53 protein-coding genes (1 of these 53 running past the window's edge) are annotated in these 57,671 nt (G+C 64.9%); 16 read left to right on the forward strand and 37 right to left on the reverse strand.

Annotated features, from left to right (window positions below; all coding sequences use genetic code 11):
• The 3 genes from ACVWY0_RS13725 to ACVWY0_RS13735 form a co-directional block, all read left to right on the forward strand.
• The coding region (locus ACVWY0_RS13725; protein WP_485837185.1) for a lipoyl synthase at positions 1-534 on the forward strand (534 nt) is incomplete at its 5' end.
• Between the two features lie 86 nt (positions 535-620).
• Complete coding sequence (locus ACVWY0_RS13730) at positions 621-1,373, forward strand: DUF4191 domain-containing protein (protein ID WP_056342167.1); 753 nt, start codon at positions 621-623, stop codon at positions 1,371-1,373.
• 99 nt (positions 1,374-1,472) lie between these two features.
• Positions 1,473-1,829: a DUF3817 domain-containing protein gene (locus tag ACVWY0_RS13735; RefSeq protein ID WP_485837186.1), complete on the forward strand. Its 357-nt coding sequence runs from the start codon at positions 1,473-1,475 to the stop codon at positions 1,827-1,829.
• Between the two features lie 103 nt (positions 1,830-1,932).
• On the opposite strand, the gene ACVWY0_RS13740 is transcribed toward ACVWY0_RS13735, so the two are convergent.
• Positions 1,933-2,370, reverse strand: a complete 438-nt coding sequence (locus ACVWY0_RS13740) for an RDD family protein (RefSeq protein ID WP_485837187.1) — start codon at positions 2,368-2,370, stop codon at positions 1,933-1,935.
• 284 nt (positions 2,371-2,654) lie between these two features.
• Between ACVWY0_RS13740 and glnA (ACVWY0_RS13745) the strand changes: the two genes are divergently transcribed.
• The gene (glnA, locus tag ACVWY0_RS13745) at positions 2,655-4,079 is read left to right on the forward strand and encodes a type I glutamate--ammonia ligase (protein ID WP_056342177.1); all 1,425 of its coding nucleotides are present in this window, start codon (positions 2,655-2,657) and stop codon (positions 4,077-4,079) included.
• Positions 4,080-4,347: 268 nt separating this feature from the next.
• On the opposite strand, the gene ACVWY0_RS13750 is transcribed toward glnA (ACVWY0_RS13745), so the two are convergent.
• The 4 genes from ACVWY0_RS13750 to glnA (ACVWY0_RS13765) all read right to left on the reverse strand — a co-directional run bounded on the left by ACVWY0_RS13750 (position 4,348) and on the right by glnA (ACVWY0_RS13765) (position 9,743).
• Positions 4,348-4,896, reverse strand: coding sequence for a GNAT family N-acetyltransferase (locus ACVWY0_RS13750; RefSeq protein WP_485837245.1), 549 nt, complete (start codon positions 4,894-4,896; stop codon positions 4,348-4,350).
• Positions 4,875-5,318: a VOC family protein gene (locus ACVWY0_RS13755; RefSeq protein WP_485837188.1), complete on the reverse strand. Its 444-nt coding sequence runs from the start codon at positions 5,316-5,318 to the stop codon at positions 4,875-4,877. The genes ACVWY0_RS13750 and ACVWY0_RS13755 overlap by 22 nt, the downstream gene beginning before the upstream one ends.
• Positions 5,319-5,384: 66 nt before the next feature.
• Entirely contained in the window at positions 5,385-8,396 is a 3,012-nt protein-coding gene (locus ACVWY0_RS13760; protein WP_485837189.1) for a bifunctional [glutamine synthetase] adenylyltransferase/[glutamine synthetase]-adenylyl-L-tyrosine phosphorylase, read from the reverse strand.
• A gap of 6 nt (positions 8,397-8,402) precedes the next feature.
• Complete coding sequence (gene glnA / locus ACVWY0_RS13765; protein ID WP_056342417.1) at positions 8,403-9,743, reverse strand: type I glutamate--ammonia ligase; 1,341 nt, start codon at positions 9,741-9,743, stop codon at positions 8,403-8,405.
• Positions 9,744-10,007: 264 nt separating this feature from the next.
• On the opposite strand from glnA (ACVWY0_RS13765), the gene panB reads away from it, so the two are divergent.
• Entirely contained in the window at positions 10,008-10,913 is a 906-nt protein-coding gene (gene panB / locus ACVWY0_RS13770; protein WP_485837190.1) for a 3-methyl-2-oxobutanoate hydroxymethyltransferase, read from the forward strand.
• A gap of 35 nt (positions 10,914-10,948) precedes the next feature.
• On the opposite strand, the gene ACVWY0_RS13775 is transcribed toward panB, so the two are convergent.
• Positions 10,949-11,113, reverse strand: coding sequence for an SPOR domain-containing protein (locus tag ACVWY0_RS13775; RefSeq protein WP_252569270.1), 165 nt, complete (start codon positions 11,111-11,113; stop codon positions 10,949-10,951).
• Positions 11,114-11,233: 120 nt separating this feature from the next.
• Here ACVWY0_RS13775 and map point away from each other — a divergent pair, with 120 nt between their 5' ends.
• Together map and ppgK are read left to right on the forward strand one after the other, a co-directional pair.
• Positions 11,234-12,112: a type I methionyl aminopeptidase gene (map, locus tag ACVWY0_RS13780; protein WP_485837191.1), complete on the forward strand. Its 879-nt coding sequence runs from the start codon at positions 11,234-11,236 to the stop codon at positions 12,110-12,112.
• Positions 12,113-12,169: 57 nt separating this feature from the next.
• The gene (gene ppgK / locus ACVWY0_RS13785) at positions 12,170-12,973 is read left to right on the forward strand and encodes a polyphosphate--glucose phosphotransferase (RefSeq protein WP_485837192.1); all 804 of its coding nucleotides are present in this window, start codon (positions 12,170-12,172) and stop codon (positions 12,971-12,973) included.
• 77 nt (positions 12,974-13,050) lie between these two features.
• Here ppgK and nrdR read toward each other — a convergent pair whose 3' ends face one another.
• The 3 genes from nrdR to ACVWY0_RS13800 form a co-directional block, all read right to left on the reverse strand.
• Positions 13,051-13,557 (reverse strand): transcriptional regulator NrdR, encoded by a 507-nt coding sequence (gene nrdR / locus ACVWY0_RS13790; protein WP_082575857.1) that lies wholly within the window; start codon positions 13,555-13,557, stop codon positions 13,051-13,053.
• A gap of 152 nt (positions 13,558-13,709) precedes the next feature.
• Positions 13,710-15,086 carry a histidinol dehydrogenase gene (hisD, locus tag ACVWY0_RS13795; protein WP_485837193.1) on the reverse strand — a complete coding sequence of 459 codons (1,377 nt, stop codon included), beginning with the start codon at positions 15,084-15,086 and terminating at the stop codon, positions 13,710-13,712.
• A gap of 9 nt (positions 15,087-15,095) precedes the next feature.
• Positions 15,096-15,629, reverse strand: coding sequence for a hypothetical protein (locus ACVWY0_RS13800; RefSeq protein WP_485837194.1), 534 nt, complete (start codon positions 15,627-15,629; stop codon positions 15,096-15,098).
• Between the two features lie 160 nt (positions 15,630-15,789).
• Between ACVWY0_RS13800 and ACVWY0_RS13805 the strand changes: the two genes are divergently transcribed.
• Positions 15,790-16,287, forward strand: a complete 498-nt coding sequence (locus tag ACVWY0_RS13805; RefSeq protein WP_485837195.1) for a flavin reductase family protein — start codon at positions 15,790-15,792, stop codon at positions 16,285-16,287.
• A gap of 10 nt (positions 16,288-16,297) precedes the next feature.
• On the opposite strand, the gene dnaE is transcribed toward ACVWY0_RS13805, so the two are convergent.
• The 23 genes from dnaE to dinB form a co-directional block, all read right to left on the reverse strand.
• Positions 16,298-19,855, reverse strand: coding sequence for a DNA polymerase III subunit alpha (dnaE, locus tag ACVWY0_RS13810; RefSeq protein WP_485837196.1), 3,558 nt, complete (start codon positions 19,853-19,855; stop codon positions 16,298-16,300).
• 50 nt (positions 19,856-19,905) lie between these two features.
• A complete protein-coding gene (locus tag ACVWY0_RS13815) occupies positions 19,906-20,832 on the reverse strand; it encodes an RluA family pseudouridine synthase (protein ID WP_056342205.1) in 927 nt (308 codons plus the stop codon).
• The gene (gene lspA / locus ACVWY0_RS13820; protein WP_485837197.1) at positions 20,825-21,415 is read right to left on the reverse strand and encodes a signal peptidase II; all 591 of its coding nucleotides are present in this window, start codon (positions 21,413-21,415) and stop codon (positions 20,825-20,827) included. Before lspA ends, ACVWY0_RS13815 begins: the two co-directional genes overlap by 8 nt.
• 93 nt (positions 21,416-21,508) lie before the next feature.
• The gene (locus tag ACVWY0_RS13825; RefSeq protein WP_485837198.1) at positions 21,509-22,204 is read right to left on the reverse strand and encodes a DivIVA domain-containing protein; all 696 of its coding nucleotides are present in this window, start codon (positions 22,202-22,204) and stop codon (positions 21,509-21,511) included.
• 177 nt (positions 22,205-22,381) lie between these two features.
• Positions 22,382-22,669 (reverse strand): YggT family protein, encoded by a 288-nt coding sequence (locus ACVWY0_RS13830; RefSeq protein WP_056342216.1) that lies wholly within the window; start codon positions 22,667-22,669, stop codon positions 22,382-22,384.
• Positions 22,670-22,789: 120 nt separating this feature from the next.
• Positions 22,790-23,320: a cell division protein SepF gene (locus ACVWY0_RS13835; protein WP_056342219.1), complete on the reverse strand. Its 531-nt coding sequence runs from the start codon at positions 23,318-23,320 to the stop codon at positions 22,790-22,792.
• 88 nt (positions 23,321-23,408) lie between these two features.
• Complete coding sequence (locus ACVWY0_RS13840) at positions 23,409-24,149, reverse strand: YggS family pyridoxal phosphate-dependent enzyme (protein WP_485837199.1); 741 nt, start codon at positions 24,147-24,149, stop codon at positions 23,409-23,411.
• Positions 24,142-24,831 (reverse strand): purine nucleoside phosphorylase YfiH/LACC1 family protein, encoded by a 690-nt coding sequence (locus tag ACVWY0_RS13845; RefSeq protein ID WP_485837200.1) that lies wholly within the window; start codon positions 24,829-24,831, stop codon positions 24,142-24,144. The genes ACVWY0_RS13840 and ACVWY0_RS13845 overlap by 8 nt, the downstream gene beginning before the upstream one ends.
• An 8-nt stretch (positions 24,832-24,839) precedes the next feature.
• A complete protein-coding gene (ftsZ, locus tag ACVWY0_RS13850) occupies positions 24,840-26,072 on the reverse strand; it encodes a cell division protein FtsZ (RefSeq protein ID WP_254750004.1) in 1,233 nt (410 codons plus the stop codon).
• A 187-nt stretch (positions 26,073-26,259) separates the two neighbouring features.
• The gene (locus tag ACVWY0_RS13855) at positions 26,260-27,228 is read right to left on the reverse strand and encodes a cell division protein FtsQ/DivIB (RefSeq protein ID WP_485837201.1); all 969 of its coding nucleotides are present in this window, start codon (positions 27,226-27,228) and stop codon (positions 26,260-26,262) included.
• Positions 27,221-28,597, reverse strand: a complete 1,377-nt coding sequence (gene murC / locus ACVWY0_RS13860) for a UDP-N-acetylmuramate--L-alanine ligase (protein WP_485837202.1) — start codon at positions 28,595-28,597, stop codon at positions 27,221-27,223. Before murC ends, ACVWY0_RS13855 begins: the two co-directional genes overlap by 8 nt.
• On the reverse strand, positions 28,594-29,694 hold the full coding sequence (gene murG, locus ACVWY0_RS13865) for an undecaprenyldiphospho-muramoylpentapeptide beta-N-acetylglucosaminyltransferase (protein ID WP_485837203.1): 1,101 nt from the start codon (positions 29,692-29,694) through the stop codon (positions 28,594-28,596). The genes murC and murG overlap by 4 nt, the downstream gene beginning before the upstream one ends.
• Before the next feature lie 6 nt (positions 29,695-29,700).
• On the reverse strand, positions 29,701-31,089 hold the full coding sequence (ftsW, locus tag ACVWY0_RS13870; protein WP_485837204.1) for a putative lipid II flippase FtsW: 1,389 nt from the start codon (positions 31,087-31,089) through the stop codon (positions 29,701-29,703).
• A 2-nt stretch (positions 31,090-31,091) separates the two neighbouring features.
• Positions 31,092-32,669, reverse strand: coding sequence for a UDP-N-acetylmuramoyl-L-alanine--D-glutamate ligase (gene murD, locus ACVWY0_RS13875; RefSeq protein WP_485837205.1), 1,578 nt, complete (start codon positions 32,667-32,669; stop codon positions 31,092-31,094).
• On the reverse strand, positions 32,651-33,760 hold the full coding sequence (mraY, locus tag ACVWY0_RS13880) for a phospho-N-acetylmuramoyl-pentapeptide-transferase (protein ID WP_056342244.1): 1,110 nt from the start codon (positions 33,758-33,760) through the stop codon (positions 32,651-32,653). The genes murD and mraY overlap by 19 nt, the downstream gene beginning before the upstream one ends.
• A complete protein-coding gene (locus ACVWY0_RS13885) occupies positions 33,757-35,223 on the reverse strand; it encodes a UDP-N-acetylmuramoyl-tripeptide--D-alanyl-D-alanine ligase (RefSeq protein ID WP_485837206.1) in 1,467 nt (488 codons plus the stop codon). The genes mraY and ACVWY0_RS13885 overlap by 4 nt, the downstream gene beginning before the upstream one ends.
• Before the next feature lie 6 nt (positions 35,224-35,229).
• Entirely contained in the window at positions 35,230-36,879 is a 1,650-nt protein-coding gene (locus tag ACVWY0_RS13890; RefSeq protein WP_485837207.1) for a UDP-N-acetylmuramoyl-L-alanyl-D-glutamate--2,6-diaminopimelate ligase, read from the reverse strand.
• An 89-nt stretch (positions 36,880-36,968) separates the two neighbouring features.
• The gene (locus tag ACVWY0_RS13895; RefSeq protein ID WP_485837208.1) at positions 36,969-38,765 is read right to left on the reverse strand and encodes a peptidoglycan D,D-transpeptidase FtsI family protein; all 1,797 of its coding nucleotides are present in this window, start codon (positions 38,763-38,765) and stop codon (positions 36,969-36,971) included.
• Positions 38,766-38,826: 61 nt separating this feature from the next.
• Complete coding sequence (ftsL, locus tag ACVWY0_RS13900; RefSeq protein WP_485837209.1) at positions 38,827-39,522, reverse strand: cell division protein FtsL; 696 nt, start codon at positions 39,520-39,522, stop codon at positions 38,827-38,829.
• On the reverse strand, positions 39,519-40,511 hold the full coding sequence (rsmH, locus tag ACVWY0_RS13905; protein WP_485837210.1) for a 16S rRNA (cytosine(1402)-N(4))-methyltransferase RsmH: 993 nt from the start codon (positions 40,509-40,511) through the stop codon (positions 39,519-39,521). The genes ftsL and rsmH overlap by 4 nt, the downstream gene beginning before the upstream one ends.
• 167 nt (positions 40,512-40,678) lie before the next feature.
• Entirely contained in the window at positions 40,679-41,107 is a 429-nt protein-coding gene (gene mraZ, locus ACVWY0_RS13910) for a division/cell wall cluster transcriptional repressor MraZ (RefSeq protein WP_058929387.1), read from the reverse strand.
• Positions 41,108-41,572: 465 nt separating this feature from the next.
• Positions 41,573-41,947: a DUF3040 domain-containing protein gene (locus ACVWY0_RS13915; protein ID WP_485837211.1), complete on the reverse strand. Its 375-nt coding sequence runs from the start codon at positions 41,945-41,947 to the stop codon at positions 41,573-41,575.
• 264 nt (positions 41,948-42,211) lie between these two features.
• Complete coding sequence (gene dinB / locus ACVWY0_RS13920; protein ID WP_485837246.1) at positions 42,212-43,369, reverse strand: DNA polymerase IV; 1,158 nt, start codon at positions 43,367-43,369, stop codon at positions 42,212-42,214.
• A gap of 140 nt (positions 43,370-43,509) precedes the next feature.
• Here dinB and ACVWY0_RS13925 point away from each other — a divergent pair, with 140 nt between their 5' ends.
• Entirely contained in the window at positions 43,510-44,037 is a 528-nt protein-coding gene (locus tag ACVWY0_RS13925) for a hypothetical protein (protein WP_485837212.1), read from the forward strand.
• A complete protein-coding gene (locus ACVWY0_RS13930) occupies positions 44,034-45,128 on the forward strand; it encodes a polyprenyl synthetase family protein (protein WP_248761670.1) in 1,095 nt (364 codons plus the stop codon). The genes ACVWY0_RS13925 and ACVWY0_RS13930 overlap by 4 nt, the downstream gene beginning before the upstream one ends.
• 60 nt (positions 45,129-45,188) lie before the next feature.
• Here the strand turns inward: ACVWY0_RS13930 and ACVWY0_RS13935 are convergent, their stop codons facing one another.
• Positions 45,189-45,542, reverse strand: coding sequence for an Rv2175c family DNA-binding protein (locus ACVWY0_RS13935; RefSeq protein WP_058929391.1), 354 nt, complete (start codon positions 45,540-45,542; stop codon positions 45,189-45,191).
• 240 nt (positions 45,543-45,782) lie between these two features.
• Between ACVWY0_RS13935 and ACVWY0_RS13940 the strand changes: the two genes are divergently transcribed.
• Positions 45,783-47,180: a lytic transglycosylase gene (locus ACVWY0_RS13940; RefSeq protein ID WP_485837213.1), complete on the forward strand. Its 1,398-nt coding sequence runs from the start codon at positions 45,783-45,785 to the stop codon at positions 47,178-47,180.
• A gap of 115 nt (positions 47,181-47,295) precedes the next feature.
• Positions 47,296-49,368 (forward strand): Stk1 family PASTA domain-containing Ser/Thr kinase, encoded by a 2,073-nt coding sequence (gene pknB / locus ACVWY0_RS13945; RefSeq protein ID WP_485837214.1) that lies wholly within the window; start codon positions 47,296-47,298, stop codon positions 49,366-49,368.
• A 52-nt stretch (positions 49,369-49,420) separates the two neighbouring features.
• On the opposite strand, the gene ACVWY0_RS13950 is transcribed toward pknB, so the two are convergent.
• Together ACVWY0_RS13950 and ACVWY0_RS13955 are read right to left on the reverse strand one after the other, a co-directional pair.
• On the reverse strand, positions 49,421-50,812 hold the full coding sequence (locus tag ACVWY0_RS13950) for a class II 3-deoxy-7-phosphoheptulonate synthase (protein ID WP_200950669.1): 1,392 nt from the start codon (positions 50,810-50,812) through the stop codon (positions 49,421-49,423).
• A 71-nt stretch (positions 50,813-50,883) separates the two neighbouring features.
• Positions 50,884-51,663: a lysophospholipid acyltransferase family protein gene (locus ACVWY0_RS13955; protein WP_485837215.1), complete on the reverse strand. Its 780-nt coding sequence runs from the start codon at positions 51,661-51,663 to the stop codon at positions 50,884-50,886.
• A gap of 111 nt (positions 51,664-51,774) precedes the next feature.
• Here ACVWY0_RS13955 and ACVWY0_RS13960 point away from each other — a divergent pair, with 111 nt between their 5' ends.
• The 3 genes from ACVWY0_RS13960 to ACVWY0_RS13970 are packed head-to-tail and all read left to right on the forward strand — an operon-like array spanning position 51,775 to position 54,039.
• Positions 51,775-52,596, forward strand: coding sequence for an alpha/beta hydrolase (locus ACVWY0_RS13960; protein WP_058929396.1), 822 nt, complete (start codon positions 51,775-51,777; stop codon positions 52,594-52,596).
• Positions 52,593-53,387 (forward strand): alpha/beta hydrolase, encoded by a 795-nt coding sequence (locus tag ACVWY0_RS13965; protein ID WP_485837216.1) that lies wholly within the window; start codon positions 52,593-52,595, stop codon positions 53,385-53,387. The genes ACVWY0_RS13960 and ACVWY0_RS13965 overlap by 4 nt, the downstream gene beginning before the upstream one ends.
• On the forward strand, positions 53,380-54,039 hold the full coding sequence (locus ACVWY0_RS13970; protein WP_485837217.1) for a hypothetical protein: 660 nt from the start codon (positions 53,380-53,382) through the stop codon (positions 54,037-54,039). The genes ACVWY0_RS13965 and ACVWY0_RS13970 overlap by 8 nt, the downstream gene beginning before the upstream one ends.
• Before the next feature lie 10 nt (positions 54,040-54,049).
• Here ACVWY0_RS13970 and ACVWY0_RS13975 read toward each other — a convergent pair whose 3' ends face one another.
• Positions 54,050-55,138, reverse strand: coding sequence for an ROK family glucokinase (locus tag ACVWY0_RS13975; RefSeq protein WP_485837218.1), 1,089 nt, complete (start codon positions 55,136-55,138; stop codon positions 54,050-54,052).
• Positions 55,139-55,316: 178 nt separating this feature from the next.
• Between ACVWY0_RS13975 and ACVWY0_RS13980 the strand changes: the two genes are divergently transcribed.
• On the forward strand, positions 55,317-57,125 hold the full coding sequence (locus ACVWY0_RS13980; protein ID WP_485837219.1) for an AMP-dependent synthetase/ligase: 1,809 nt from the start codon (positions 55,317-55,319) through the stop codon (positions 57,123-57,125).
• Between the two features lie 81 nt (positions 57,126-57,206).
• Here the strand turns inward: ACVWY0_RS13980 and ACVWY0_RS13985 are convergent, their stop codons facing one another.
• A protein-coding gene (locus ACVWY0_RS13985) for a pyruvate carboxylase (protein WP_485837220.1) crosses the window boundary here: on the reverse strand, positions 57,207-57,671 show its final stretch. The gene runs 2,937 nt beyond the window's last position; 465 of the gene's 3,402 nt are visible here — the last part of the coding sequence; its start codon lies beyond the right edge, outside the window; it ends in the stop codon at positions 57,207-57,209.

Genomic DNA, 57,671 nt, shown 5'->3' on the forward strand with positions numbered 1-57,671 from the left:
TTCTCCGGCAAGCCCGAGCACATCGCGGCGATCTGTGATTCGAAGCCGGAGGTCTTCGCGCACAACGTCGAGACCGTGCCCCGGATTTTCAAGCGCATCCGGCCCGCGTTCCGGTATGACCGGTCCCTGGACGTCATCACCCAGGGCCGGAAGCTGGGCATGGTGACCAAGTCCAACCTGATCCTGGGCATGGGAGAGACCCGCGAGGAGATCTCAGAAGCCCTGCGGGACCTGCACGAGGCCGGCTGCGACCTGATCACCATCACCCAGTACCTGCGCCCGTCCGAACGGCACCTGCCGGTGGACCGCTGGGTCAAGCCCCAGGAATTCGTGGACCTGCAGGACGAGGCCAACGAGATCGGCTTCCTCGGGGTCATGTCCGGGCCGCTGGTCCGTTCCTCCTACCGGGCCGGCCGGCTCTGGGCCACCGCGATGCGCAAGAAGGGCTGGGAAATCCCCGCCGAACTCGCCCACATCGAGTCCTCCGGCAGCACCCGCCAGGAAGCCAGCTCACTGCTCGCCGCACATTCCTAAGCCGTAGTTTGATATCCCTGAGGTCCGGCACCGGACATTCTCCGGCGTCCGGCCCTCAGGCATAAATCACGTAGAATTGAGGAACTATGGCGAACTCCCCTGATTCCAGTAACAGCACTCCGGCGGCCTCTGACGCCCCGAAGCGTGGCCTCTTCTCGCGCAAGCCAAAAGAAGCAAAGGTCAAGAAGCCCAGCCGGCTCAAGCAGATCGGCGAAGTCTTTAACATGACCCGCCGCCATGATCCCATGGTCCCGTGGCTGATGCTGCTGGTGTTCCTGGGTGTTGTGGCTGTCAGCTTCCTGGTGGGTTTTTGGCTGGAAAACTGGATCACCGGCCTGCTCGTCGGTATTCCGTTGGGCCTCCTCGGCGCCACCCTGATCCTTTCGCGTCGTGCCGAACGTGCCGCGTTCGCCCAGATCGAGAACCAGCCCGGAGCCTCAGGCGCGGCACTGGGCACGCTTAAGCGCGGCTGGATCACCGAAGACCAGCCGGTCGCCGTAAACCCGCGCACGCAGGACGCCGTGTTCCGCGCCGTCGGCCGTCCCGGCGTCGTCCTCGTCAGCGAAGGCCCCACCATCCGCGTCAAGCCAATGCTCGACGCCGAGCGTAAGCGCCTTGCGCGCATCCTCCCGAACGTCACGGTCCACATGATCGAAAGCGGCCGCGGCGAGGGCCAGGTTCCCATCAGCCAGGTAGCCAAGAAAATGGGCAAGCTGAAGAATGAACTGACCAAGCTTGAGGTGAATGCGGTTTCCAAGCGCATTTCCTCGCTGGGCAACCGCCTCCCGATTCCCAAAGGAATCGACCCCTACAAAGCGCGCCCCAACCGCGGACGCTAAGACCCTTGAACCGCCCTGGTTCCGGCTTGCCGGAACCAGGGCGGTTTTTGTCTGCCGGACGCCGCCGAACAGGCGGGCACATTGATTGGAAGTAGCATCATGACCATTCCCGTTAGAACCCTTGTTATCCGGGCCTTCCGCGTCCTGGCTGTTGCCGAAGCCTTCAGCTGGGGTGCCCTGCTGGCTGGCATGTACTTCAAGTGGATCGCCAAGACCACCGAACTGGGTGTGGAGATCGCCGGCCCTCTCCATGGTGCGCTGTTTGTGGGCTACGGCATCGCCGCCCTCGCGCTGTGGCGGCTCCAGCGGTGGCCCTTCGTTGTGGCCCTGATCGCAGGACTGTCGGCGGTGTTCCCGTTCGCCACTGTCGCGTTCGAACGCTGGGCCGGAAAGCGCGGCTACCTGACGCCAGGCACGGCCGTTCCTGCCGGGACAAAGGAAACAGCGGGGGTCTGACGGCGCATTGCCCTGTATTCGGGGGCCTCAGGTGTTCGGGGGCCTCAGGTGTTCGGGGGCGTCAGGTGCCGGCGAACCGGCACGGCCGGGTTCCTGATTACTGCTAGCGCCGCACGAGGATGGTATTCATCGCCTTGTCGTGCAGTCCCCGCTGGTCCGGATCGAAAATTACGGCGGGAATCACCAGGCACAGCAGCACTGACCTCACCACGGCAGCCAGCGGACCCGCGGGCCCGCCGCCCAGTCGCAGCACGTGGATCCCGGCCACGCGGTGGCCGATGCTGTAACCGAGGGTGCCCACTAGCAGCATCTGTTCCGCGGCGAAAATCGCCAACGTGGCCCAAGAGTCACCGCCGAAGGCAAAATTGCTGATCAGCAGGGCAATCCCCCAGTCAAGGACGATGGCGAGGATACGCCTGCCCGCCCTGGCGATGGAGCCGGAACCGGATTCGGGCAATCCCAGGCGCTCCCCCGGGTACTTTGAGATGCCGGACGTGTCCGGTCCGCTGAGCCAGGAGCCAATGTCATTGCGATCTACCACCGTCCAAGCTTACCGACTCACCGCCGACCACAGAGTGGAAACCGTTGGACCACACTACGGACACCGGATAGCGTTACCTGATCAGGACAATTCTGTAACCTGAACAGGGCATTCTGTAACCTGCCCGAAACAATGTGGACACTGACGGGAAATGACGTGTCCATAGGCTGATAGCAGTTTCAAGCAATACCTCCCAAGCAGGGAAACTTGGTTTCCCTGCCCTTCGGATTGCGCTGGATCAGTTGGCTTGCCAGCCAGATATTACATATGCGTAAGGAGCATAGATGTTCAAGACTGCGGACGAAGTCCTCAAGTTCATCAAGGACGAAGATATTAAATTCGTCGATATCCGCTTCACCGATCTCCCGGGTGTGCAGCAGCACTTCAACGTGCCGGCAAAGAGCGTCGACGCTGACTTCTTCGTCAACGGCCAGCTCTTCGATGGTTCCTCCATCCGCGGATTCCAGGGCATCGCCGAATCCGACATGCAGCTGATCCCGGACGTCACCACCGCATTCCTGGACACCTTCCGCATGGAGAAGACCCTTGCGCTGAACTTCTCCATTGTGAACCCCCGCACCGGAGACCCTTACCACCGCGATCCCCGCGGCGTGGCCGAAAAGGCTGAGGCCTACCTCGCCTCCACGGGCATCGCCGACACCGCGTTCTTCGCTCCGGAAGCCGAATTCTTCGTCTTCGACAACGTCCAGTACCAGTCCTCCCCCGAGGGCAGCTTCTACAAGATCGACTCCGAAGAAGCACACTGGAACACCGGCCGTGAAGAAGACGGCGGAAACCTCGGCTACAAGACCCCCATCAAGGGCGGCTACTTCCCGGTTTCCCCCACCGACAAGCAGGCTGACCTCCGCGACGCCATGTGCATCGCCCTGGATGAGGCCGGCCTCGAGGTCGAGCGCAGCCACCACGAGGTAGGCTCCGCCGGCCAGGCTGAAATCAACTACAAGTTCACCACCCTGACCCACGCGGCAGATGACCTGCAGAAGTTCAAGTACGTCGTCAAGAACACGGCCGACGCCTGGGGCAAGTCCGTGACCTTCATGCCGAAGCCGGTCTTTGGCGACAACGGTTCGGGCATGCACTGCCACCAGTCGCTGTGGACCAACGGCGAGCCGCTGTTCTACGACGAAAAGGGCTACGCCGGCCTGTCCGACATGGCCCGCTGGTACATCGGCGGCCTGCTGAAGCACTCCTCGTCCGTCCTCGCCTTCACCAACCCGACGGTGAACTCCTACCGCCGCCTGGTCAAGGGCTTCGAAGCTCCGGTCAACATGGTGTACTCGCAGGGCAACCGCTCCGCCGGTATCCGTATCCCCATCACGGGTTCCAACCCCAAGGCCAAGCGCATCGAGTTCCGCGCTCCGGACCCCTCGTCCAACCCGTACCTGGCCTTCGCTGCCCAGCTGATGGCCGGCATTGACGGCATCCGCAACCGCATCGAACCGCCGGCTCCGATCGACAAGGACCTCTACGAGCTGCCCGCCGAGGAAGCCAAGGACATCCCGAAGGCTCCGGGCTCGCTGGAAGAGGCACTGGAGGCCCTGCGCGAGGACAACGAGTTCCTGCAGGCCGGTGGCGTGTTCACCCAGGACCTGATCGACACCTGGATCGAGTACAAGTACGAGTACGAGATCCGCCCGCTGTCCCTGCGCCCGAACCCGTACGAGTTCGAGCTCTACTACGGCGTCTAGCCAGATCCGCGGCTGAACCCGTTCAGCCCGCCAAAAAGTCCGCCCGGGCTGCCAGCGTCAATGCTGCAGGCCGGGCGGGCTTTTTTGTTCCCTAAGGTGGGGGCTGACTCCAGACGTGCTGAGACCAGAAGCCAGCCCCCTGACATGTGCTCCCCGAGACGAAGACTTTTCAAGCCTACCCCCCAACAAGGTTTGAAGAACACCGCCAATCCACATGATCGATCAATGTGGAGCCGGAGGCAATGCCCGGCCGCCGTGTCTGGACGAATTAGCCCGTGAAGCTCCGGTACATGATCCGTTGCGGTCCCGAACCGCCGCCCAGGTACTGCCCCTGGTCCACAAAGCCGGCAGACCTGTACGCGGACAACCCGGCCGGATTGGCTTCGTTGACGGAAAGCACGACGCCGGCCTCGTGAGTTCTGCGCCTGGCCGTCAGTTTCGCGGCCGCCTCCACCGCGGACATTGCCGCCAGCGGCCCGAGGCCCTGCCCCTGGTGGCGCCTGTCGATCAGGAAACCGCGCAACAGCCAGGCCGAATCCTCGTCCGGCCAGCCGGCCAGGCGCGCGGCACCGGCCTGGAGGGTCAGCACGCCCACAGCGTAGCCCGCAGCCTCCACGACATAAGGGAACCGCGAATCCTCCTCCAGTCCCGCCAGGACCATGCGAAGCGGGTCACCAACGAAGCTGCTTTGCCCTGGCCCCAGCTCAATGTTTGCCACCTCACCCAACTGGATGGCAAGCGCATCCGCACCGAGGTCATCCAGGGCAATGAGCCAGACGGAATCAACCCGAGTTTTCAGGTCGGCTGTCCGTCGGATCCGGCGGGAGCCCCGCCCTCGGCCGATGGGCCGGCTGGGTCCATCCACATGACTTCCCACAGATGGCCATCCGGGTCCTGGAAACTGTGGTTGTACATGAAGCCGTAGTCCTGGACCTCCTGGGACGGGGTGCCGCCGGCGGCCAGCGCCTTGCGTACCGTTTCATCCACGGCCTCCTTGCTGTCCACCGAAAATGCCATGATGGCCTCGGTGGAGCTGGTGGCATCGGCCACGGCCCGGGAGGTGAACGTCTTGAAGAAACCCTCCACGAGGAGCATCACAAACGCGTTGTCGTTCATGATCATGCAGGTCGCATTTTCATCGGTGTAGTCCGGGTTAAAGGAGAAGCCAAGGGCGGTGAAGAAATCGACGGACCGCTTCAGATCCTTCACGGGCAGGTTCAGGTAGATTTGCGTAGCCATGGCCCCCAACCTAGCACCGCACCGCGGCAGCTGTCTGCTGCCTTCCGGGAGAACCCCAGACAGCCGCTAATGGCCGTAGAAGGCCTTCTCGAACACCGCACGGGCCCGCCGGCTCAGGCGGAGGTAGTCCTCTTCCAGGGCGGCCGCGTTGCCAGGTTCGTAGCCGCACCAGCGGGCCACCGCCTCAAGGTCCCCGCGGGCGGACGGCAGCGTGTCCGACGCCCTGCCGCTCCAGATGACATTGGCGGACCGGATCCGGCTGGCGAGCCGCCACGCGTCGGCCAGCAGCTTCGCGTCAGGCCCGGTGAGCAGGTCCAGTGCAGCCGCCGCTTCCAGGGCCTCCACCGTGGACGTGGTCCGCAGTTCCGGGTGCTTGGCCGCGTGCTGGAGCTGAAGGAGCTGCACCAGCCACTCGACGTCGCTCAGTCCTCCGCGGCCAAGCTTCACGTGGCGTGCCGGATCCGCCCCGCGCGGCAACCGCTCCGCTTCCACCCGCGCTTTGACCCTGCGAACCTCCCGGACGTCCTGCTCCGAAATCGACTCCGGGTACCTGATGGGGTCGATGAGGGCCAGGAAGTCCTCGGCCAGGGCATCGTCGCCCGCCATGGGCCGGGCCCGCAGCAGCGCCTGCGCTTCCCAGATTAACGACCACCGGCGGTAATATTCGGCGAACGAATCGAGCGAGCGGACCATGGCCCCGTTCTTGCCTTCGGGCCGAAGATCCGCGTCCATCTGCAGCACCCGCTCGGCCATGATGGCCGGCTTGAGCGGCTGCGTGAGCAGGCTGGAGACCTTGGCGACAATCCGGGCCGCCTGATCCTGCGCTTCCTCGTCCGTATAGCCCGGCAACGCGCGGTGCACGTACATGACGTCGGCGTCGGAGCCGTAGCCGATCTCGCGGCCGCCCTGGCGGCCCATCGCCACCACCAATATCGCGGTCTTGAGCGGTCCCGCAGCAGAGACGATGCCTTCGGCCACGCGCAGCGCGCCCAGCACCGCTGCCCGGTCGGTGTCAGCCAGCGCCGCACCCACCTGGTCCTGGTTGAGAAGCCCGGCAGAATCGGCGATCGCGATCCGGAGGATCTCCCGGCGCCTAATGAGCCTGATCAGCCTGATGGCGTTTTCCGGGTCCGAGTGGCGCGACATTTTGGACGTGATCTCCTGCCACTGGGCTTCGAAGCCCAGCGGCACGAGGTCTTTGTTGGTGCCCAGCCACGCCACCGACTCCGGCGAAACCTCCAAAAGATCCGCAATCAGGCGTGAGTTCGAGAGCACGTTGCAAAGCCGTTCAGCCGCCGCCGTGGAATCCCGGAGCATGCCCAGATACCAGTGGGTGGTGCCAAGGGCCTCACTGACGCGCCGGAACGCGAGCAGCCCGGCGTCGGGATCAACACCTTCGGCGAGCCAGTCCAGCAGGACGGGCAGCAGCTGGCGTTGCAGGGCTGCCCGCCGGCTGACACCGGCGGTGAGTGCCTCGATATGCCGCATGGCGCCCCGCGGGTCACGATAGCCCAGCGCGGCGAGGCGGCCCTGGGCGGCCTCCGGCGTCAGCCTGGCGTCCTCGCTGCTGAGTTTGGCAGCGGTGTTAAGCAGCGGACGGTAGAAAATACGTTCGTGCAGTTCGCGGACAGAGCGTTTGGTCTTCTGCCAGGTGGCCAGCAGCGAAGCCGGCGGCGGCCTGTCATTGGAGAAGGGGCTAAGCACTGCCTTTGCGAGGGCGCGCTGTGCCGCTTCGCTGACGGGCATCAGGTGTGTCCGCCGGAGCTGGAACAGCTGGATGCGATGTTCCAGGAGGCGAAGGTACCGGTACGCGTGATCGAAAGCGGCGGCGTCGGTCCTGCCGATGTAGCCTCCGGCTGAGAGTGCCGCTATTGCCGCGGTGGTATCCCTGCGCCGAATGGTTTCGTCGGATTTTCCGTGCACCAGCTGGAGCAGCTGCACGGTGAACTCCACGTCCCGGAGGCCGCCGCGGCCGAGTTTGATCTGCCGCTGTTCCTCCGCCGCCGGGATATGCTCGGTAACCCTTCGGCGCATCGCCTGCACGGACTCCACGAACCCTTCACGGCCGGCGGAGCTCCAGATCAATGGGGCCACGGCTTTTTCGTAGCGTTCCCCCAGGTCCTTGTCACCGGCGATGGTCCGCGCCTTCAGGAGCGCCTGGAATTCCCAACTCTCTGCCCAGCGGGCGTAGTAGCTTTCGTGTGAGGCCAAAGTTCGGACCAGTGGGCCGGACTTGCCCTCCGGCCGCAGGTTGGCATCCACTTCCCAGAGCCCAGGTTCACGTGCCACTGAGGAGATCGCCCGGGAAATACCAGCGGCCAACGCTGTGCCGATAGTACTGGCACGGGCGTCGTCCAGGTCGCCGGCGTCGATCACGTAGATGACGTCGACGTCGGAAATATAGTTCAGTTCCCGCGCTCCGCATTTGCCCATCCCGATGACGGCCAGGCCAACGGCGGCCACCTCCCCGGCGCTGAACTGCTCAGCAGCCTCGGCACGGGAAACTGCCAGCGCAGCCTCGATCGCGGCCCCTGCCAGGTCAGCGAGTTCAGCTCCGACGGCGGGCATAAAGTCCAGCGGGTCAGCAGCGCACATGTCCTTGACCGCCAGGTCCACCACCCCGCGGCGGTAGGCCGACCGCAGCGCGGCATAGGCGTCGGCTCCGGTCATTCCCGCCACGGGCCGTGCTGACCCGGGTTCCGCGAGGACGGATTTCAGGAGGACAGAGCGGAGGTGTTCCGGGTCTGCCTGAAGTGGCTCGGGACTGGCCGTGACGTCGAAGGCGTCCAGGTGCTCAGGGTGCCGGATGAGGAATTCCCCCAGCGCTTCGGAGGCCCCGAGCACCCGGTAGAGCGGCTCGCTGACCTCCGGATCGGCCGCGGCCAGCTCCCGGAGACCGGGGTGCTTTTCGATCAGCCGCACCAGTGACTGCAGTGCGGTGTCAGGATTGGCGGCCATTTGCAGGCCGGCGAAAATCCTGTCCGGGTCCAAGCCGTCCAGTTCCGGGGCAGCAAGGAAGCGCTCACCCTTCTCCAGGTCACTGAAGCCGGCTGAGATGAGGCGGCGTGCGAGGCTCACCGCCGCCTAGAGAATGCCGAGGTTGCGCTGCAGCTCGTAGGGCGTCACCTGGAGCCGGTAGTCCTGCCATTCGGCACGCTTGTTGCGCAGGAAGTGCTCGAAGACCTGCTCGCCGAGGATCTGCGGCATCAGTTCGGAGTCCTCCATGGACCGGATGGCATCGTGAAGGCTGGCGGGCAGGGGGTCGTGGCCCATGGCACGGCGCTCGGCGGAGCTCAGCGACCAGACGTCGTCCTCTGCCGCGGCGGGCAGGTCGTAGCCTTCTTCGATCCCCTTAAGCCCGGCCCCCAGCAGGACGGCATAGGCAAGGTAGGGGTTCGCTGCCGAATCGATGCCGCGGTATTCGATGCGGGCCGACTGGCCCTTGCCGGGCTTGTACAGCGGGACCCGGACCAGGGCCGAACGGTTGTTGTGGCCCCAGCTGAGGTAGCTTGGCGCTTCGCCGCCACCCCAGAGCCTCTTGTAGGAGTTTACGAACTGGTTGGTCACAGCCGTGAACTCGGGAGCGTGCTTCAGGATGCCTGCGATGAACTGGCGGGCCGTCTTGGAAAGCTGGAATTCGGCGCCCGCCTCGTAAAAAGCGTTGGTGTCGCCCTCGAACAGCGAGAAGTGCGTGTGCATCCCGGAGCCGGGGTGGTCGGTGAAAGGCTTGGGCATAAACGTGGCGTAGGTTCCCTGCTGGAGGGCCACTTCCTTGATCACCGTGCGGAACGTCATGATGTTGTCCGCGGTCTGCAGGGCGTCCGCGTAGCGCAGGTCGATCTCGTTCTGGCCGGGACCGGCTTCATGGTGGCTGAACTCAACCGAAATGCCCACGGATTCCAGCATGGTCACGGCCGTACGGCGGAAATCCTGCGCCACGCCGCCGGGAACGTGATCGAAGTAGCCGCCCTCGTCAACGGGTACCGGAGCACCGTCGGGCCCGGGCTGCTGGGACTTGAGGAGGTAGAACTCGATCTCCGGGTGCGTGTAGCACGTAAAGCCCATGTCCGCAGCCTTGGCCAGCGTGCGCTTGAGGACATTGCGGGGATCCGCCGCCGACGGTTCGCCGTCCGGAGTCAGGATGTCGCAGAACATACGCGAGGTCTGTTCGGTCTCGCCACGCCACGGCAGGATCTGGAACGTGGACGGATCCGGCTGCGCCAGCATGTCCGATTCGAACACGCGTGCCAGGCCTTCGATGGCTGAACCGTCGAAACCGAGCCCTTCCTCAAACGCACCTTCAACCTCGGCCGGGGCAAGTGCCACAGATTTGAGTGAACCTACGACGTCGGTGAACCACAAACGTACGAACCGTACGTCGCGCTCCTCGATTGTGCGCAGGACAAACTCTTGCTGGCGGTCCATGATGGCCTCTTCTCCGGTCAATCGTTCATGCCCCGGGTCCGCGGAAGCGGCAGCCGGCAGCAGTTCACCATCACTTTACTAAGCAATCGGCTCCAATGCGGGCGACGGCGCCGCACGTAACACAGCGTTTACACAGCAACCATTGACGGCCGAGCCCACAGGTGGCAAAAATGCCCTTGGCGGGCACGTGAATATGACGCGGATCACGGTCCGCCGGCCCGTCTGCGGTGGCTAGGACTGCTGCTGCCGCATTACGCTCTTGCCATGGCCTCAACCAATAGCTCTGAGTCAAGCGCGTCCGCTGAAGTACACGCACCGTACGGAAACGGACCTGCACCGGTGCAGCCGCCGTCGTCGGAAGTGAACGCGAAGCCCGCACCCAGGGTGCGTATCCACCACCTGCTGCAGGCCAAGCGGGACGGCAAACGCTTCGCCATGCTGACCGCCTACGAGCAGTACAGCGCGGAGATCTTCGACCAGGCTGGCATCGAGGTCCTCCTGGTAGGCGACTCGGCGTCCAACAACGTATTCGGCAACGAGACCAGCCTGCCGGTCACAGTGGATGAACTCCTGCCCCTCTGCCGCGCCGTGGCGCGATCCGCCAAGCGGGCCCTGGTGGTGGCAGACCTGCCGTTCGGCAGTTATGAAGTCTCGGCGCAGCAGGGTGTGGAAACAGGTGTCCGGTTCCTCAAGGAGGGGCTGGCCCATGCCGTCAAGATCGAGGGCGGAAAATACTACGCGGAAACCGTCCGGGCCATGGTCCAGGCCGGCGTCCCGGTGATGGCCCATATCGGCTTCACCCCCCAGAGTGAACACGCGCTGGGCGGATACCGGGTCCAGGGCCGCGGGGATGACGCCCAGCGATTGATTGACGACGCCGTTGCGCTGGTGGAGGCGGGGGCGTTCGCCGTCCTGATGGAAATGGTTCCGGCGGACACTGCGGCCGCCGTTGACGCGGCGGTCAGCGTGCCGACGGTGGGGATCGGCGCCGGCAACGCCACCACGGGGCAGGTGCTGGTGTGGCAGGACATGGCCGGGTTCCGCAGCGGCAAGATGGCGAAGTTCGTCAAACAATATGCCGACCTGCGCACTACCCTCAGTGACGCGGCGAAGGCGTACGGCGACGAGGTCCGTTCAGGCCAGTTCCCCGGACCGGAGCACTCCTTCTAGGCACGGCAGGCCACGGGGCCGGGCCAGGCTACGGCTCAGTCCTCCTCGCCCTTTTCCCAGGCCTCGTTGCGGGCCCGGACTTTTTCGAGGGCGTGTTCGGCCTCTTCCCGCGTTTTGTAAGGGCCGATCAGCTGGCTCCAGTCTGAGAGTGCGTCCTCTTCCACCTCGTGGGTGTTCACGTTGTACCAGTACTCAGTCATCGGTCCTCCTCGTTCCAGCTGGCGGGGGCCCTGCCGTGATCCACGTAACTTAACCGTGGATGCGGACAGCTTGGGGCTTCCAGTTACTTGGCCTAATGCGGTGCCTTATATGATCAATCTATGCCTTCCCTAGCCTCGACTGCACCCACCGGCACCCTTACCCGCGGAACCGTCAGCCCGCAGCTCCCCGTTCCCGCGTCCATCCCGCGCCCGGAATACGTAGGCAAGCCCGGCCCGGCCAAGTTCACCGGCTCCGAGATCAAATCCGCCGAGACCGTTGAGAAAATCCGGATCGCCAGCCGGATCGCCGCACAGGCCATCGTTGAGGTGGGCAACCACATCAGGCCCGGCGTTACCACCGACCAGTTGGACAAGGTGGGTCACGAATTCCTGCTGGACCACAAGGCCTACCCGTCCACGCTTGGCTACCGCGGGTTCCCGAAGTCCCTGTGCTCGTCGCTGAATGAAGTGATCTGCCACGGCATCCCGGACAGCACCGTGGTTCAGGACGGCGACATCCTCAACATCGACATCACCGCTTTTATCAACGGAGTCCACGGCGACACGAACCACACCTTCCTGGTGGGCGACGTCGACGACGAGTCGCGCCTGCTGGTGGAGCGCACCCGGGAATCCCTCAACCGGGCCATCAAAGCCGTGGCTCCCGGCCGGGAGATCAACGTGATCGGCCGGGCCATCCAGTCCTACGCCAAGCGTTTCGGCTACGGCGTGGTGCGGGACTTCACCGGCCACGGCGTGGGCGAAGCGTTCCATACGGGCCTGATCATCCCCCACTACGATGCAGCGCCGGCCTACAACACAGTCATCGAGGCCGGCATGGTGTTCACCATCGAACCCATGCTGACCCTCGGCACCACCGAATGGGACATGTGGGAGGACGACTGGACAGTTGTCACCCGCGACCACAAGCGGACCGCCCAGTTTGAGCACACACTGCTGGTGACAGAATCCGGCGCCGAAATCCTCACGCTCCCCTGAAATTTTTTCCGGTCAGCCGCCCGGCCGACCTGCCGCCCTGCCACGAACGGAACAACATTGGCCAAGAAGGACGAGAAGTCGCACAAGAACGCCCCGCTGATCGGCATTGACATCGGCGGTACGGGAATCAAGGGCGGCATTGTCGACCTGAAAAAAGGCAAGCTGCTGGGTGAGCGGTTCCGCGTGCCTACGCCCCAGCCCGCCACCCCTGACGCCGTAGCCGACGTCGTGGCGCAGGTGGTTGCCGAGCTTTCAAGCCGCCCGGAGGCTCCGGCCGCGGATTCGCCCGTGGGCGTCACCTTCCCCGGCATCATCCAGCATGGCGTGGTCCATTCGGCGGCCAATGTGGACAAGACCTGGCTCCAGACCGACATTGATGCTTTGCTGACCGCACGCCTTGGCCGCCCGGTGGAGGTCATTAACGACGCCGACGCCGCCGGGCTGGCGGAGGCCCGTTTTGGTGCGGGTCAGGGGGTGGATGGCACTGTCCTGGTGATCACCCTGGGCACCGGAATTGGCTCGGCATTCATCTTCGATGGCCGCCTCGTCCCCAACGCAGAACTGGGGCACCTGGAGATCGACGGCTTTGACGCCGAAAGCAAAGCCTCAGCCGTGGCCCGCGAAAGGGACGGACTGAGCTGGGAGGAATACAGCGTGCTGCTGCAGCGCTACTTCTCGCACGTGGAATTCCTGTTCTCGCCCGAGCTGTTCATCGTGGGCGGTGGCATCTCCAAGCGCGCAGACGAATACCTGCCGCACCTCAAACTGCGCACCCGGATCGTGCCGGCCGAACTCAAGAATGAGGCCGGGATTGTCGGTGCCGCCGTCGAAATTGCCATTAAGCACAAGCTCACAAAATAGCCGGTAGCTGCCCGGCGCCGAGGGGCAGCCGGTGCCGGTGGTGGCGGCGGCTTCCCCTCCGCGGCCACCACCGGAGCTTACAGGGGGCTCTTTTCGGAGCTCTTCGCTGGCGCCGCCGCGGGTTGCGTGCCTTCTTCCCCGGACTCGTGGCGGAGCAGGGCAATGGCGGTCTCGAAGTCCTCAAGGGATTCGAAGGCCTGATACACGCTGGCAAAACGCAGGTAGGCCACCTGGTCAAGCTTCTGCAGCGGACCAAGGATGATCAGGCCGACTTCATGGGCGTCGATCTCGGCCGCGCCCGAGGCACGGATCTGCTCCTCCACCTCCTGGGCAAGGAGCGCCAGGTCGTCTTCGCTGACCGGCCGGCCCTGGCATGCCTTGCGCACGCCGTTGATGACCTTGCTGCGGCTGAATGGTTCGCCCACCCCGGAGCGTTTGATCACTGAAAGGCTGGTGGTTTCCACGGTGGTGAACCTGCGGCCGCATTCCGGGCACTGCCGGCGGCGGCGGATGGCCGAGCCGTCATCTGCCATGCGGCTGTCCACAACGCGGGAGTCCGGATTGCGGCAAAATGGACAGTACATGGTGTCCCCTCCCTCGATGTCTTCCGGCGCCGACGTTTCCGGCCCCGGCGGACCTCTCCGTCTCTCAGTTTACGACTACATGTAGCGGAATAACAATCCTGTAATTACCACATGTAGTGGTGCCCGCAGCCGGCCCCGCGAGGCCTGCTGCGTCAGCGGGCCTCGCGGAAGCGCGCCGTGACCGCTTCACCGTGCGCCGGCAGGTCCTCGGCACCGGACAGGCTCACAATGTGGCCGCTGACTTCCTGCAGCGCGGCCCGGCTGTAGTTGATGACCTGGATGGCGCGCAGGAAAGTGGTGACGTTCAGTCCGGAGGAAAACGCCGCGGTCCCGCTGGTGGGCAGGACGTGGTTGGAGCCGGCGCAGTAGTCGCCCAGGCTGACAGGACTGTAGTCCCCCACAAAGATCGCACCGGCGTTCCGGATCCGGGCAGCGACCGCCGGCGCGTCAGCGGTCATGATTTCTAGGTGTTCAGCGGCGTAGGCGTCGCAGGCGGCGATGCCTTGTTCCAGGTCCTCTACCAGGACAACTCCCGACTGCGGTCCGGAGAGCGCCTCGCATACGCGCGCGGAGTGCTTGGTGCCGGCCGCCTGCCGGTCCAGTTCGATGCGGACCGCCGCGGCCAGGTCCTCCGAGTCCGTGATGAGCACGGAAGCCGCCTGGGGGTCGTGCTCCGCCTGGCTGATCAGGTCTGCCGCCACCAGGTCAGGTTGCGCCGTTGAATCAGCCAGGATCGCGATTTCGGTGGTCCCCGCCTCGGAATCGATTCCCACCACACCCTTGACCAGGCGCTTCGCCGTAGCCACAAAAATGTTTCCCGGACCCGTGACTACATCAACGGGCTCCAGCGCCGGCCCGGCGTCATGTGCCGGCACTCCGTAAGCGAACGCAGCGATGGCCTGGGCCCCGCCGATGGCGTAGACCTCGTCGATGCCGAGCAGGGCCGCTGCCGCGAGGATGGTGGGGTGCGGGAGGCCGCCGAAGTCCTTCTGCGGCGGCGATGCCAGGGCGATGGACTGCACTCCCGCAGCCAGCGCCGGGACAACATTCATGATGACCGACGACGGATAGACGGCGAGACCGCCGGGGACGTACAAGCCGACCCGCGATACCGGCACCCAGTTCTGGCTCACCAGCGCACCGTCGCCGAGTTCGACGTCGAGATCCCGCGGCCGCTGCCCGTCCGCGAAGCGCCGGGCCCGGCTGATGGATTCTTCCAATGCGCTGCGTACCGCCGGATCCAGTTCCGCCAGCGCCCGGGCCAGCGAGGCCGCCGGGACGCGGGGGTGGACCTGCTGGACTCCGTCGAAACGGAGTGCCAGGTCGCTGAGGGCTGCGAAGCCGTCCTCGCGGACGGCTTTGATGATATCCAGCACTTTTTGTTCCGCATCCGCCACGGTGTGCTGCCGGGCACGGGGAACAGCGGCGCGCAAACCGGCAAGCGTCAGGCCCCTGCCCCGAAGGTCGACAGTCCGGAAGCTGACAGCGGCGGCAGGCGGGGTGGCAGGAAGTTCAGGAGAAATGGTCACCGGTCCATTTTACGCGCCGGGCGCGTTGCCTTCGGCTACCGGCGTGCCCGCACTCCCGGGCCCGCTCTTGAGCAGGTTTATCAGGCTCAGGACAAACACGGACGTGGCAGTCGCGGCCGGCCACAGGATCAGCACGGACAGGGACCGGAGCGAGAACGCGACGCTGGCATTGACAGACGTATCTGCGGGGCCGCCCCACAGCTGGCCCGCAAGCACTCCGGTCAGCCACGCAATCAGGGCGCCGCCCAGTCCGCCGGCCAGGCCGAGGAGGAAGGCCGCCTGGGCATCGCGGCCGCCTCTATCGGTCAGGAAGACGGCCCCCAGGCACCCTGCGAACACACAAAGCCCGGCAAGGGTGAGGTCCCTGAGCAGCCAGACCTCTGGATTGGTGCCGTCCGCCAGGGCGGGGTTGCGGGTGATCAGGTTCAATCCGCCTGGGGCGAGAAGCCACCACAGCAGGCCAACGGGTACACCACCGGCAGCTGCAGCGGCAAACCATTTCCACGGCAGCCGGGAAGACCGGCGGCTGATGTGTTCTCTCATGAAACAAACCTTAACAAATGTCGGGTGTGGCCGATCAGATGACGTGGGCAGTCTTGACAAATGACGTGCCGGGTCCAGCGATTGCTCCCTCTCCGGCGGGGACTAATACCCTTATGGAAGAGTCCATTTCAGCCTGCTTTTTCAGGGAGCAACTTTCAAGATGACAGACAAAACGCCGTTCGAGGGCACCTTCAAGGAAATGTTCCGGCGGCATGCGGCCGGGGTCGCGATCATCACCGTAAACTACCAGGGCGAGCCCTACGGCTTTACCGCCACGTCCGTGGCGTCGCTGTCGGCACAGCCGCCGCGGTTTACCTTCAACATGGCCCGCAGCTCAAGTTCCTGGCCGGCCGTGGCCAACGCCACCCATCTTGGTGTCCACATGCTGGGTCTGGAAAACCAGGCGCTGGCCGACCGTTTCGCGCGCACCAAGGACAGGTTCGGCGGGGACCACTGGGAACTTGGCCCGCACGAGGTTCCGATCCTCAAAGACGTCGCGGGCTGGCTGATCGGGAAGATCCAGATGCGGCTGTCCTTCGAGAACAACGCCATAGTTGTGGTTGAAGTTGTGGAAGGAGAAGTGGGCGACGACGGTTCGCCGCTCCTCTACCACTCCGGCGGCTATGGCCAGCCTGTCCCGCTGGACTACGAGATCTAGTTACGGCAACCTAGTTATCCAGGCAGGTTGGGCCCAGGAGCACCTTCAGGTCGCCGAACAATGACGGACTGGGATTGACCCTGAGATGGACGGGCAGGCCCATGACTTCCGTCCGGGTGTCCCCCTGCAGGTGCAGCCGGACTTCCGAGTTTCCCCGGTGGTTGCGCAGGACATCGCCCAGTTCGGTGACAACAGCTTCGGTGGCCTTGTGGGTGGGCATCGAAATGAGCACGGGGCCGTTGGTTCCTTCACTGAGGTCCGGAACGGACAGTTCCATGCAGTTCAAAGCGATGGCACCGTCGTCCCGCCGCTGCAGGCGGCCCTTGACCACCACGATCAGGTCCTCGGCAAGGACCGATGCGATGGGGCCGTACACCTGGCCGAAGAACATCACCTCCATCGAACCGCCGAGGTCTTCGATTTCGGCACGGGCATAGGCGTTGCCACTCGCCTTGGCGATCCTGCGGCTGAGCGAGGTGATCATGCCGGAGATGGTGATGATGGCGCCGTCGTGCGGCCCGTCTTCGCCGATGATCGAGGTGATGGACTGGTCCGCGTGCTGGCTGAGGAGACCTTCCAGGCCCTGCAGCGGGTGGTCAGAAACATACAGGCCGAGCATGTCGCGCTCAAACGAGAGCTTGTCCTTCTTCTCCCATTCCGGCAGGTCGGGAATCTCAATGGTCAGCGACGCTTCGGACTCGGCCTCCCCGAAACCGGCGAAGAGATCGAACTGGCCGATCGCTTCGTTTCGCTTGAGCGTGATGACTGAGTCGATGGCCTCTTCATGGATCATCGCCAGCGCGCGCCGGTGGTGGTTGAGGGAATCGAAGGCTCCGGCCTTGATCAGGGATTCAATGGTCCTCTTGTTGCAGACCACCGCGGGAACCTTCATGAGGTAGTCCTTGAAGGACGTGTAGGCGCCTTCCTTTTCGCGCGCGGCCACCATGGCTTCGACGGCGTTGACGCCAACGTTGCGGATGGCGCCCATGCCGAAGCGGATGTCGGTGCCCACCGGGGTGAAGTTCAGCGCGGATTCGTTCACATCCGGTGGCAGCACGGTGATTCCCATGCGCCGGCATTCGTTGAGGTAGATAGCCGATTTGTCCTTGTCGTCACCGACCGACGTCAGCAGGGCAGCCATGTACTCCGGCGCAAAGTGCGCCTTCAGGTAGGCGGTCCAATAGGAGATCACGCCATACGCAGCCGAGTGGGCCTTGTTGAAGGCGTAGTCGGAGAACGGCAGCAGGATGTCCCACAGGGTCTTGACGGCGGCCATGGAATAGCCGTTGTCCTGCATGCCCTGGGAGAAACCTGCGAACTGCTTGTCCAGCTCGGATTTCTTCTTTTTACCCATGGCGCGCCGCAGGATGTCTGCCTGCCCGAGGGAATAGCCGGCGAGTTTCTGGGCCACGGCCATCACCTGCTCCTGATAGACGATCAGGCCGTAGGTTCCGCCGAGGATTTCAGCAAGGGGTTCCTTGAGTTCGGGATGGATCGGAATGACTTCCTGGATCCCGTTTTTGCGCAGCGCGTAGTCGGTGTGCGCGTTGGCGCCCATCGGACCGGGACGATAGAGCGCCAGCACGGCGGAGATGTCTTCGAAGTTGTCAGGCTTCATCAGCTTCAGCAGGGAGCGCATGGGTCCGCCATCAAGCTGGAACACGCCCAGGGTATCGCCCCGGGCCAGCAGTTCATAGGACGCGACGTCGTCAAGGGCCAGGCTGTCCAGGTCCAGATCCAGGCCGCGGTTGAGCTTGATGTTCTCCAGGGCGTCGGAAATGATCGTCAGGTTCCGCAGGCCGAGGAAGTCCATCTTGATCAGGCCCAGGCCCTCACAGGTGGGGTAGTCGAACTGTGTGATCACCTGGCCGTCCTGGATGCGCCGCATGACCGGGATGACGTCGATGATGGGGTCCGAGGACATAATGACGCCAGCGGCGTGCACGCCCCACTGGCGCTTCAGCCCCTCAATGCCGAGAGCCGTCTCGAAGACCTTGGCAGCCTCGGGATCAGTAGCGATCAGCTGGCGGAAGTCACCGGCCTCGCTGTAGCGCTTTGAGTCCTTGTTCTGGATGTCGGCGAGCGGGATGTCCTTGGCCATCACGGCCGGCGGGAGCGCCTTGGTCAGCTGCTCCCCCATGCTGAACGGGTAACCCAGCACACGGGAGGAGTCCTTCAACGCCTGCTTGGTCTTGATGGTGCCGTACGTGACAATCATGGCCACGCGCTCGTCGCCGTATTTCCGGGTCACATAGTCGATGACCTCGGACCGGCGCCGGTCATCGAAGTCAACGTCGAAGTCAGGCATGGACACACGGTCCGGGTTGAGGAACCGTTCGAAGATCAGGCCGTGCAGGAGCGGATCAAGGTCTGTGATGCGCATGGCGTACGCCACCATGGAGCCGGCTCCGGAGCCACGGCCCGGACCGACGCGGATGCCGTTCTTCTTCGCCCAGTTGATGAAGTCGGCCACCACCAGGAAGTATCCCGGGAACCCCATGGACGTGATGACTTCGAGCTCGTAGTCAGCCTGGGTGCGGACTTTGTCCGGGACACCGCCCGGGTACCGGTATTCCAGTCCGGTGGCAACTTCCTTGACCAGCCAGGATGTCTCGTCCTCGCCCGGCGGGCACGGGAACCGCGGCATGTAGTTAGCACTGGTGTTGAACGAGACATCGCAGCGCTCGGCGATCAGCAGGGTGTTGTCGCAAGCATCCGGGTGGTCCCTGAACAGCTCCCGCATCTCCTGCGGGGATTTGAGGTAGTAGCCGCTGCCGGAGAACGCGAAGCGGGAACCGCCGTTGTCATACGATGGCTCCAGCAGCGTGGAACCCGACTGGATGGCAAGCAGGGCCTCGTGCGCCTTGGCGTCGTGTTCGTGCGTGTAATGCAGGTCGTTGGTCGCCACCAGCGGCAGGTTCAGGTCCTTGGCCAGCCGCAGCAGGTCCCCCGTTACCCGGCGTTCAATGTCCAGGCCGTGGTCCATCAGTTCGCAGAAATAGTTCTCCGCACCGAAAATGTCACGAAATTCCGAGGCGGCTTCCATGGCCTCGCGGTACTGGCCCAGCCGCAGCCGGGTCTGGACCTCCCCCGAAGGGCAGCCAGTAGTGGCGATCAGGCCTTCGGAGTATGTGTTCAGGAGCTCACGGTCCAAACGTGGCCACTTGCCGAAGACTGCGTCCAGCGAGCCAATGGACGAGGCCCGGAAGAGGTTGCGCATGCCGACGTTGTTATAGCTCAGCAGCGTCATGTGGGTGTAGGAGCCACCGCCGGAGATGTCGTCCTTGCGCTGGTGTTCCTCGCCCCAGCGGACACGGCTTTTGTCCGTCCGTGCGGTGCCGGGGGTGACGTAGGCTTCGACGCCGATAATCGGCTTGATCCCCTGGTCCGTGGCGCGCTTCCAGAAATCGAAAGCCCCGAACAGGTACCCGTGGTCGGTGGTGGCCAGGGCCGGCATCCCGAGGCGTTCAGTCTCGTTGAAGAGCTCACCCAGGCGGGCTGCGCCATCCAACATGGAGTATTCGGTGTGGTTGTGGAGATGGACGAACGAGGCATTGCTGGAAGTCACCGCACCATTCTAAGCGCTGGCGGACCGCCAAGGGCCCAGCGACCCAGCCGCTAGGCCTCCCCGGACTCCAGGACTTCGAGGGCAAAGGCCAGGTCCTGCGGGTATTCGCTGGTAACGGTCACGCGCTCCCCCGTTACCGGGTGGTCGAAGCCGAGCTGCCGGGCATGGAGCCATTGCCGGGTCAAGCCCAGGGTGGCGGCGAGCCGAGGATCCGCCCCGTAGGTAAGATCTCCGGCGCATGGGTGCCGCAACGCAGAAAAGTGGACACGGATCTGGTGTGTGCGCCCGGTCTCAAGGTGCACCTCCACGAGGGTGGCCTTGCCAAAAGCCTCCAGCACCTCATAGTGCGTGATCGACGGCCGGCCGTCCTCGATCACGGCAAAGCGCCAGTCGTGTCCTGGGTGGCGCCCGATTGGTGCGTCGATGGTGCCCTCCAGCGGATCCGGGAGCCCCTGGACCACCGCGTGGTACACCTTCTCCACGGTGCGCTCCTTGAAGGCCCGTTTCAGGGCCGTATAGGCGCGCTCCGTTTTGGCCACCACCATCACCCCGGACGTGCCGACGTCGAGCCGGTGCACGATCCCCACCCGCTCGGGGGAACCCGACGTCGAGATCCGGAAGCCGGCTCCGGCGAGGCCGCCGACCACGGTGGGCCCTACCCAGCCGGGCGAAGGATGCGCGGCAACGCCCACAGGCTTGTCCACAACGACAAATTCGTCGTCGTCCAGCAGGATTTTCAGGCCTTCCACAACTTCCTCCACCACTTCGAGCGGGTCCCGTCGTTCAGGCACCGTCACTTCCAGGACATCGCCGGCAACCAACCGCGCGGACTTTCCGAGTTTCTTGCCGCGGCTCACCACGTTGCCTTCAGCAATGAGGGTCGCGGCCATTGACCGGGAAATCCCCATCAGCTTGGCGAGCCCTGCGTCCGCCCGCGTTCCGCCGAATTCGTCGGCGACCACCACACGCTCAGACACCGTCCGTGTCCTTCGGCTGTGCCGCCTCTTTCCGTGGCGCCGCGACGTGGCGTGAACCGTCAAGGGCGATCCCCCGCAACGTAAGGATACAAATGATGACCACCGCTGAGACCACCGCGGAATCGGCGATGTTGAAGATCGCAAAATTGGGCAGCTGGATGAAGTCCACCACGTGCCCCATGCCGAACGAGGGCTCGCGGAAGAGCCTGTCAGTCAGGTTGCCCAGGGCCCCGCCCAGGAGCAGACCCAGTGCCAGCGACCACCAGGCCGAGCCCAGCTTGCGCACCTGGAACAGGATGGCGATGGAGACGCCGGCCATGATGATGGAGAACACCCACGTGACATTTTCCCCGATCGAAAATGCGGCGCCGGAATTGCGGATGAAGTACCAGTGCAGGAGCGGCGGCAGCACCGGGATGCGTTCACCCTCCACCATCGAGGACGTCACCCAGAGTTTTGTCAGCTGGTCCAGGACGTACGCAAAGACCGCAAAACCGGCGAAGAGCGAGAGCAGGAGTGCCCGCCGGGGGCGGGCCGATGAAGGAGTAGGGTTTGCAGCGTCAGCGGCGAGGTGGTCAGTCATGGTGCTTTCATTTTGTAAAACCGATGTTAAATCCTAAAAACCGGCGGCCGAGGAATCCTCAGCCACCGGTTCTCAGAATACGTGCTTGACGAACTAGTTCGCTTCAACCTCAGGTGCCGCCACGGAACCGCGGGCGTCAAGGTCGCGCAGCTGGCCTTCAATGTAGGCCTTCAGGCGTGAGCGGTAGTCGCGTTCGAAGCCGCGGAGTTGCTCTACCTTGCGTTCCAGGACGGAGCGCTGCTGCTCGAGGGCACCGAGGATCTTCCGGGACTTCTCCTGGGCATCGTTGACCAGGCTGCTGGCCTCGATCTGGGCCTCTGCGATGATCTTGTCCTTCTGGGACTGACCGTCGGCGACGTGACGGTCGTGCATCTGCTGCGCCATGGCGAGCAGTCCGGCAGCCGACTCGGCTGAAACCGTGCTTCCGTTGGCTCCGGCGGGCGCAGCAGCCGGGACGGCCGCAACAGGTGTTACCGGCTCGGCTTCCTTCTTCTTGGCGGCGTCGGGAGCTTTCGCCTCGACCTCGGCCTTAGCCGGGGACTCAACCTTGTCAGCCTTGACGGGTGCGGGAACCTTCTCGACCACCGGGGCGGACGCAGCGGAGCTGGCCGGCACACCGGAACCTGATTCTGCAAGCTTCTTGCGGAGCTCGTCGTTCTCCTGGTTCAGGCGCCTGAGTTCCACAACGATCTCGTCCAGGAAGTCATCAACTTCATCCTGGTCGTAGCCTTCGCGGAACTTGGTCGGCTGAAAGCGCTTGTTGACAACGTCTTCTGGCGTCAAAGCCATCTGGTCACCTCATTGGTCTAGTTAGTCAGTAGGCCTTCCGGCCGTCAAAACTACGGTACCTAAATATTGTCTGGTTCCTCTAATTCAACACTGGGTGTCAAACCGGAGATTTCTTCGCGGCTCAGAGGGAGTTCCAATTCCAGGAACTTCGCCTGCGCCGCTAGGTCTTGTCGAAGATTACGCGAAACCCCTGGTGACCGCCATCGCGATGCTGACGGCGATGAACAGGACCAGAAACCCGAGGTCCAAAGTCACCCCGCCGAGCCGCAACGGCGGGATCAGCCTCCGGAGCCCCTTGAGGGGCGGATCGGTGATCGAGTACACCGTGTGGGCCACCACGAGGGCAACACCACGCGGACGCCATTCCCTGGCAAACATCTGGACCCAGTCAAAGACCAGCCGGATGATCAGCGCCACGAAGAACAGCAAAAGGGCGATATAGACAAGTCCGAAAACAATTCCCATGACTTAACTCATATCTCCATGTCCATTCCGGATACCGCAGTGCCCTGCCAATGTTTCTTGTCTATTTCAGCACAGATGCCAGACAGGTGTACCTGTCTGGCATCCGGAATAAGCTCAGGGCTAACTTTGATTGAAGAAGCTGGCCTGGGTCTCGCTGACCTTCTTGTCATCGCCAATGACCTCAATGTACGACGGTGACAGCAGGAAAACCTTGTTGGTGACGCGTTCGATGCTGCCCCGGAGACCAAAAACCAGGCCGGCCGAGAAGTCAACGAGACGCTTGGCGTCCGCTTCGCCCATGTCGGTGACGTTCATGATGACGGGGATGCCATCCCGGAAACTCTCACCGATGAGCTTGGCGTCATTGTAGGACCGCGGGTGGATCGTGGTGATCTGCCGAAGCCCGGACGGTTCTTCGCGGCTTGAGGCCGCACGCTTGATGGGGGTCACTGGTGCGCGGTATTCCTCTTCGGGGGCGTGTGATGACTCGCGGCTGACGTCGCGGACGGGTGCCGGTGCACGGCGTTCCTCGCGGTCAACTTCCATCGAATCGTCCTCGTCCTTACGTGTTGTGGTGTGCTCGGACTCGTAGTGTTCATCGCCATCGGCGAGCCCAAGATAGATCATTGTCTTGCGCAGAGCGCCGGCCATGGTCGACTCCTAATCGTGTCCGTAGGCGGGCCGCCCAATGACTTGACAGCCTTGAATCCCCCGCCATTCACTTCCTATGGGTTCGACGCTACCCCACGTCAGGACGCGATCCGAGAATATCGGAACCGATTCGCAGGTGTGTCGCACCGAAACGGATGGCCGCTTCCAGGTCCTGGCTCATGCCCGCCGAGATGGCGGTTGCGCCGGGATGCTCCGCTACCAAGGCCGCCGAGATGGCTGCCAGCTTTTCAAACGCCGCCTCAGGACTGGTGCCCAACGGGGCGACAGCCATAACGCCCGCCAGTTCCAGTCCTGCCGCAGCCGCCAGCCGCTCGGCCAGGAGTGGTACCTCCGCCGCGGCCACGCCGCCGCGATGCGCGCCGGCGTCGTCGTCGAGGCTGACCTGGATGAAGCAGTCCAGGGCTCCCCGGCCCGTCCGCTCCTGTTCCGCGCCGATGGCACGCTCGAGGCCATCAACCAGGGCCAGCCGGTCCACGGAATGGAGCGCATGGGCATACTTCACCACGGATTTCGCTTTTTTGCTCTGCAGCTGCCCGACGAAGTGCCAGTTGAGTCCGAGGCCTGCCAGTTCGGCCGCCTTCGAGGAAGCTTCCTGATCCCGGTTCTCGCCGACGTCACGGACGCCGAGGGCAGCCAGGCGCCTGATGTCGGCGGCCGGATGGAACTTGGTGACCACAATCAGCGTGGGCACTTCCCCCGCCCGGCCTGCATCCTGGACGGCCGCATCAATACGACGCTGCACGGCGGCGAGGCGCTCCGCCAGATCAGCCATCCGTTCGGCGTTGTCCTCCACAGTGCCCTCATTCATGCGACCACACCAGTCCCGCGAAGCGCCCGGTGGTGTTGGACCTGCGGTAAGAGAAAAGCTCTTCGTTTTCAAGCGTGCACGGACCCGCATATTCGATGACGACGCCGGCAGCTTCAAGTTGGCTCTTCGCCCCCGCTGGGAGATCCAGTGCGGGCGTGCCCCAGGACGTGGAAGCCCACGTCGCCGGCACCTGGGCAGCTACTTGGGCGCGCAGTTCGGCGGGCACCTCATAGCAACGCCCGCAGATTGACGGGCCCAGCCAGGCACGGATGGCGGTGGCCCCGGCTGAGCGCATCCGCTCCACTGCCGCCGGGAGAATGCCGTTTTCTATCCCCGTGCGGCCTGCGTGCACGGCGGCGAGGACCGGACCGTCTGGTCCTTCCCCTACGAGTACTGCCGGGATGCAGTCGGCAACCATCACCGCAAGCGGCAGCCCCCGCGACACCATGGCATCGGCGGTCGGCGCTGGCGTGGCCGGCTCCATCATTTCCACCGCAGTGCCGTGGACCTGCTCCATGAACCGGAAGGAACCACGGGTTAGGCCGGCAGCGTTCTCCAGCGCCTCCCGGCGCTGGAGAACATCAGCGGCGTTGTCCCCGACGTGCAGGGCAAGATTGCCGGCCTGGGTGTCTGTGAACGCCACACTCACGCCAGCAGACACTTCGGCCCGCCAATAGAACAACCCGGGCCCTACTTCAGGAAGTCGGGGACATCCAGGTCATCGGCGCGGTTCCCGGAGAGGTCCGGCTCCACTACCGAGGGCAGGTCGACGTCGAAACCTGAATCGGCGGGGACCGACGACGGGCGCTGCTGGCCCCAGTTGCTCAGGCCTGACGCGCCGACCCCGGCGTGGACCGGCTGGACGTTGTGCTGGTGGCTGCCACCCGAAGTGGGGGCCTGAGCCGGTGCGGGTGCCGCTGCGGGCCGCTGCGGCGCAACCTGCGGCTGCGACTGGTCCATGGAGGGAGAGGTGGCCTTGACATCGTCGAAACCGGCGGCAATGACCGTGACACGGGCCTCGTCACCGAGCGCGTCGTCGATCACGGCACCGAAGATGATGTTGGCTTCGGGGTGGGCCACCTCCTGGACCAGGCGGGCAGCTTCATTGATTTCGAACAGGCCGAGATCGGAACCGCCCTGGATGGAAAGCAGGACACCATGGGCGCCGTCGATGGAGGCTTCCAGCAGCGGCGATGCAATGGCGAGCTCGGCAGCCTTCACCGCACGGTCTTCACCGCGGGCGGAGCCGATGCCCATCAGCGCGGAGCCTGCGCCCTGCATCACGGACTTAACGTCCGCGAAGTCGAGGTTGATCAGGCCGGGGGTGGTGATGAGGTCCGTGATGCCCTGGACACCGGACAGCAGGACCTGGTCAGCGGAACGGAAAGCGTCCAGGACGGAGACGTTGCGGTCGCTGATGGACAGAAGCCTGTCGTTCGGGATGACGATCAGCGTGTCCACTTCGTCGCGGAGGGCGTCGATGCCCGCCTCTGCAGAACCAGCACGACGGCGGCCCTCGAACGTGAACGGGCGGGTCACCACACCGATGGTCAGCGCTCCGAGAGACCGGGCGATGCGTGCCACCACAGGGGCGCCACCGGTGCCCGTGCCGCCACCTTCGCCGGCGGTCACAAACACCATGTCCGCGCCGCGGATGACCTCTTCGATTTCGTCGGCGTGGTCCTCCGCAGCCTGCTTGCCCACCTCGGGGTTGGCGCCTGCACCGAGCCCGCGGGTCAGCTCACGTCCGACGTCGAGTTTGACGTCGGCGTCACTCATCAGCAGAGCCTGGGCATCTGTGTTGATGGCGATGAATTCAACGCCCCGGAGGCCGACCTCGATCATGCGGTTGACTGCGTTCACGCCACCGCCGCCGATGCCGACGACCTTGATGACGGCCAAGTAATTCTGCGGAGCTGCCACGTTACGTGTCCCTTGTTCGTGTCCTATTGCGAAAACTGTGGAGTCGGGCTTGAAGCTTCGAACCTTAACCTTCGAGTTGAAGGTTATAGTTATGTCAAGTAACTCATGTCTGGAACGCTATTTCCTATGGTTCGGACATTCAATAACCGGAGCCGCGTGTCGCGGGAATACCGGGTAAATAAAGCGTTCAGCGCGTCACCGGATGCCGGGGCGCGCTCACATCGTACACACGGACGGGGTTCTTCGGGTCCGCGGGAACCTTGAGCAAGGCTTCAAGCACCTTGGCCTTGAGCTCCTTCTCCCCCGCATTCCCCCAAATGATGGTCTGACCGTCCACGAGTTTGAGCTCCACCGCGTCCACGGACTGGGCGGACGCGTTGGACAGCTTCGACAGCACGTCCAGCGGGAGTGCACCGAGGACCGCTGCGGTGGCCTGGAAGAGGTCCTTGCCGATGGTTCCGGCGCCGCCGTCGATCACGGGCAGGGCCACCGTGGCCGGGTCCGCAGGGCTGGCCAGGACCACGCCGTCCACATCCACCAACTGGTACTGCTCCCCCTGCTTGACCAGGGCCACCGGGACCCGCTCCAGCACCTGGACCACCAACCCGGACGGCGGGCGTGCCTGGGTTGAAACGGACTTGATCTGGACGAGGGGCGCCAGGAGGCGGCTGACCTCCTCATCGCTGATCTGGGGCAGGGGTTTGCCCTTCAGGGGTTCCAGTGCGGCCTGCACCTGTTCCGTGGTGACGAGCCGGGTCCCGGACACCGAGACGGTGCCTACGGCGAGTACCGGCGAAAAGATTGCGGCGGCCAGCAGCGCGCAGACCAACGCCAGGACAGTGCCCAGGGTCACCATGATGTTCCGCTTGAGGCGTTTTCCGGGCGGCTCCGGGAAGGCCAGCACATTGTCGGTGCCCGCCGGCGCCTTGCTTGCCGGTGCCTTGCTTGCCGGTGCCTTGTCTGCCGGCGCCTTGCCCCCTGATGCCTTGTCCGCTGACCGTCTGCGGTCCGCGTCCTTCACTTTCTTGCGGCCGGGCAAAGACGGGGTGTCCGCTTCCGGGGCGCTTTTGGAGGCCGAAATGACCTCCGGTTCCGCCGGAGCGGAAGGCTGGCGCCTGCCCGGTGAAGCGTAGGTGGGCCGGCGCGGACTACCCACCGAGGGCCCGCACGATCTGCGGTCCGAAGGCCGTGACATCCCCTGCCCCGACGGTCAGGATGATGTCGCCGGGCCCGGCGGCGTCCGTAAGGGCTGCAACCGCCCCGCCCGGCTCCACCAGGCGTCCGCCGGGCGACAGGTGCTCGGCGATGAGCTGGCTGCTGACTCCTGGGATGGGATCTTCGCGCGCGGGGTATATGTCCAGGACCAGGGCGGTGTCTGCCAGGTTCAGCGCATCTGCGAACTCCCTGGCGAACTCCCTGGTGCGGGAGAACAGGTGCGGCTGGAACAAAACATGGACGCGGTGCCCGCCGGCGACGGACCGTGCAGCCGTCAGTGCGGCCCGGACCTCGGTGGGGTGGTGGGCGTAGTCGTCATAGACGCGCACGCCGCGCGACTCCCCTTTCAGTTCAAAGCGCCGGGAAGCGCCCGAGAAGTGCGCCAGGGCACGCGCGGCAGCTTCGGCGTCGACCCCCAGCTCCAGCGCGACGGCGACGGCGGCGGCGGCGTTCAGCGCGTTGTGCCTGCCCGGGACCTGCAGGTCCAGGGCGAACCGTCCGGCGGGTGAGGAGACCGCCACGTCCCCGGGGCCGCCGTCGTGCAGCACCAGGTCCGACCCGTCAGTGGTGCCGTACAGCACCACCCGGGTGTTGCCGCGGGCGAGCGTGCGCTCTGCCAGGGCTGCGGCGCCGGCGTCGTCCGCGCAGGCAATCAGGACGCCGTCGGCCGGAAGCAGCGCCGTGAAGCGGTCGAAGGACTCGTAGACGGCCTCGGCGGTGCCGTAGTGGTCCAGGTGATCGGGTTCGACGTTGGTGACCACGGCTATCTTTGGCCGGTAGTTCAGGAAGGACCCGTCGGACTCGTCCGCTTCGGCCACAAAGACCCCTGACGTGCCGTGGGCGGCATTGACGCCGAGCGCAGGCACGTTGGCGCCGATGGCAAACGACGGATCCATCCCGGCGCCCTGGAGCAGGACGGTGATCATGGAGGTGGTGGTGGACTTGCCGTGGGTGCCTGCCACGGTCACCACGAGGTCGTCCCCCATGGTGGCCGCCAGCGCCTCCGAGCGGTGCAGCACGGGCAGGCCGGCCGCACGCGCGGCCGCCAGCTCGGGGTTGTCCGCACGGATCGCCGAGCCGGCCACCACGGTCTGGGCATCGCCCAGGTTGGCGGCGGCGTATCCGACGGCGATCCTCGCGCCGGCGGCGGCCAGCTCCGCCATCACCGGAAGGTCCTTGGCATCCGATCCGCTGACGGCGACGCTGCGGGCCACCATGATGCGGGCCACGGCGGACATTCCCACGCCGCCGATGCCGATGAAATGGACGCGGCCCAGGGACTCCTGGCTGCGGATGCTTGCGGGGATCATGCGGATACCGCTTCCAGGACAAGATCAGCCATGCGCTGATCGGCGTTTCTGATGCCAAGGCGGCGCGAGCTGGCGGCCATGGTGGCCAGGCGGCCGGGGTCGGTGACCAGGGGGATGAGCTGGCCCGCCACCCACTGCGCGGTGAAGTCCTTATCCTGGACCAGGAGTGCGCCACCGGCGTTCACGAGCCCCGCCGCGTTGAGCGCCTGCTCGCCGTTGCCGATAGGCAGCGGGACAAACACTGCCGGCACTCCCACGGCGGCCACTTCGCAGACTGTGGCTGCGCCGGACCGCGCCAGCAGCACGTCCGCGGCGGCGTACACCCGTTCCATGCCGTCTACGTACTCCACCTGCCGGTAGCCCGGTGCGGCGAGCGGGCCGCCGTCGGGGCCCAAAACCGTCTTGCCGCGGCCGGTGATGTGGAGTGTCTGGATCCCCGCCGCGCCAAGGTCCTGGACGGCGGCAGCGACTGCGCGGTTGATGCTCTGGGCCCCGGAGGAACCGCCGGTCACAATCAGCGTGGGCGAGGTGGGATCCAGGCCCAGTTCTTCGCGCGCGGCGGCGCGGGCAGCGTCCCGGTCCAGGCTGGAGATTTCGGTCCGCATGGGCATGCCCACATGGCGGGCGTGACGCAGGCGCGTGGTGTCGAAGGCGGTGGCCACGTGACGGGTAAGGAACGACCCCACCCGGTTGGCCAGGCCGGGCCTCGTATTGGCCTCATGGATCACGATGGGGATTCCCCGGCGCCGGGCGGCGAGGTACAGGGGTGTGCAGACGTAGCCGCCGACGCCCACCAGGACGTCGGCCGAGGCGTCGTCGAGGATGCGTCCGGACTGCCTGACCGCCCCGGCCAGCCGTGCGGGCAGCCTGAGCAGGTCAATGGAAGGTTTCCGCGGAAACGGCACGCGGTCGATGGTTGCCAGTTCCAGGCCGGCGGCGGGCACCAGCCGGGTTTCCATGCCGGCGGGCGTGCCAACGGCGAGCAGCCTGGCGCCGGGCGCGGCGGCACGCAGGGCGGCCGCGATGGCCAGCAGGGGGCTGATGTGGCCGGCGGTTCCGCCGCCCGCCAGGACAATGGACAGGTTCTGGGAAGTCATCTGGTGCTACGTACGCTTTCTTGCGGTTGTTGTGGGGCTGGCGGTTTTGCGGTCAACGGTTGTCGTGCCGGCGGTTTTCCGGCCAGCAGGTTTGCGGCCAGCGGCTCCCCCGGCCTTCTTGGCGCCGAATTTGAGCAGCTTCTTCGGCCTGAGGGCAGGCGCCATCTGTTCGCGGGCAAGCGAGAGCACCACCCCCACGGCGCAGAGCGACATCAGCAATGCCGAACCGCCGTAGGAAATGAACGGCAGCGGCACGCCGATCACAGGCATCAGCCCTGTCACCACGGCCATGTTGACCGTGGCCTGCCCCAGCAGCCACACCATGATGGTGCCGGCCAGCACCCGGTGGAACATGTCCTCCTGCGCCACCACTACGCGGTAGATGGCGGCGCCGAGGATGGCGAAAAGGACAAGCACGACGACGGTGCCCACCAGGCCGAGTTCCTCGCCGATGATGGCGAAGATGAAGTCGTTATGGGCTTCCGGGATCCAGCTGTACTTCTGCCGGCTTTGGCCGAGGCCAACGCCGAACCAGCCCCCGGATGCGAGCCCGTAGAGCCCGTTGGTGGCCTGGTAGTTGGCGTCAATGCCGTCGGCACAGGACTGGCCTGTCCACCACGATGTGATGCGGCACATGCGGTTTGAGCTGGTGATGGCCATGACGGCCGTGCCGGCGGCCGCGGCCAGGGCGGCGAACCCGAACAGGTACAGCGGTACGCCGGCGAAGAAGAGGGCGGCAGCAGTGATCATCATGATGATCATGGCCGTGCCCAGGTCATTGCCCAGCAGGACCAGGCCGATGACCCCACCCGCCAGCGGCACGGCCGGGATCAGCACGTGGGGCCAGCGCCGCAGCAGCTTCCCTTTCCTGGCCAGGACCGTGGCCATCCACAGCGCCAGAGTCAGCTTGGACGCCTCGGACGGCTGGAAGGTGATGCCGCCAAGGTCGATCCAGTTCTTGTTGCCGTTGACTTCGTCACCGATCAGCTGCACCAGGACCAGGAGGACAAGGGCCCCGCCCAGCCCCGGCCAGGCCAGGCGCTTCAGCCAGACCACGTTGATGCGGGAGAGGACAAACATGGTGAAAATGCCGATGGCGGCGAACATTCCCTGCTTGAGGGCGTCGCCGTAGGGCGATTTTCCGGCAGCGATGGATTCGACGCTGGAGGCCGACAACACCATCATGATGCCGATGGCGGTCAGGGCCAGCGTGGAACCAAGGATCAGGTAATACGTTGAGCCGTTCTTGGAGGTGCCGGTTCCTTCCAGCGTGGACCAGAAGGCCTGGTACCAGTCCCGGATCCGGTCCGGCAGGGTGATGGTGGACTTTACGGGAGAAGCGGGTTTCCCGGCGCGCGGCGGGGAGGCCGGCGACCGGGTGGGCGTGCTGACCATTGTTACTCCTCGCCGGTCTGGGCCTGCCCTTCCACCAGCTCGCGGACAGCTTCAATAAAGGCGTCGCCGCGGTGAGCATAGGAAGAGAACTGATCCATGGAAGCAGCTGCCGGGGCCATCAGCACGGTGTCGCCTGATGCCGCCAGCTGCGCCGCTGACGCAACGGCCCGGAACATCACGGCCGCACCGGAATCCGGCGAGCTGTCCGTGGTGGCTCCGCCCGTTGCGGCAGTCTGCATATTTTCAGTGTCGCCCGGCGGCGTCGTGATCACGGGGACATCCGGCGCGTGTCGCTGCAAGGCCTCCGCAAGCGCGGCGGTGTCCGTACCGATGAGTACCACAGCCTTGAGCCGGGCGGCGTGGTCCCGGACCAGGTGGTCGTAGCTGACGCCCTTGGACAGACCGCCGGCGATCCAGATGACGTTTTCAAAGGTGGCCAGTGACGCGGCTGCTGCGTGCGGGTTGGTGGCCTTGGAATCGTTGACCCAGAGCACGCCGTTCTGCTTGGCGACCGGCTGGATACGGTGGTTCCCCGGCACGTAGTCCTGGATGCCCTGGCGCACGGCCTTCGCATCCACACCGTAGGCCCGGACCAGGGCTGCAGCCGCAAGGGCGTTCGCCACCATGTGCCGGGGCGCAAACTGCCCCAGGTCGGTCATCGAAGCCAGCTCGGCGGCGCTGTCCCTGCGTTCCTCGATAAACGCGCGGTCCACGAGCAGGCCCTCCACCACGCCGAGCATGCTGATGGCCGGCGTTAGTGTGGTGAAGCCGACGGCCCGGCAGCCCTCCACAACGTCCGCGTCCTCAACCATCCGTTCGGTCTCGATCTGTTCCGCGTTGAAGATGCAGGCCTTCTGGGTCCGCGCATAGACCTTGGCCTTGTCCGCGAGGTAGGAATTGTAGGAACCGTGCCAGTCAACGTGGTCCTCAGCCACGTTCAGGCAGACGCTGGCCACCGGCGACAGCGTTTCAGCCCAATGCAGCTGGAAGCTGGAAAGTTCAACCGCGAAGACGTCGTACTCCAAGGGGTCGCGGAGGGCGTCCAGGATGGGGGTGCCCACATTGCCGACCGCGATGGCCTTCAGGCCGGCGGCCTGCAGCATCGACGCCGTCAGGCCCACCGTGGTGGTTTTGCCGTTGGTGCCGGTGATGGTCAGCCAGTCAGCGGTCTTGTGCCCGGCCCGGACCCGCAGGCGCCAGGCAAGCTCGACGTCGCCCCAGACCGGAATGTGGGCGCGCGCAGCGGCCGCCAGGAGCGCCTGGTCAGGCCGCCAGCCCGGGGAGGTCACGATGAGGTCGGGGAAGCCGCCATCGATCTTGGGAATCCTGTTGACGGCTTCCTCGCCCAGGAGCACGTCCACGGCGCCGACGATCTTCAGGGTGTCCGCCTGTGCCTTAGCTGTCTCGGACGTGGCGGCATCAACCACCACCACCCGGGCACCGAGTTCGATGAGGGTATCTGCCGCGGCGAACCCGGACACTCCGATGCCGGTGACTGCAACGCGCAGCCCTGCCCAGTCAGAATCCCAACTGACCAGGTCTTGCAGGCGGGGAGAAACAGTCACAGGAGCACAACCCATTCAGCGTAGAAGACACCCAGGCCCACGGCCACGAACAGACCGCCCAGGATCCAGAACCGGACCACCACCGTGACTTCTGCCCAGCCCTTGAGTTCGAAGTGGTGCTGCAGCGGTGCCATCTTGAAAACGCGTTTACCGCCGGTGGCTTTGAAGTAGCCCACCTGGATGATCACGGACAGGGTAATCAGGACGAACAGGCCGCCGATGATTCCCAGCAGCAGTTCCGTCCGCGACAGGATGGCGAAGCCGGCGATCGCGCCGCCGATGGCCAATGACCCGGTGTCACCCATAAAGATCTTGGCCGGGGAGGTGTTCCACCAGAGGAATCCCACGAGGGCGGCGCTCAGGATGGCTGCCAGGAGCGCCAGGTCCAGGGGGTCGCGGACGGAGTAGCAGCCGCTGCCGGCTTCCCGCGGCGACCCGCAGGCCTGGTTGTTCTGCCAGATGCCCATCAGCGTGTAGGCACCGAAGACCATGACCGAGGCACCGGCAGCGAGACCGTCCAGGCCATCCGTCAGGTTCACGCCGTTGGTCGCCGCCGTGACGATCAGGTTGGACCAGAGGACAAAGAGGATTGCGCCGACCACCGTGCCGGCGAAGGCCAGGTCCAGCCAGGGAATGTCGCGGACCAGGGAGATTTTGGTCGAGGCCGGCGTAAGGCCGTCCGGGTCGGGAAAGTTCAGTGCCAGGATGGCGAAGGCTATGCCTACCGCGGCCTGGAGGATGAGCTTCGCCTTCGCGTCAAGGCCAAGGCTCCGCTGGCGGGAGATCTTGATGAAATCGTCCAGGAAGCCCACCAACCCCATGCCGACCATCAGGAAGAGCAGGATCAGCGCCGAGGCGGAGGGGCCTGCCGAGTCCGGGTTCATCATCCACATAATCAGGTGGGTCAGCCCGTAGCTGAGCAGGACCGCGCCCACCACCACGGTGCCGCCCATGGTGGGCGTACCGCGTTTGGTGTGGTGGGATGTGGGCCCGTCATCACGGATGAATTGGCCGTAGCTCTTGCGAACAAGCAAGCGGATAAACAGCGGCGTTCCCACCAAGGCAAACAGCAGGGCAAGTCCTGCGCCGATCAGTAGTGCAATCACAGCAGCTCGCTCCCTTCATCGGTGGGTTCCGTGGATTGTGGGGGTAATGCTATCCGATCGCCCAGGTGCCGCAGTCCAACGCTGTTGGACGACTTGAAAAGCACCAGGTCGCCGGGCTCAAGCTCGGCGTTCAGGAGCACATAGGCGTCCTCGGCGGTTTCGGCAAAGACGCATTCGTCGCCCCAGGAACCCTCCTGGACGGCGGAAACGTAAAGTGCGCGGGCTTCGCGGCCGACGACGACCAGCCGGGAAATGTTCAGGCGGACCACCTGGGTGCCCACAACGGTGTGTTCACGGATCGAATCAGGTCCCAGTTCCAGCATGGCGCCCAGGACGGCCCAGGTGCGCCGTCCGCGGCCAAGGTCGGCCAGCGTGCGCAGGGCCGCCCGCATGGACTCCGGGTTCGCGTTGTAGGCGTCGTTGATGATGGTCACGCCGTCAGCACGTTCAGTGCGTTCCATCCGCCAACGGCTGGCTGCTGACTGTGTGCTCAGCGATGCGGCGATGTCCTTGCCGGACACTCCGGCCGCGTGCGCGGCCGCTGCTGCGGCGAGGAGGTTGCCGGTGTGGTGGGCGCCGATGAGGCGGCTGCTGACGTGCAGGCCTGTTTCGGCGCCGGGCAGGACGAGCTCGAATTCCGGGTTGCCCTCAGCGTTTGTGTCCGGATTCTCGGCCCGAACGGTCGCGTCCGGGCGTCCTTCGGCCGAGAAGCCCAGCACTGTGGCGCCGGTGCGGCTGCGCATGGCAGCGACGCGGTCGTCGTCGAGGTTCATAACGGCGGTGCCGCCGGCGGCGAGGGCCTCCACCAGTTCACCCTTGGCCTGGGCAATATTTTCCACGCCACCGAACTCCCCGGCGTGGGCAGTGCCGATGCCGAGGACGACGCCGATGTCAGGTCTCACCATGTCTGCCAGGTAGCGGATGTGCCCGATGCCTGTGGCGCCCATCTCGATCACCAGGTACCGCGTTTGGGTGTCGGCGCGGAAGACGGTGAGCGGTACGCCCACCTCGCCGTTGTAGGAACCTTGCGGGGCAACGGTGGCACCATGCTGGGTGAGGATGCCGGCGAGGAGGTCCTTCGTGGTGGTCTTCCCGGCGGAACCGGTGATCCCGATGACGGTCAGGGCGTCGCCTGCGGCAGACCGGGCCTGGCGGATCCGACGGACCGCTTCGGCGGCCAGCGCGCCCAGGGCCAGCACGGCATCCTCTACCAGGACGGCCGGATAGTTGACGCCGTCCGGTCCCGTTACGGGGCGCTCGGCGAGGACCAGCACCGCACCGCGGCTGAAGGCGGCAGCAACGAAGTCGTGGCCATCAGCGTGCTCGCCAGGTTTCGCCACGTACAGCGACCCGGCGGCAGCCTCGCGCGAATCGGTGACCACCGAAAGGGGCGTGATCCCCGGATCGGCGTCCAGGCGTCCGTGTGTGATATCGGCGATTTCCGCCGCAGTAAGTGCAATCATCTCGGTCTAGGACTCTATCCGGTCGTCTCGGAGAACGGTGAATCCCCTGGCTGTCAAGGCGTTCCGCAGTTCCACACGGTCGTCCAGTGCAAGATTGACGCCCTTGACTTCCTGCCAGACCTCATGGCCGCGGCCGGCCACAAGAATGGTGTCGGCCGGACCGGCCAGTTCCACGGCGCGCCGGATGGCGGCGTCGCGGGGATAAACCTCTTCGATGACACACTCCGGAGATTCCTGTTCGCGCGCCGACCATGCGCCCGCCAGCACATCTGCCCTGATGGCCGCAGGGTCCTCGTCGTGGGGGTCGTCATCCGTGACGATGACGATGTCGGCCATCTTTGCGGCGACGGCGCCCATGGCGGGACGCTTGCCCTGGTCGCGCTGTCCGGTGGCTCCGAAAACCACGATCACCCGGGAGCCGGGCAGCGGTGACCTGACCGCTTCAAGTGCGCGTGCCAGTGCATCAGTGTTGTGGGCGAAGTCCACGACGGCCGCCGGTTCTTCGGAGACGAGCTGCATGCGTCCCGGTACCGCCACGGTGAAGGGGTCGTGGTGGTCCAGGGCGGCCTGCACTGTGGTGGCGTCCATTCCGCTGGCCAGGACCATTATGGTGGCCAGTGCGGCGTTGGCGACGTTGAATGCGCCAGGCAGGCCGGTGTGGACATTCAGGGTAACTCCGTCGGGTCCCTGCAGGCTGAAGTCGGTACCCAGCCCACGCGCGGAGGTGGACGTTACGGTCCAGTCTGTGGGAGCTCCGCCGGGTGTCATCGAGAGGGTGGTGACCGGGATCCTTGCCGTGGCCGCAAGCCTGCGGCCCCATTCGTCGTCGACCGTCACCACAGCCCTGCGGGCACGGCCGTGCGTAAAGAGTTCCGCCTTTGTGGCGAAGTAGTCCTCCATGGTGCCGTGCAGATCCAGATGGTCCTGCGTCAGGTTCGTGAAACCGGCAACGTCGAAGAGCACACCGTCCACCCGCTGGAAGGATACGGCGTGGGACGAGACTTCCATGGACGCGGCGTCCAGTCCCCGTTCCCGCATGAGGGCGAGCAAGCCGTGGAGATCCGGTGACTCAGGCGTGGTCAGGAGGCTGGGAACCGGTTCTCCGCCGGCCAGGATTTCGATGGTTCCGATCAGGCCGGTCTGCTGCCCGAGCGCACGGAGCAAGGCGTTGATGAAGTACGTGGTGGTGGTCTTGCCGTTGGTTCCCGTCACACCATACAAGCGCGGCGTCCGTCCGCCTGCTGGCTGGCTCTGGTAGATCATGGCGGACAGCGGCCCCACCACGTTGCGCGGTCCGTCCACCACAAGCACCGGGACCGATGCTTCGGCGGTATCCGCAGACAGCGCGAGAAGGCGTGCGCCGGCGTCGTCGGTCAGGACTGCCACCGCTCCCCTGCCGACCGCCTGCGACACGAAGTCTGCGCCATGGCGGGAAGCACCAGGCAGCGCCACATACAGGTCGCCCTGCTCCACGGTTCTCGAGTTCAGTGAAATTCCCGTGACGCTGACGGCAGCGGAGGCGCCCGGGACCTGCACACCGATCGCGTCGCCGATCGTGTCCAGGCTGACGGCAGCAACTGCCGTAGGCCTGAACCGCGTGGGGGCCGGTTCCCCTGCCGGCCCCGCGTTGCTGGCTGATGCGTTCTGCTCTGACAAGGGAATCTCCGATGGTGGTGCTAGTGGATCATGCCCGCGGGAGACTGCTTCCGCTGCGGGCGTAGGGGGAACTGCTGCCTGGCTTGATGCTACTTGGCGTACTGCGGCAGCCTGGCCGGTTCGCCCGTGGACGGCTGGACGTTATAAGTGCGCAGCGCCTGGCTCATGACCGAACGGAACACGGGCCCCTGCGTAATGCCGTAGATATTGCCCTTGGGACGCTGCAGCACCACCTCAACAATAAACCGGGGATCATCCATGGGCGCCATCCCCACAATTGAAGCGGTGTAGCCGCAGAACCCTGACTTCCCGTCATCGCACGGCGATTCAGAGGTTCCGGTTTTTGCCCCCACCCGGTATCCGTCGATCGCGGCGTCCTTGATCTGGCCTTCGGTCACCGCGCTTTCCAGGATGTCCTGGACCTGCTGCGCGGTGCCGTCCGACACCACCTGGCGGGAAGGCTGCGGGGCGACTTTCTCCTCTGTTCCGTCCGGTGAAACGTACGCGTCAATCAGGCGCGGCTGGAGCATCACACCGTTGTTGGCGATCGTCTGGAAGGCTCGGACTGTCTGCAGGGTGGACTGCGATACGCCCTGGCCGAACAGCACCGTGTATTCCTGGCGGCCGTCCCACTGGTCCGCCGGTGTGAGAATGCCGGAGGCCGTAGCCGGCAATCCAATGTCCGGGGCTTCGCCGATGCCGAATTTCTTAAGCCAGTCGTACCGTTGTTCCTTGGTCAGCCGCGACCCGGCCGCCACGGTGCCGGTGTTCATTGACCAACCCAGGATGCCGGCGAGCGTGCGCTCTTCGGTGCCATGGGTAAAGGCGTCTGTGAAGGTCTGGCCGTCCACGGTGTACGACGGTCCGAGTGTGAAGGTATCCAGGGGGCTGGATTTTCCTTCTTCAATCAGGGCCGCGGCCGTGATCATCTTCTGTACCGAGCCGGGCTCATACGCTGCGGTCACGGAGCGCACGCCGCGGTCCTTGGCGGCTACCCGTCCGGGATCGTTCGGATCCGGGGCATTTGTGTCCGCCATCGCGACAATGTCACCGGTCTTGGCATCCATCACCGTGATGACACCCCACTCGGCGCCCTGTTTGTCTGACTGGCTCTGAATGGCCTGCTGGGCGAAATACTGGAGATCGGAATTGAGCGTGAGCTTGACGTCCTTGCCGTCCTCCGGCGGTGTCAGCTCATCCACGCCGACCGGAATCCGGAGACCGTCGGCGCCGATCTCGAAGAGCCGCTTGCCGTCCTTCCCGCGCAGCAGCCCATCCTGCGTCTGCTCGATCCCCGCCTGGCCCGTGTTGCCGTCCTGGAGGAAGCCGATAATACCGCCGGCCACGGAACCGTTGGGGTACACGCGTTTGCTGACGCCCTCAGTGACGATGCCGGGAATACTGAGATCCGAGACCCTGAGCTCAACGTCCGGCTTCAGGTCCTTAGCGACGATGTGGTACTTCGATTCGCCCGTCACGGCGTTCCTGAGTTCGTCAGCGTCCATGCCCAGGACAGCCGCGAGTTCGCTGATGCCCTGGTCCCGGCTGACTTCAACAAGTTTGTCCACGCCCTCCTCCAGGCGCCAGAACTTCTCTGTCTTGGTGTTGGTGGTCTGGTCCACCACAACGTTGTAGCGGATCACACTGTTGGCCAGGACCGTCCCGTTGGCGCCAAGGATGCTGCCGCGTTCGGCGGGGAGGGAAGTCTCGCGCATCCGGTAATCGAGCGCAGCTGCGGCCATCCCGCCGACGTCGAGCCCTTGGACGAAAAAGAGCTTGCCGCCCACCACTAACAGCAGCGTCAGCATAATGCCCAGGCCGAGGCGCAGCCGCTTGGTGGCGTTAGGGGCCTTGCCGCTTTTTGCCTTGCCGGTCCTCTGCGCCACCGTGATTCCCTTGCTGCTCGCCTGTTGCCTGTTTATTACCTGACTGGCTGTCCTTCAGCGGCTACCGGTTAGACCCGGGCACCTTCTGTTCGGGTGCTGGAACCGAACCGCCGTGGAGCTCCACGGCACGTGCCGGTGGTGCGGGCGCTTCAGCCGGCGGTGCTGCAGCGGCAGGTGCCGCTGCAGGGGCCGGTGCAGGGGCCGCAGCAGGGGCCGGTTCCTCGTCAGCCGGTTTACGGTTCGTCAGCGGCTCCCACTTCGTTGTCGGGGGAACCACGGTGAGCATTCCCTCGACGGCCGGAGCAGGGATAACCGATCCAGCCGCGCCACCCTTCACCGCCGGAGTTGCCTTGCCCGTGACGGCAAGGGTGGAGAGGTCGATCTGGCCTTTGACGGTCGAAGCCACCATGCCCAGGTCTGAGGCCTTTGCCGCCAGGTTCTGGGGCGCCTCGAAGTTCTGGACCTGCTGTGTCAGGTCCTGGTTCTGCTTGGTCAGCGTGCTTTGCTTACCCCTCAGTTCCACCAGCTGGTACTGGGAGGTAGAGACTGAGATGTTCAGGACCAGCACGGCTACGAGCGCAACAGCGAGCAGGGCGAAACACATCACCACAAACGGCGCACGGCGCTTCTTGGGGGTGGAACGCACCACAGACAGGGGTGTGCGTTCCCTGCGGCCGGTGCCAGAAGGAAGCGACCTGATCGCCGGGGCGCTGCTGCCGGAGACGACCGGAAAGTTCTTGACGGCGGCAGTGCTCATGCTTCTCTCCTGGCTCTGATACGTTCCACGGCCCGCAGCCTGGCGGAGGCTGCGCGCGGATTTTCTGCAATCTCGACGGCGGTGGGTACCTCGGTGCCCTTGGTCAGGGTTTTGAGGAAGGCCTTGTGTTCCTCAAGCTCCACCGGAAATCCGAGCGGCGCGGAGGATTTGGAGCCAGCCTGGAAAACTGATTTGACGATTTTGTCCTCGAGGGAGTGGTAAGACATCACCACGATGCGTCCGCCCAGGGCCGTTGCTGCCACGGCGGCAGGAACAGCGCGCTCCAGCACGTCGAGTTCCTCATTCACTTCGATGCGCAGTGCCTGGAACGTCCGTTTGGCCGGGTGGCCGCCCGATTTGGCGGCTGCCGCCGGCACCACGGAGCGGATCTGTTCCACGAGTTCCCCGGTGGTGGCGAAAGGCTTAACTGTCCTCGCCGCGACAATCCTGTTGGCGATCCGGCCGGCGAACTTCTCCTCGCCCCACTTCCGGATGATCCTGACGAGATCCTCTTCGCTGTAGTTGTTAACCACATCTGCTGCGGTCTGCCCGCGGCTGGTGTCCATCCTCATGTCCAGCGGAGCGTCAAAGGAATAGGCGAAGCCACGCTCACGCTCGTCCAGCTGCAGGGATGAAACGCCCAGGTCCATCAGGATGCCATGAACCTGTGCCACGCCCAGGTCTTCGAGGACGTCGGCGATTTCGTCGTAGACGGCGTGGACCAGGTCAGTCCGGGAAGCGAAAGGCGCCAGCCGCTCCCCTGCCAGTGCCAGGGCTTCCTCATCACGGTCGATGCCGATCAGGTGCAGATCCGGGAAACGCTCCAGCATGGCTTCGGAGTGGCCGCCCATGCCGAGGGTCGCATCAATCGCGATGGGGGTTTCACCTCGGAGGCGGGCAGCTTCGAAGCCGGGGGCCAACAAATTGATGCACCGGTCCTTGAGGACCGGCACATGGCGTTCGGACGTTGGCTTCGGGTCATCATTCATGCCTTCGTCCTTTCCTGCCGTGGGTGCTGGTGTGCTGCTTCTTGAGCCAGATCCCCATCCGCGCCTATCGACCTGCCGGCCTGGCTCCGGGGAAGTGAGCCAGGTTGACTGTCCGATGGGCGGCTGGAGATCTCGTTCAAGAAACGTCCGCCGGGCCGTTCAGGTGATCACAGGATCCCCGGAATGGCATCGTCGGTTTCGGAGAAGGCGGTTTCCTTCTCCGCGAGGTACTCGTTCCAGGCCTGGGCATCCCAGATCTCGGCCCGGGTTCCTGCACCGATAACGGCCAGTTCCCTGCCGAGGCCTGCGTACTCCCGGAGCGCGGCCGGAATGGTTATGCGCCCCTGCTTGTCAGGTACCTCGTCCGAGGCTCCAGAGAGAAAGACGCGGATGTAGTCCCGGGCCTGCTTGGAGGAAATGGGCGCCTCCCGCATTTGCTCGTGGACACGTGCAAATTCCTGCTCACTGAAGACGTAGATGCACCGTTCCTGTCCCCTGGTGAGAACAAGCCCGCTGGCAAGCTCCTCACGGAACTTCGCAGGGAGGATAATTCGGCCCTTTTCGTCCAGACGTGGCGAGTGTGTGCCCAGAAACACTGGCCCACCGCCTGTCTGCCGTCAGGAACTGCACATCCCCTGTGTTGCAACTACCCTCTTATGTCCTCCACATTACTCCACTTTCCACCACAGTCAACGCAAATCAGGCCAATATTCCCCCATTTCAGGCCTTTGTCCCCCCAAATGGCGCGGGAGCAGGCGGTGGATGGAAGTGGAGGGCCCGGCGCCGTTTCGCCGCGAACCATAACTGCCCGACGGCGGTGCCAGGCCGCCGTCGGGCTCTCATCTGACGCCGGCGGCGGATCCGCGGTCCCCGGGCTCCCCAACCACGTAGGAGTAGGTGCCGGTTTGAGCGCTCAAACAGACCCCTAGCGCTACCAGCCTCCGGGTTAAAAGCAGAAGACCCGCCGGGGCGGGTCTTCTGCTGCGGCCATCCTGACCGAGGGGAGGGAAATGGAGGACGGCACGGCCTATCACCGTGGAACCTTTCCTGCAGGCGCTGCCTTAGGATTCGTCGCGGCGACGCTCGTCCCAGCGTTCTTCCAGGCTGGACATAAAGGAACTCCGGGGCTTCCCGGACTTACCAGCGCCAGGAGCGGAGCGCTGCTTGCCGCCGGACGCGTTACGCATTGTGGCGAAGTACACACCCGCGCCCATAACCACGAAGCCCAGGACACCGACGAAGATGTTCTGGACTGTAACGCCGACCAGGAGCAGGGCGATCCCCGCGAGGGCGCAGAGCACCCCAATCACGATGTGGCGGGTGGACCACTGTCGTCCAGGGTCCGAACCCATGGAATTCGCGAACTTCGGATCGTCCTCGTGCAGCTGCTTCTCCAGCTGCTCAAGCAGCTTCTGTTCGTGCTCCGAGAGCGGCATCACGACCTCCTTAAGTAGGCCAACGTCCGGGCTGGTCCCATCCCGTACTACTGCTCCGATAACGACCGACATGCCCGGGAGGTTCCCGCCCCGCCGACGATGGCGGAAGGCGAACACCGGCATGCGGGCCATTGGAACTGCAGCATGTCCAAGAAGTCCGGCAATAACTGAAAACTATGTACATATAAGGATAGTTTGTCGGGGGCCGTTCTGAAAGACGGCCATCACCTCCCTGAAACTCGCAGGCAAGGTGCCGGCGCCCTGCTAAGACCCGTTTCCGGAATCCAGCAGACTGGCGGGGAGGACGGATTTGCTTCCGAATTTTCGGCTGACCTCGTCCAGGGCCTGTTCTGCTGCCCGCCAGTTGTCATCCCGGCGGTCAAGGCTCAGCTGAAGGGACGTGTGGGCGGTGTCTTCGAGCTGCTCGGCCCGGATGCCAACAAGCCGCACTGTCATGGGACGGCTCCCCAATGATTCCAGGAGCTGGATGGCCACGGCATAAATCAGCTGGGCGCTGTCCACGGGTGTGTGCACAGTGCGGCTCCTGGTGATGGTAGAAAAGTCGGCGTAGCGGAGTTTCAACGCCACCGTCCGTGCCACCATCCCCGAACTCCGCAGCCGTCCTGCCGTCCGGTGCGAAAGCCGCAGCAATTCCCGGGCGATCAGCCCGTCATCGCCCGTGTCCACGGCGAACGTCTCCTCAGCCCCGATGCTCTTCTCGAGCCTCACGGGGGTCACGGGCCGCGGATCGATCCCCCACGACAACCGGTACACGTGCTCACCGGTGGCACCCAGCATTTTCTTAAGGGAGGACACCGGCGTGGCCGCCACGTCCGCCACCGTCCGGATGCCCATCCGGGCAAGGACGTCCGTAGTCTTCGCGCCGATTCCCCACAAGGCCCCGACGGGCAGGCTGTGGAGGTAGGGCACTGTCTCGTCGGGTCCAATCAGCAACAGCCCGTCCGGTTTGCAACGCGTGGAAGCAATCTTGGCTACGAACTTACTGGCTGCAATGCCCACGGAGGCCGTAATGCCCAGTTCGGCAGCCACCCGGCGCCGGATCAATTCACCGATGACGCGCGGGGGTCCCAACCGGCGGATGGCGCCGCCGACGTCCAGGAAGGCTTCGTCCACACTCAGCGGTTCCACGAGATCGGTGATGGACTCGAAGATTTCCATCAGCTGGGCGGAAACCTCGTAGTACAGCTTGTGGCGCGGTTCAATGATGACCGCTTTGGGGCACATCCTGGCGGCGACCACCATGGGCATGGCGGACTTCACCCCGAACGCACGTGCTTCATACGACGCCGAGAGGACCACTGAGCGGTCCGCGGGAAATCCAACGATCACCGGTTTGCCGCGGAGTTCCGGCCGCGTGCGAAGCTCCACGGAGACGAAGAAGGCGTCCATGTCCACGTGCATGATGCAGTTACGCCGGAGCTCACGAAGACCCGCTTCGGTGTACTGGTTGTTCCGCTCAGGCCCCACACCGGCAATTGTATCGGTTGGTACTGACTAAACTGGAGGCTGAATCCGGCATCAACACCAGGAGGACAGTCCCTGTGACCGTCATGAGAAGTCTTAAGCCAACAGGATTAGCGGCACTGGCCGCGGGCGCTCTGCTGGCCCTCGCTGCCTGCAGCCCCGCGGAGCCCGGAATGAAATCATCCTCCCCAGTTACCTCCTCACCAGCGTCGGGCGGCGCCAGCATCACCGCGTCCGCCAGTCCGACGGCGTCGCCGGGAACTTCCGCCACTGTTGGGACAATCGTCGCAGGGTTCCCGGAAACGCTGCTTCCCCTGATGCCCGGCGCCACGGTGATTTCGAGCAGCTTTGACAAGACCTCAACGCCCGCCACCGCGGCACTCGTGGCAAGCATCAATGCCCCGACTGCCGCCGTCGTGGATTTCTACACAAAGCACCTGGAGGCGCAGGGATTCAAAGCCGTCCCCGGTGACGCAGTGGGCGCCGTTGCTTCCAAGGACTTCGTCCGGAACGACTCCGAGACGGTCAACATCGCCGCCGTCGAAGCGGCCGGTGTCTCCACGTTCACCATCGGCGCCAACGTGGCTGCTGAGTCAGCCAAGTGAGCGTTTCGGAGCAGCTAAGGATTGAGCAGACCGCATTCGTCGCCGCCGTTGCCGGTGAGCTGACAGACTTCCTCACCACGCGGCAATCCCTGATGGCCGCCATTTCACCCGATATCGATCCCATTATGGGTTCCATTTCCAACCTGGTGACCGGCGGCAAAAGGCTCCGTGCGCTGATGTGCTACTGGGGATGGCGCGGCGCGGGCGGCGAGCCGGCGGCCCAGGAAATCGTGACGGCGGGATCGGCCCTGGAGCTTTTCCAGGCAGCTGCCCTGATCCATGACGACATCATTGACCGCTCGGACACGCGGCGGGGCGGCCCCAGCGTGCATCGCCGCTTCAGCCAGCTGCACCACGCGCAGGGCTGGGCTCTGGACAGCGAGCGGTTTGGGCATGCAGCCGCAATCCTCACCGGGGATCTTTGCCTCTCGTTCAGCGAGGAGGCCTTCACGGACATCGGCGCACAGGCAGCTGCAGGCAGCAGGGCACGGCTCATCTTCAACCTCATGCGTGCCGAGGTGATGGCGGGGCAGTATCTTGACATCCTGGAGGAAGTGGCCGGTCCTGTCCGGGACCGGGCCGGAGCAGTGACACGGGCACAGTCCATCATCAGGTTCAAGTCCGCCAAATATTCCACTGAGCACCCGCTGGCGCTTGGCGGCGCCTTGGCGGACGCTCCGGACGAGTTGCTCCGGGGCTACTCGGCCTTTGCGTTGCCGCTGGGCGAGGCATTCCAACTGCGCGACGACGTCCTGGGCGTCTTTGGGGACCCTGTCACCACGGGCAAGCCGGCAGGTGACGATCTCCGCGAAGGCAAGCGGACCGTACTCATTGCCCTCGCGCTGGGCCAGGCATCAACCGCAGAATCGGCGTTTATCGATGCGAAGCTGGGCAGCCCTGACCTGGGCGACGCCGATGTGGCCGAGATCCGCCGGATCATCGAAGAGTCGGGGGCGCTTCAGGCCACTGAAGTGCTGATCAACGAATTTGGCGCCGCGGCGTATGACGCACTGGAACAGCTGCCGCTGGAAGAACTGCCCAAGACTGCCCTGCGGAAGCTGGCGGAAGCGACGGTCAGCCGCGCATCCTGACGTTGGCGCCCGTCTTGGCCACGTCCGCGGGCCCGGCGTCGTCCGGGCCCTTTGTGCTGCTTACCAGGCCAGGGTCTGGGCCCGGCGCCTGATTTCCGTCTTGCGGCCTTCCCGCAATGCATCAATCGGCCGGCCGCGGAGCGACTCGTCAGGGGTAAACAGCCACACGATGAGGTCCTCGTCGGAATAGCCGGCGTCCGCCAGGACCACAATGGTCCCTTTGAGGCTGTCGACAACCTGGCCGTCCAGGATAAACGCGGCCGGAACTGAACGTATCCGGCGCTCCCCGACCCGCAGGGCCGCCAAAGCGCGTTCATCAATAAGGCCATGGACTCTCGTAATCGAAACGTCCAACAACTGCGCGACATCCGGCAGGGGCAGCCACTCGCCCACAAGGCTTTCTACGTTACTCACGGATCAAGGTTGCCACGGCCGGAGCCCTGCCGCCTAGTCGGGATTGGCCGCCACTGCCGCGAATCAGGCGACACCCCATAAAACTCTTCATTCTGCGTGGGGCGGAATTCTTGTGCTATGCGAACTTTCGTGAGAGATTCACATAGATCACATTTGAAACATCAATAACTTAAGTAACACTAGTATCAATAGTCACATCGCATCTCCCGCCCCCGGCAGTTGAAGAAGAGGATTCTTTCCATGACGACGTCCCGCTCGCCAAAGCAGCCCTCCAGGCAGAGCCTGCCCATGATTGCTGTCACCACAGCAGCGCTTCCTGCGGTTGTCCTGTCGTCGTTGGCCCTCGCCCAGCCTGCTGCCGCAGAGGCCCCTGCCCGCGCTATCCCGGCAACCCTTGCCGCCGCAATGAAGGCCCAGGCAGCCGAACCTAAAGCTGCCCTGATCCCGGCGGCCTCGGTTTCCACTACTATTCCGGCTGCCTTCCAGCCCATGCAGCCGGCGGCTCCCGCGGAATACACCATTGCCCGGGGCGACACCATCAGCGGAATCGCCGGCAAATTCGGGCTGGACACGTACGAGGTCCTTAAGCTCAACAACCTCCAGCCGAACACCATCATCTACCCCGGCCAGAAGATCAAGCTGTCGGGCACGGGTTCCGCCCCCGCCCCTGCCCCTGCGGCCCCTGCCGCGGCCGCTCCGGCCAATGCCGGAGGCAGCTACACCGTAAAGTCCGGCGATACGCTCGGCGCCATCGCGGCCCGGCACAATGTCAGCCTGTCGGATGTTTTCAGCTGGAACGGCCTGAACATGCGCTCCATCATCTACCCCGGCCAGAAGATCAAAGTCGGCGCAGGTGCTCCCGCAGCCCCGGCTGCACCGGCTTCGGCCGTGCAGCCTTCTTCCGCTCCCGCAGCGCCAGCTCCCGCGCCTGCTCCTGCTGCGCCTGCTCCCGGCGGTTCATACACGATCAAGGCCGGCGACACCCTGTCAGCGATCGCCTCCCGGCACGGCGTCAAGCTCTCGGACATTCTGGCGGCCAACCAGCTGAGCATGACTACTGTCATCTACCCCGGCAACAAGCTGGTCATTCCCGGCGCCTCCATTCAGCCCGCTTCGTCCACCCCGGCCGCCCCGGCGGCCCCCGCCGCCCCGCTGGTGCCGAGCTCCTTCCTGGGTTTCACCTACCCCGCTGCCGTTGTGAGCTCTGCCAACGAGAACAAGGCCTTGCTGAACGCCTCTCCCGTACCGTCCCGGGCCGAGATGCGCGCAATTGTGGCCGACACGGCACGCCAGATGGGAGTGGACCCCACCCTGGCCCTGGCCTTCGCGCACCAGGAGTCCGGCTTTAACCAGCGTGCGGTTTCACCTGCCAACGCGATCGGCACCATGCAGGTCATCCCGTCCTCCGGGCAGTGGGCCTCAGACCTCGTAGGGCGGAAGCTGAACCTGCTGGACCCCTACGACAACGCGACGGCCGGCGTAGCGATCATCAAGCGGCTTATCGCCACCAGCAAGGACCTCGACACAGCAATTGCGGGTTACTACCAGGGCCAGTACTCTGTCAGCAAATACGGCATGTACGACGACACCAAGGCCTACGTAGCTGCCATCAAGGCGCACCAGAAGAACTTCGGCTAAACAGCCACCGCGCCATGATTCCCCGGGCTTGCTGAAGCCGGCCCAAGGGGGAACGATAGGGGTCCGGACCGCACGTCGGTTCGGACCCTTTTCCATGCGGGATTAGTATCGTAGGGTGCAGGAACAAGTGTCAGACCGTCTCGTTGGAACGCTGGTGGACAACCGCTACGCCGTCCGCTCCAAACTCGCGCGCGGCGGCATGTCCACCGTATATCTGGCAACGGACCTTCGGCTGGAACGCGATGTTGCCCTGAAGGTCCTTCATCCCCACCTCGCCACCGACGAGACGTTCCTGGACCGGCTGGGCCGCGAGGCGAAAGCCGCCGCGAAGCTGTCCCACGCCCATGTGGTGGGAGTCCTGGACCAGGGTAACGACGGCCAGACCGCTTATCTGGTCATGGAACACATCAAGGGTCACACCCTCCGGGACGTCATCAGATCCAAAGGTGCGCTGCCTCCCCGCCTGGCCCTTGCCCTGATTGATCCGGTAGTGCAGGGCCTCGGCGCGGCCCATGCCGCGGGGCTTATCCACCGGGATGTGAAACCGGAGAACGTCCTGATTGCCGACGACGGCCGGATCAAGATCGGCGACTTTGGACTGGCCCGGGCGGTAACGACGTCAACGAGCACCGGGACGCTGATCGGTACTGTGGGTTACCTCTCCCCCGAGCTTGTGCTGGGAAAGCAGGCTGACACCCGGAGTGATATCTATTCGGTGGGCATCATGCTCTATGAGATGCTGACCGGCCAGCAGCCGTACGACGGCGAGGTCCCCATCCAGGTTGCGTACAAGCACGTGAATGAAACGGTCGGTCCGCCGTCGGCCTTGGTGCCTGGCCTCGCCGCCGAGGTGGATGAACTCGTCCAGTGGTGCACCGCAAACGATCCCGAGAACCGCCCGGTGGACGGCAACGCCCTGCTGCAGGAACTCCGCCACATCCGGACCAACCTCACGGATGCCGAACTGGACCTCAGGCCGCCTGCCGCGACCCAAGAAGGCCAGCAGAACCAGACCGAGATCATCGCCCGCACCAACAACCCCACCGCCGTGATGTCGTCCTTCTCCCGGCCGCAGCCACAGCACCCACCGCACGCTCCGCATGCCCTGTATCCGCCCGACGCCGACTACCGGCCAGGCGTACAGTTCCGGCCGGAAGCGCACTACAGGCCAGATGCTCAAGACGCCGTCCCGGCAGCGATCCCCCTCAGCAAACGCGCCCGCCGCAAGCTCGACAGGGAGGACGAGAAGGCAAGGTCCCGGGCTGCGGCGACCCCGGTCCGGAGTCTGCGGGAGGGGAACCCGCGGCGCCGCGGCGCCCTCTGGGTGGTGGTCCTGGTCATCATCGCGTTGCTTGCCACAGGAGCCGGCTGGTTCTTCGGCATGGGCCCCGGGTCGCCGGGCACCATTCCGGCGGTCGCCAACAAGTCAGTGGCCCAGGCCCAGCAACTGCTGAGCGAGGCAGGGTTCCAGTCGCGTACCAACGATGTCTTTGACGACGACGTTCCGTCCGGCCTCGTTGTGGGCTCCGACCCGACTGCCGGCACAGAGACCAGGAAGTTCCAGCTCGTGTCCCTGTTTGTTTCCAAGGGGCCGCAACTGTTCGAACTCCCGAAACTGACCGGCGGAACACTTGACGATGCCAAAAATGCACTGAACCAGGCCGAAATGGCGCTAGGTACCGTCACTGAACAATTTGACGACGCCGTTGCCGCCGGCGTTGTGTTGGCCCAGGATCCCGCCGCAGGAACCCCAGCGCGCCATGGGACTCCGGTAGCCCTGTCCGTCTCCAAGGGCCCGCAGCCGATCCCCGTTCCGTCAGTCGTCGGGCTGGAGGAGGACGCCGCCGTCGAAACCATCGAGTCGGCCGGCCTCAAGGCCGATGTCGCGAAGGACAAAGTCAACGACAGGCACGTGCCCAAGGGGTCGGTTGCCGCGCAGTCGCCTGCGACCGGCACCCTGACCAAGGGCGGCGCGGTGACGCTGACTATTTCAGACGGACCCAAGCTCGTTGAAGTCCCCAGCTTCATCGGGAAACAAGCCAAGGAAGCCGAAGAAGCGCTGCGTGCGCTGGGCTTCGAGGTACGGGTGAACAATATCCTCGGCGGCTTCTTCGGCACGGTACGGGATCAGGACCCGGTGAAGAAGAGGGTGCCTGAAGGCTCCGTCGTTACCCTGACAGTGGTGTAGCCGGCGGACTGCCGGCCACACCACCGCGGAAGTCCGACTCCGCGTAGAGCGCTCAGTGCTTGGCCAGTGCTCCGGCCACCAGGAACGCCATTTCCAGGGACTGCATGTGGTTCAGGCGCGGATCGCAGACCGACTCGTACTTGTCGAGGAACGCTTCCTGGTCCACCGGATCGGCACCGCCCAGGCATTCGGCGACGTCGTCACCGGTCATCTCCACGTGGAGGCCACCGGGAACCGTGCCCAAAGCATGGTGGACTTCGAAGAACCCGCGTACTTCGTCAATGACGTCGTCGAAGTTCCGGGTCTTGTAGCCGTTGGGCGAGGTGACGGTGTTGCCGTGCATCGGATCGGTGACCCAGAGAACCTTGGCGCCGGAGGCGGTCACCTTCTCCACAATGGCGGGAAGCTTCCCGCGGATATTGCCCGCGCCCATACGCGTGATGAACGTCAGCCTGCCCGGCTCCCGCTCGGGATCCAGCTTGTCGATGAGGCGGAGGGCGTCGTCGCCGGTTGTCGACGGGCCCAGCTTCACGCCAATGGGGTTCCGGACGCGTGAGAGGAAGTCAACGTGCGCGTGGTCAAGCTCGCGCGTACGCTCCCCGATCCAGAGGAAATGCGCCGAGGTGTCATACGGGAATCCGGTCCGCGAATCGATGCGGGTCAGGGCACGCTCGTAGTCCAGCAGCAGGGCCTCGTGGCTGGCGAAGAATTCCACCCGCTTGAGTGCTTCGAAATCAGCGCCGCAGGATGCCATGAACTTGATGGCGCGGTCGATGTCACGGGCCAGGGATTCGTAGCGGGCGTGCGCCGGGTTTTCGGTGAAACCCTTGTTCCACTGGTGCACGGAGCGCAGGTCCGCGAAGCCGCCCTGCGTGAAGGCCCTGATGAGGTTCAGGGTGGAGGCGGACGTGTGGTAGGCCTTGAGCATCCGGGCGGCGTCATGGCCACGAGACTCGGGAGTGAACTCGTAGCCGTTAACGATGTCGCCGCGGTACGCCGGGAGGGTCACGCCGTCGCGGGTCTCGTCGTTGGAAGAGCGGGGCTTGGCGAACTGGCCGGCCATTCGGCCCATCTTGATGACTGGCATCGCTGCGCCGTAGGTGAGCACCACTGCCATCTGGAGGATGGTCTTGACCCGGGCGCTGATCTTATCCGCTGTTGCCGCTTCAAAGGTCTCAGCACAGTCGCCACCTTGCAGCAGGAAGGCTTTGCCCTCCGCTGCAGCCGCCAGCCGTTCCCGGAGAACGTCCACTTCGCCGGCGAAAACCAGCGGCGGGAGCACGGAAAGCTCCCCGACAGACGCGTCGAAAACGTCCTTGTCCTGCCAGCTGGGCTGCTGGGAAACGGGAAGGTCACGCCAATCATCAAGGCCAGGATAATTGGCTGCTCCGCTCTGGGCGGTGCTGGACAGCGAAAAGGCAGGTTTTGCAGATAGCTCAGTCACTATCTAAGACTAATGTGCGCGGCTGGCTTCAGGACACCTGACCGTCACGCGTACCGAGAGCGGCGTCACAGTCAGCCCGCTGCCGGGTCCTTACCCTCGGCATCAGTGCCCTCAGCACCGCCGTCGGGATCGGCGCGTTTCGCGGTGGCGCCCCCAGCCTCGGTGGCTGCTGCGCCCGTAAGGCGGAGCTTCACCACGGCAGCGTACTCGTCCACGTACTCCTGGCCGGAGAGCCGCATCAGCTCGAACATGATTTCGTCGGTGACCTTGCGCTGGACCAGCCGGTCCTCCGCCTGGTCTGCGTACTGGCTGAAATCCAAGGGCGCACCGAAAATCATGCCGATGCGCCGGATGTTTGGCATCCGCTTGCCGATGGGCTGAACCTTGTCCGTGCCGATCATGGCCACGGGAATCACGGGCACACCAGCCTGCAGGGCCAGCTTGGCGACGCCCACTTTGCCCCGGTAGAGGCGAGCGTCGGGGCTGCGGGTCCCTTCAGGGTAGATGCCCAGCAGTCCCCCGCTTGTCAGGACATCCATGCCGGCGTTGAGCGAAACAGCCGATGCCGCGCCCCCGGACCTGTCCATGGGCAGCTGGTTGGTGAGCCTGAAGAACATGGCCGTCAGCCTGCCTTTGATGCCGGTGCCGGTGAAGTACTCGGACTTGGCCAGGAAAACAACCGGCCGGCGGACCATCAGCGGCATAAAGATGGAGTCGGAGAAAGACAGGTGGTTTGAGGCGATAATTGCCGCGCCCTGCGCAGGTACATTGTCCAGACCCTTGACCCAGGGGCGGAAAAGGAGCCGCAGCACCGGCCCCAGGAAGATCCTCTTCATGACCCAATAGAACACGTGACGAACCTCTCCGGAAGCCGGCCGGCCGGCCCTTCGTCGGGCCGGGCGGGCACTCCAGTGCAACCCTACTCTAGTGAGATTTGTCGAGAACAATGACACGATGGTGTTATGACAGAAAGCAGCATCGCGCCCCGGCCTGCCGCTTTCAGCTACCCCGGCCACGGACCCAATGCCACTACCGGGATTGCCATCTGCCATGGCTTTACCGGCAGCCCGCTCAGCGTCCTGCCCTGGGCAGAGGACCTCGCCGCCCAAGGATTCGCCGTGTCGGTGCCGCTCCTGCCCGGCCACGGTACGGATTGGCGGCAGCTCGCCCGCTCGAACTGGCGTGACTGGTACGGGACTTTCGAATCGGCGTACCTGCAGCTGAGCGCCCGGACAGAGCAGTGTTTTGTGGCCGGCCTCTCGATGGGCGGCGCCATTGCGCTGCTGACTGCCGCCAGGCATCCCGTGGCTGGCGTCTCCTTGGTGAATCCCGGCCTCAGCTTCTACGACCGCCGCGTGCGGGTCATCGGAGTTCTCAAGTACTTCCAGCGCACCACGCTGCCCATTCAGGAGGAACAGCCGACGGCGGACGTCACCAATGACGGCGACTACTCACGGACTCCGTTGGCAGCCGTGCACGAGCTCAAGAAGCTTTTCGGCACAGCCACCCGCGGGCTACACCAGGTCACCGCCCCGGTGCAGGTATTCAAGTCCCAGTCGGACGTCGTGGTGCCGGCCACCTCACTCCTGATGTTGCGGCAGCGTTTGGGCCCACGTCTGGTGGAGGTAGTGGACCTGCACAACAGCGGTCACGTGGCCACCCTGGATGTTGACGCGCCCGAGATTTTTGCCCGTTCCAGCGCCTTCTTCCTTGCCCATGCACCCAGCACTGCACCGTCAGCCCGAACCGCGGCCACACCTCACACCACTTCGGAGACTTCATGACCGGCGTACCGGACCACAGCCCTTTCAGCAGCACCGTCAACGGCGACGGAGCCCGGATCGGGGTGGTCCTCTCACACGGATTCACGGGCAGTCCGCACGGGCTGCGCGCGTGGGCCAAGTCGCTTGCCGACGCCGGCTTCGCGGTACGCATGCCGCTGCTGCCCGGGCACGGCACCCGTTGGCAGGACCTTGCGCGCACGCGCTGGCCGCAGTGGCACGGCGCCCTGGACGACGCCTACCTGGAGCTGGACTCCCACTGCGACCACGTCTTCGTCGCCGGGCTGAGCATGGGCGGTGCCCTGGCCCTGAGAATTGCCGCCACCCGGCCCGTGGCGGGGGTGATCGTGGTGAACCCCGGACTGGTGATTGATGATCCCCGCGCTCCACTGGCCGGCATCCTGAAACTGGTCCTGAAGAGCACCCCGGCCATTGCCAACGACATCCTCAAGCCCGGGATGGACGAGGGCGCCTACCCGCGAACGCCCGTAGCTGCGGCCCATGAGCTGAACAAGATGTTCAAGGACACCATCCGGCTGCTCCCCCGCATCACCGCGCCTGTACGCGTCTTCCGGTCCACCGTGGACCACGTGGTTTCAGACACGAGTGTGGCAGCGCTGCGCCGCGGCCTGACCAACGCTCCGCTGACACTGACCACCCTGGAGAACAGCTACCACGTGGCAACGCTGGACAACGACGCCGAGGAGATCTTCCAGGGGTCCGCCGACTTCATCCGGGCGGTGGTTGCCGGCACGGCAGCAGCCCAGGTCCAGGAGGGCACCGCCCATGAATAGGCCCGACTCCGGCTCGCCGGACCAGAGCGCAAACCAGGACGATGCTGTGTGGCTGGACCTTGTGGCCCGGCTCGAAGAGAAACCTGCCACCCCTACCGGCACAGAGGACCCGGGCATCGCCGCCTCCCCAGGCCCTGACGCCACGGGCAATGACCCTGAAACTCCTGGTCCGGCCGGCCCGGACGCCGTGGCCGGGTCCGGCAGGTCCGCGACGTTCCGCGACTTTGATCCGCTGGGTCTGGCAGGAACAGCCCCCACCGAACTGTCCGCAGCCGAACGGCAGGCGGCGACGCCGGGCACCGGTGACGGCGGCCAGGACGGCGCCGGCGAGGGGACCGGCGAGGGGACCGGCGGAGACGGCCAGGGCGGCGCCGCCGCCTTCGGCCCGCGTGACTATGCCGTGGAGGACGACGCCGGGGACTTCGTTCCGGAAGAACCGCCAAGCCTTGCCGGGACGGATCCCCTGACCATGCTTGCCTGGCTGGGCGCAATTGGTGCGCCCATTGCCTTGCTGCTGGCCGTCATTTTCTGGCGGTCCGCGCCGCTGCTGGCGATTGTGGGCATGGTGGCGGTGTTCATCCTTGCCGTGGTTTACCTCATCATGAAGCTGCCCCAGGAAAAAGACGAGAACGACGACGGCGCCCGCGTCTGAGGAGCGTCCGTCACCGCATGCGGCTGCTGACGCGGGACAGGTCGGCTGCCCCGATGAGCCCCGCGTTGGGTCCGAGCGCTGCCAGCTCGATGCCGGCCGCCGGACGGAAGCCCCGGCCGGTAAGGTTCCGCGCGAATGCTTTACGGGCAGGCTCCACCAGCAGGTCCCCCGCTGAGCAGAGTCCCCCGCCGATCACAAACAGCCCCGGATCCAATGAGGCCGCGAGGTTCGCCAATCCCAGGCCCAGCCATTCGCCCACTTCATCCAGGAGTTCGCGGCAGGCCGCATCGCCGGCGAGTGCCAGCTCGGTAACAATCGCCCCGGTGATCTGCTCCGCGTCACCGCCGACGGTGGCCAGCAGTTCCTGGGCAACTGGCGAATTGGCGCGCGCCAGAATCCTGGCTTCCCGGCCCAGGGCGTTGCCCGACGCGTACTGCTCCCAGCAGCCCCGGTTGCCGCACTCGCAACGCTGCCCGCCGGGCATGATGATCTGGTGGCCGAATTCGCCGGCTACACCAAACCGGCCGCGCTCCACCCGGCCGTCCATCACCATGGCACCGCCGATGCCGGTTCCGAGGGTGATGCACACCAGCCTGTCCTCGCCCTGCCCCGCACCAAAGCGCCATTCCGCCCAGGCCGCGGCGTCGGCGTCGTTCGTCAGCAGCACAGGCCGGCGCAGAAGTCGCTGCAGGTTTGCGCGCAACGGCTCGTTGCGCCAGGCGAGGTGCGGACTGAAAAGCACGGTTCCGCCGTCCAGATCCATCCAACCGGCCGCACCGATGCCTACTGACCAGACCCTGTGGCCGGCTCCGAGTTCGTCCACGAGCTCTACGATGACCTGCTCTACCGCACGCGGGTCGCTGCCGGGGGTGGACCGCCGGGCCTCGCTCAGGATCCTTCCGTCGGCGTCCACCACGCCGGCGGCGACCTTGGTGCCGCCGATATCGATGCCGATTGCCAGCCCCTTGCGCCCGAGCCGCAGGTGCTCGCGGAACGTTTCCACCTGCCGGGGCCGGGCCCTCAAGGCCAGCGGCCGCCGCCGCCAGGGAGCCGGACGTCGGAGCGGGGCGGCTGGCTCGCCGGGGGACGTTACGTACATAGTGCTTCATTCTAGGGCGCACCGGGCGGGCAGCGCCGGAGGCCGGGCCCATGGCTTCCGCACTCCTCTTTGACTCATATGTTACTGGCCAGTAGGTTTGTTTCTGCACGGCCAAGTTGCAGGCGTATTAGTCTTTAGGCATACCCTGTGCGGGTCTATGGATATCAAAGGAGCTATAGTGCGCGAATTCAGTGTTCCGCCCCTGGTTGTTGTCCCACCGGAAACCAACATCACCGATCTCTTGCTTCGGCAGGCAGCCAAGCCCAGCAACCCGGCGCTCTTCTCGCGGCTGGACTCCGCAGGCGCCTGGCGGGACGTCACCGCCACAGACTTCCTGGCGGACGTCTCAGCCCTTGCGAAGGGCCTGATGGCCAGCGGCGTGGGAGCCGGCGACCGGGTGGGCATCATGTCCCGCACCCGCTACGAGTGGGCCCTCATCGACTTCGCCATCTGGTTCGCCGGCGCCGTCTCAGTGCCCATCTACGAAACCTCATCGCCGTCGCAGGTTGCCTGGAACCTCGGTGACTCCGGTGCAGTGGCCGCCTTCGGCGAGGCCGCCCACCACGAGGACATCATCCGGCAGGCGGCCACCTCGGAAGGCCTCACCGCCCTCCAGCACGTCTGGCAGCTCGAAGGTGGCGGACTGGACGCCGTCCGTGAGGCCGGCCGGGACGTCAGCGACGCCGACCTTGAGGCCCGCCGCTCATCGGCGCGGCTCAGTGACGTTGCCACCCTGATCTACACCTCCGGCACCACCGGCCGGCCCAAGGGCTGCGAGCTGACCCACGGCAACTTCGTTGAGCTGTCCGACAACGCCCTGGCACTGCTTGGCGACGTAGTCAACGAGCAGGCAAAAACCATCATGTTCCTGCCTTTGGCGCACGTCTTTGCCCGGTTCATTTCGGTGTTGGCCGTGGCCGCCGGGGCCACCGTGGCACACACCCCCGACATCAAGAACCTGCTGGCTGACCTGCAGAGCTATCAGCCCACGTTCATCCTGGCCGTGCCGCGCGTCTTCGAAAAGGTGTACAACTCGGCCCTGACAAAGGCAGAGGACGGCGGCAAGGGTGCCATCTTCCACAAGGCCACGGAGACCGCCATCGCGTTCTCCAAAGCCCGCCAGGCCGGGCACGTTGGCCTGGGGCTGAAACTCAAGCACACAGTGTTCGACAAACTCGTTTACGGCAAGCTGCGCGCTGCGATGGGCGGGAACGTGGCCCATGCTGTGTCCGGCGGCGGTCCGCTCGGCGAACGGCTGGGCCACTTCTTCCAGGGCATCGGCCTGCAGATCCTTGAAGGGTATGGCCTGACCGAGACCACCGCCCCGATTTCCGTCAACACGCCGGCCCTGATCAAGATCGGTTCCGTGGGCAAGCCCCTGCCGGGCAACTCCGTCAGGATCGCCGAAGACGGCGAGATCCTGGCCAAGGGCGTCTGTGTGATGCGCGGCTACTACAAGCGCGATGACCTGATGGCGGATACGTTTGCCGATGACTGGTTCCGCACCGGCGACATCGGACGGCTCGACGAGAGCGGCTTCCTGTGGATCACCGGCCGGAAGAAAGAAATCATTGTCACGGCCGGTGGTAAGAACGTGGTTCCGGCCCTGCTGGAGGACCAGATCCGGGCGGATGCGCTGGTCTCCCAGGTCCTGGTGGTGGGCGACAACCGGCCGTTCATCGGCGCGTTGGTGACCCTGGACCAGGAGGCCCTGCCGGGCTGGCTCCAGCGGCACGGACTGCCGGCCGCCACCACGCTCGACGAAGCCGTCGGGAACCCGGTGGTCAAGGCCGCCGTGCAGGACCTCATCACGCAGGCCAACGCCTCGGTGTCGCAGGCGGAGGCCATCAAGTCATTCCGGATCGTCGCTTCGGACTTCACGGAAGCGTCCGGCCATCTGACGCCGTCCATGAAGGTGAAGCGGGCCCAGGTGATGAAGGACTTCGAGACAGTCATCGAGGAAATGTACGGCGCGCCGCGCGGCTAATCGGCAACGCAAAACGAAAGGCCCTCCCGGCGGAAGCAATCTTCCAAGCCGGGAGGGCCCTTCCTTTTGTGGTTGGACTGCTTAGCCCTGCTCCACGACCAGGAGGAGGTCGCCACCCTGGACCTGCTCCACCGCTGAAATGGCGAGCCGCGAGACTTTGCCTGCCACCGGCGTCGTAATGGAGGCTTCCATCTTCATCGCTTCGATGGTGGCCACCGTGTCACCGGCGTTGACCGTGTCGCCGGCCTTGACGGTCACGGTGACGGCGCCGGCGAACGGCGCGGCGACGTGGCCCGGCTGGGCCGGGTCTGCCTTCTCGGCGGCCTTGACGTTGCTCACCACGGAGCGGTCACGGACCACAACGGGGCGGGACTGGCCGTTCAGGGTGCACATGACCGTGCGCATGCCCTTTTCGTCGGGCTCGGAAACGGCTTCCAGCGAGGCGATCAGCCGGACACCCTTCTCCAGCTGGATCTCGTGCTCGGCGCCGCGCTGCAGGCCGTAGAGGTAGTCGCGGGTGTCGAGGACGGAAATGTTGCCGTAGGT

It is taken from the genome of Arthrobacter sp. UYNi723 (genome assembly GCF_054057635.1).

Bases quoted from the DNA above. Each gene is read 5' to 3' on its own strand.
- ACVWY0_RS13730 (WP_056342167.1), top strand. From the start codon at position 621: ATGGCGAACTCCCCTGATTCCAGTAACAGCACTCCGGCGGCCTCTGAC.
- ACVWY0_RS13835 (WP_056342219.1), bottom strand. From the start codon at position 23,320: ATGGCCGGCGCTCTGCGCAAGACAATGATCTATCTTGGGCTCGCCGAT.
- ACVWY0_RS13755 (WP_485837188.1), bottom strand. From the start codon at position 5,318: ATGGCTACGCAAATCTACCTGAACCTGCCCGTGAAGGATCTGAAGCGG.
- ACVWY0_RS13960 (WP_058929396.1), top strand. From the start codon at position 51,775: ATGACAGAAAGCAGCATCGCGCCCCGGCCTGCCGCTTTCAGCTACCCC.
- ACVWY0_RS13970 (WP_485837217.1), top strand. From the start codon at position 53,380: ATGAATAGGCCCGACTCCGGCTCGCCGGACCAGAGCGCAAACCAGGAC.
- ACVWY0_RS13915 (WP_485837211.1), bottom strand. From the start codon at position 41,947: ATGCCGCTCTCGGAGCACGAACAGAAGCTGCTTGAGCAGCTGGAGAAG.
- ACVWY0_RS13830 (WP_056342216.1), bottom strand. From the start codon at position 22,669: ATGGGAATTGTTTTCGGACTTGTCTATATCGCCCTTTTGCTGTTCTTC.
- nrdR (WP_082575857.1), bottom strand. From the start codon at position 13,557: ATGTACTGTCCATTTTGCCGCAATCCGGACTCCCGCGTTGTGGACAGC.
- ACVWY0_RS13940 (WP_485837213.1), top strand. From the start codon at position 45,783: ATGACGACGTCCCGCTCGCCAAAGCAGCCCTCCAGGCAGAGCCTGCCC.
- map (WP_485837191.1), top strand. From the start codon at position 11,234: ATGCCTTCCCTAGCCTCGACTGCACCCACCGGCACCCTTACCCGCGGA.
- dinB (WP_485837246.1), bottom strand. From the start codon at position 43,369: ATGCACGTGGACATGGACGCCTTCTTCGTCTCCGTGGAGCTTCGCACG.
- murD (WP_485837205.1), bottom strand. From the start codon at position 32,669: ATGGGTTGTGCTCCTGTGACTGTTTCTCCCCGCCTGCAAGACCTGGTC.
- ACVWY0_RS13825 (WP_485837198.1), bottom strand. From the start codon at position 22,204: ATGGCTTTGACGCCAGAAGACGTTGTCAACAAGCGCTTTCAGCCGACC.
- glnA (WP_056342177.1), top strand. From the start codon at position 2,655: ATGTTCAAGACTGCGGACGAAGTCCTCAAGTTCATCAAGGACGAAGAT.
- ftsL (WP_485837209.1), bottom strand. From the start codon at position 39,522: ATGAGCACTGCCGCCGTCAAGAACTTTCCGGTCGTCTCCGGCAGCAGC.
- glnA (WP_056342417.1), bottom strand. From the start codon at position 9,743: ATGGACCGCCAGCAAGAGTTTGTCCTGCGCACAATCGAGGAGCGCGAC.
- ACVWY0_RS13775 (WP_252569270.1), bottom strand. From the start codon at position 11,113: ATGACTGAGTACTGGTACAACGTGAACACCCACGAGGTGGAAGAGGAC.
- ACVWY0_RS13840 (WP_485837199.1), bottom strand. From the start codon at position 24,149: ATGAATGAGGGCACTGTGGAGGACAACGCCGAACGGATGGCTGATCTG.
- rsmH (WP_485837210.1), bottom strand. From the start codon at position 40,511: ATGAATGATGACCCGAAGCCAACGTCCGAACGCCATGTGCCGGTCCTC.
- ACVWY0_RS13975 (WP_485837218.1), bottom strand. From the start codon at position 55,138: ATGTACGTAACGTCCCCCGGCGAGCCAGCCGCCCCGCTCCGACGTCCG.
- lspA (WP_485837197.1), bottom strand. From the start codon at position 21,415: ATGACTGACCACCTCGCCGCTGACGCTGCAAACCCTACTCCTTCATCG.
- ftsW (WP_485837204.1), bottom strand. From the start codon at position 31,089: ATGGTCAGCACGCCCACCCGGTCGCCGGCCTCCCCGCCGCGCGCCGGG.
- ACVWY0_RS13965 (WP_485837216.1), top strand. From the start codon at position 52,593: ATGACCGGCGTACCGGACCACAGCCCTTTCAGCAGCACCGTCAACGGC.
- murC (WP_485837202.1), bottom strand. From the start codon at position 28,597: ATGATCCCCGCAAGCATCCGCAGCCAGGAGTCCCTGGGCCGCGTCCAT.
- panB (WP_485837190.1), top strand. From the start codon at position 10,008: ATGGCCTCAACCAATAGCTCTGAGTCAAGCGCGTCCGCTGAAGTACAC.
- ACVWY0_RS13805 (WP_485837195.1), top strand. From the start codon at position 15,790: ATGACAGACAAAACGCCGTTCGAGGGCACCTTCAAGGAAATGTTCCGG.
- ACVWY0_RS13885 (WP_485837206.1), bottom strand. From the start codon at position 35,223: ATGATTGCACTTACTGCGGCGGAAATCGCCGATATCACACACGGACGC.
- ACVWY0_RS13735 (WP_485837186.1), top strand. From the start codon at position 1,473: ATGACCATTCCCGTTAGAACCCTTGTTATCCGGGCCTTCCGCGTCCTG.
- ACVWY0_RS13800 (WP_485837194.1), bottom strand. From the start codon at position 15,629: ATGAGAGAACACATCAGCCGCCGGTCTTCCCGGCTGCCGTGGAAATGG.
- murG (WP_485837203.1), bottom strand. From the start codon at position 29,694: ATGACTTCCCAGAACCTGTCCATTGTCCTGGCGGGCGGCGGAACCGCC.